The sequence below is a fragment of the Brevundimonas sp. BR2-1 genome (genome assembly GCF_037626195.1).
Taxonomy (GTDB): Bacteria; Pseudomonadota; Alphaproteobacteria; order Caulobacterales; family Caulobacteraceae; genus Brevundimonas.
The window spans coordinates 1-55,673 of the sequence record NZ_JARKMV010000004.1; the positions used below are offsets into that span (position 1 = coordinate 1).

The window sequence follows — 55,673 nt, forward strand, 5'->3', positions numbered from 1 at the left end:
CAAGCACCGCCGGGTGCTGGCCCATGCCCAGATAGTCGTTCGAACACCAGACCACGACGTCCTGCTCGACGCCGTCCTCGCGGCGGCGAACCGCCTTCGGGAACTGGCCGCGCACGCGCTTCAAATCCGCGAAGACGCGATAGCGCCCCTCGCTCTTGACCTGCTCCACGGCAGTCTGGAAGGCGGCCTTGTAGTCGTACATCAGAGGGACCCCACGCGATCGGTCCTTCTCCTCCCACCCATGTCCGCCCGCGTCACCTCCGGGAAACCCCTACGCCAGCAGGGTCTATCCGGCGAGGATCGTCATCCGGACCAATTCCGACAGGCTTCGAGCCTGCATCTTGGTCATGACGTTGGCGCGATAGACCTCGACCGTGCGCGGGCTGATCTCGAGGTCGTAGGCGATGACCTTGTTGGCGCGGCCGGCGACAAGACCGTCCAGCACCTGACGCTCCCGGGTGGACAGGGAGGCGAGGCGCTCGCGCACCTCGGCATCCTGGCCCTCGCGCTCGGTGGCGCCCGCCTGGCTGGCGAGGGCGGATCGGATCGAAGACAGAAGGGCCTCGTCGTCGAAGGGTTTCTCGATGAAGTCCTTGACCCCGGCGCGGACCGCCTCGATCGCCAGCGGCACATCAGCGTGGCCGGTCATGACGATGACCGGGTGGCGCACGCCCATCTCGGACAGGCGCCGGACCATCTCCAGCCCGTTCATGTCCGGCATGCGCACATCCGTGACGATGCAGCCCGGCGCCAGCGTATCCGTGTGGGCCAGCAAGGCCGCGGCAGATTCATAGGTTCTTGACGCCAGACCCGCCGTGTCCAGCAGGAAGGCCAGCGAATCCCGGATCGCGGGGTCATCATCGACTACATGAACGATCGGCTCACTCGCCATCGTAGAGTTCCTCCTCGCCTACAGAGCGCAGCGTAAAGCAGAATCGCGTACCGCCGCCCGGATTCTGTTCGACCCATATCCGGCCGCCATGGGCCTCGATAATGGTGCGCGAAATCGACAGGCCAACGCCCATGCCGGTCCGTTTGGTGGTGACGAACGGCTGAAACAGCTGGTCAGCGATATCGGGACTGATGCCCGAACCGGTGTCGGCCACGCTGACCTGGGCATATTCGTCGGCTGCGGGATCGAGCCGGATTTCGAGCACCTTTCGCCTGGCGTCCTCCATCGCCTCGATCGCATTGCGGATGAGGTTCAGCACGACCTGCTGAATCTGGACCTTGTCCGCCAGCACCAGGTCGATATCCGGCGAAAAGCGGAAAAGAACGCGAACGCCGTGTTCCTTGGCACCGACGAGGGCAAGGGCGCTGGCTTCCTCGATCAGTTTCGGCAGGCTTTCAACGCGGCGTTCGGCCTCGCCGCGGGCCACGAAGTCGCGCAGACGGCGGATGATGTCGCCGGCCCTGAGGGCCTGGTCGCCGGCCTTCTGGATGGCGTCCTTCAGACGGTCCCGCGCGATGGTCTCGGCGTCCAGCAGACGCAGCGAGCCCTTAAGGTAGTTGGCCATGGCCGAAAGCGGCTGGTTAAGCTCATGCGCCAGGGCCGAGGCCATCTCGCCCATGGCGGTGAGACGCGAGATGTGGACCAGTTCCGACTGCAACTCCTGCAGCCGCTGCTCGGTCTGCTGCCGTTCGCTGAGGTCGCGGACGAAACCGGTGAAGAAGCGCTGGTCGCCGGAAATCATCTCCCCGACGGCCAGTTCCATCGGGAAGGTCGAGCCGTCCTTGCGCTCCCCGACCACGACCCGGCCGACCCCGATAATCCGCCGCTCTCCGGTGGTCAGATAGCGGTCGAGGTATCCGTCGTGCTGCTCGCGATAGGGTTCCGGCATGAGCATCCTGACGTTCTGGCCGATCACCTCGTCCGGGGTCCAGCCGAACAGGCGCTCGGCTGTGGGACTGAAGGACTGCATGATCCCGCGCTCGGTGATGACGACCATGGCGTCCGGCACGGTGGCCAGAATGGACTGCAGATGCGCCTCGCGGGCGCGCAGATCGCGATTCACCGAAATGGCGCGGGACCGCATGTTCTGGAACGCTTCACCGCCAGCGGTGATGACGGCGCCCAGCATCAGGAAGACCACCCCCCCGGCCATGTCGCCGGCGGTCAGGGCGCCGGTCGACCAGGTGACATAGAGGCCGCAGGCGAAGCCCAGCACCGTCGCCACCGCTCCGGGAACAGCGCCGCCGAGGCCCGCCGCCGCGACCACAGCCGGGACAAAGAACAGCAGCGCCAGCCGATCCTGAAGCCACGGCGTAGCGGCCATGCGCGCCGCCAGCCCGCCGCCGGCGCCGAACACCGCGGCGGCCAGACCGTAACCCGTGTGCCGGGTCGCCAGCATCCAGTCCCAAGGAGTCCGGCTCTCAAACTCGGCTGTCGGGGTGGTCGTCATCATGGCCTCCGCAACACCCCGTAGGTGAAACACCCGAATTTCGCCAGCCGCGGGCGGCAGCTACTTCCCTGGCATCGGGCCGCCGGCCCCCAGTTCATTGCTTACGGAAGCCGCCATGACCGCTCCCCTCGTCGACCTCTCTGTCCATCATGCACCCAGGGGCCTGTCCGACCGGACGGCCTGGGGCTTCGTGAAGGCGTTGCGCTTTTTCGCCGACACCTTCTTCGCCAAACGCTATGGCCACCGCGCCGTGGTGCTGGAAACCGTCGCCGCGGTGCCGGGCATGGTCGGCGCGACCCTGAACCACCTGAAGGCCCTGCGCCGGATGAAGGACGACAATGGCTGGATCCGCACCCTGATGGACGAGGCCGAGAACGAGCGGATGCACCTGATGACCTTCATCGAGGTGTGCAAGCCGACCCTGTTCGAACGCTTCATGGTCATCGCCGTGCAATGGGTCTTCTACCTGTTCTTCTTCGGCCTCTACCTGGTGTCGGCCAAGACGGCGCACCGCGTGGTCGGCTATTTCGAGGAGGAGGCCGTCCTCAGCTACACCCACTATCTGGCCGAGATCGACGAGGGCCGCAGCGAGAACGTGGCCGCCCCCGAGATCGCCCGCCGGTACTGGGGCCTGCCCGCCGACGCGACCCTTCGCGACGTGGTGCTGGTGGTTCGCGCCGACGAGGCTCACCACCGCGACGTCAACCATGGCTTCGCCAACGAGCTGTGCGGCGCCGCGCCGATCGCGATCGCGCCCTGCCCGCCGCATGTCGAATTGCAGCCCGCGTGGAAGGCGGCGGCATAGCGGCAACCAGAAACCCGGTCCCTTCGCATGTCGATCCGCACCCTTCCGGCCGCCTGGCGGCCTCACGCTGAGCGCAACCTGCCACGCTATACCAGTTACCCGACGGCGGTCGCCTTCGAGACCGCCGCGGGGGAGGGAGAAGCCCGGGCGTGGCTGGCGGCGACCCGCGCCGACCAGGCGATCTCGGCCTATGTCCATGTGCCCTTCTGCAAGCGGCTGTGCTGGTACTGTGGCTGCAACACGAGCGTCTTTCACGAGTACGACCGGGTCCGGGCCTTCTTCCAGACCCTGATGCTGGAGGTCGATCTGTGGGCCGACGCCATCGGCCCGCACGCCGGCGCCGCCCATCTGCATTTCGGCGGCGGCAGCCCCAACGCCCTGTCGCCCGAAGACTTTCTCGCCCTCGTCCGGCATATGGCCGACCGTTTCGCCCTGCGCCCGGACGCGGAGGTCGCGGCCGAGCTGGATCCGGGCATGCTGACGGAGGCCTTCATCGACGCCTGCGGCGAGGCGGGGGTCACCCGGGTAAGTCTCGGCGTCCAGACCTTCGATCCGGAGGTCCAGACGAAGGTCAACCGCATCCAGCCCTTCGACATGGTCGCCGCCGCCAACGACCGGCTGCGCAAGACTGGCGTGTCGGCGATCAATTTCGATCTGATGTACGGCCTGCCCGGCCAGACCCCCGGGAATGTCGCGGCCTCCACCGAGGCGGCCCTGACCTTGCGGCCCGACCGGGTGGCGGTGTTCGGCTACGCCCATGTGCCGTGGATGAAGAAGCACCAGGTGATGATCCGCGAGGCCGATCTGGCCGATGGCGACGGGCGCTGGGCCCAGGCCGAGGCCGCCGACGAGACGCTGCTGGCTGCCGGCTATGTCCGCATCGGCCTGGACCATTACGCCCTGCCTGACGATCCACTGGCCGTCGCGGCGGCGTCGGGGACGCTGCGCCGCAACTTCCAGGGCTACACCGACGATCCGGCTCCGGTGCTGGTGCCGATCGGTCCGTCTTCGATTGGCCGGTTCGCAGAGGGCTTCGTTCAGAACGCGGCGGCGACCGACGTCTGGGGCCGGGAGGTCGAAGGGGGGCGGTTGCCGGTCGCCCGCCGCCTCGCCGTCGACGCCGGGGACGAGCTGCGCGCGGCCGTGATCGAGCGGCTGATGTGCGACCTGGCGGTCGATGTGGCCGCGGTCTGCCGGGCGCACGGCTTCGCCGATGCGGTTCTGGACAGCGCGATCGTCGCCGCCAGCCGGTTGCAGGTCGACGGCCTCTGCATCGTCGAAGGCCGGATCATCCGGATACCCGCCGAGGCCCATCGCATCATGCGCGTGGTCGCGGCCTGTTTCGACGCCCGCCTGCCGGTCGCCGCGAGCCGGCACGCCCGCGCGGTGTGACAGCCGGGACATCCCCCACTGGGGGAATCCCCGAGTTTGTCGGCCGACAACGTCCGGTCACGCTGATCGACGGAATGGAAGCTTCAATGGGCCGGATTCGGGATCTCCCGCGCGGCCGCAAGGATACTGCGAGATGACAACCAAGAGACTTTGGATCGTCCTCGCCCTGATCATGGCGACGTCGTTCGCGGTGCTGGGGATGATGGGACGGGAGATAAACCGGCAGGCGCCGCCCATACCGGCGCAGGTCGTGGACACGACCGGGGCGGTGCTGCTGACCCGCGAAGACATCCAGACTGGCCAGCTGGCCTGGCAGTCGATGGGCGGCCAGCAGGTCGGCTCCGTCTGGGGCCACGGCGGCTATGTGGCGCCCGACTGGTCCGCCGACCAGCTGCACCGCGAAACCATGGCCCTGCTGGAGATGTGGTCGCAACGCGACTTCGACCAGTCCTGGGCCAGCCTGGACGAGGAGCGTCAGGCCGCGCTGAAGGCCCGGGTCAAGCGCGAGATGCGCACCAACACCTATGATCGGGCCACCGACACCATCACGGTCTCGACCGACCGGGCGGCCGCCATGCGCGAGGTCAAGGCGCACTACGTCGCCCTGCTCAGCGACGATCCGGCGCTGGAATCGCTGCGCGAGCAGTACGCCATCGCCAACAACGCGGTGCCGGACGCCGGCCGCCGCAACCAGATCTCGGCCTTCTACTGGTGGGCCAGCTGGGGCGCGGGGACCCAGCGTCCGAACGACGTCATCACCTACACCTCCAACTGGCCGCACGAGCCGCTGATCGACAATGTGCCGACCCCGGCCAACATCGTCTGGTCGGTGGCCAGCGTCCTGCTGCTGATCCTCGGCGTCGCCGCCCTGATCTTCTGGCACGCCCGTCAGCCCAAGGAAGAGCACCTCGAACCGCCCACGGCCGATCCGCTGATGGGCATGAAGCCGACGCCCTCGATGAAGGCGGCGGGCAAGTATTTCCTGACCGTGATCGCCCTGTTCCTGCTGCAGGTCGGCCTCGGCGCCGTCACCGCCCACTATGCGGTCGAGGGCCATGATTTCTACGGCATTCCGATCTCGGAATGGATTCCCTACGCCGTCACCCGCACCTGGCACACCCAGCTGGCGGTGTTCTGGATCGCCACGGCCTGGCTGGGCACGGGCCTCTACATCGCCCCCATCGTCTCAGGCAAGGAACCGCGGTTCCAGGCCCTCGGCGTCAACGTCCTGTGGGTCGCCCTCGTCTTCGTGGTCCTCGGATCGATGGCCGGCGAATGGTTCGGCGTGCAGCAGATTTTCGACCTCGACACCAACTGGTGGTTTGGTCACCAAGGCTGGGAATATATCGACCTCGGCCGCTTCTGGCAGAGCCTGCTGTTCGTCGGCCTGCTGCTTTGGCTGCTGCTGGTGACCCGGGCCCTGTGGCCGGCGCTGAGGGAGAAGTCCCAGGCCAAGCCGGTGCTGGTGATCCTGTTCCTGTCCACCGTGGCCATCGCCCTGTTCTATGCGGCCGGTTTCATGTGGGGCAAACACACCCACATCTCGATGGTCGAATACTGGCGCTGGTGGGTGGTCCACCTGTGGGTCGAGGGCTTCTTCGAAGTGTTCGCCACGGCGGTGATCAGCCTGCTGTTCGTTCGCCTCGGCCTGGTCCGGCCGATGGTGGCCAATGTCGCGGTCGTGTTCGGCACCATCGTCTTCATGACCGGCGGGGTGCTGGGCACGGCGCACCACTGGTATTTCGCCGGCACGCCCACTTCGGTGATGGCCATTGGTTCGGTGTTCTCGGCCCTCGAGGTCGTGCCCCTGGCCCTGGTCGGCTTCGAGGCCTTCGAGAACTGGCGGCACACCAAGGCCGCGCCTTGGGTCAAGGCCTACAAATGGCCGATCCTGTTCTTCGTGGCCGTCGGCTTCTGGAACCTGCTCGGCGCCGGCGTCTTCGGCTTCATGATCAACCCGCCGCTGAGCCTGTATTACATCCAGGGGCTCAACACGACGGCGACCCACGCCCACGCGGCCCTGTTCGGGGTCTACGGGATGCTGGGCATCGGCCTGCTGCTGTTCTGCTTCCGCAGCCTGGCCCGCCGCGAGGCGTGGAGCGACACGCTGCTGGCCTGGACGTTCTGGCTGTTGAACATCGGCCTGGCGATGATGCTGTTCCTGTCGCTGCTTCCCATCGGGGTGGTCCAGGCCTTCGCCAGCATCGAGCACGGCATGTGGTACGCGCGCTCTCCGGCGGTTCTTCACTCGCCGCTGGTCCAGACCCTGGTCTGGATGCGCGTCCCCGGCGACGTGGTCTTCGGGGCGGGGGCCGTGACACTGGCGATCTTCGCCGCCCGGCTGGTGATCGGCGGGCTCAAGCCCCGACCCGCCGTCGATACTCCAGCCGAGCCGGCGGTCCTGCCGGCCGAGTAGCGGGCCGCCAGCGTATCGGGGCGGGGAGGGGTTCGCCTCTCCCCGCCCTTTCTTTTTCCAGAGGATATTTCTCCCGTGGCCACGACAGCCCAGTCCATCCGGCGGTATTCCGGCCCGCCCCTGTTCAGCTTCGGCTTCAGGCCCTTCTTCCTGTTCTCGGCCGTGTGGGCGACGGTCGCGGTGCCGGTCTGGGTGGCGTCGATGACGCTGGGCGACGGCACGGTCGGGAGCATGGACGGGCGGCTGTGGCATATCCACGAGATGCTGTTCGGCTATCTGGCGGGGGTCATCGCCGGCTTCCTGCTGACGGCGGTGCCAAACTGGACGGGCCGCCTGCCGGTGACGGGCGCGAAGCTGGCGGGATTGTTCGCCCTGTGGCTCGCGGGCCGGGCGGCGGGCTTGCTGCCGGCGTCGATGGCCGGTCCGGCGGCCGTGACCGACAGCGCCTTCCTCGTGGTCTTCGCCGCCCTGATCTGGCGCGAGGTGCTGGCGGCGAAGAACCGGCGCAACCTGCCGGTCTGCCTGCTGGTGTCGGTGCTGGCGGCCGCCAATATCGCCTTCCATCTGCGGAGCCAGATTCCTCTGTTCGGCCCCGGCGCGGAGCGGGCCGCCGTGGCGGTCGTCACCGGCCTGATCGCTTTGATCGGGGGCCGGGTGACCCCCAGTTTCACCCAGAACTGGACCCAGGCGCAGGGCATTTTGAAGGGCCCGACCGCATTCAACCCGTTCGACGCCGGGGTGCTGGCCGTGACCGGCTTGGCGCTGGTCGCCTGGGTGGCGGCACCGCTGTCGCCGTTCACCGGCGCGGCGCTCGTCGTGGCGGGCGTGGCTAATCTGGCCCGGCTGGCGCGTTGGCGCGGCTGGCTGGCGCGGCGCGAGGCCCTCGTCTGGATTCTCCACCTCGGCTATGCGTGGCTCGGCCTGGGGCTGATCCTTCTCGGACTGTCCGCCCTGGCTCCGGCCGCCGTGCCGTTCTCCGCGGGCATCCATGCACTGACCACCGGGGCCATGGGCGTCGAGACGCTGGCCATCATGACCCGGGCCACGCGGGGCCATACCGGTCGGCCCCGGGTCGCCGACCGTTCGACGACCGCCATCTATCTGCTGATCCTGTCCGCGGCGGCCGTTCGGGTGTCGGCGCCGTTTCTGGCGGAATGGACCCTGGCCCTGCTCGCGGTTTCGGCGACGCTGTGGGGCCTGGCCTTCGCAAGCTTCGTCGCCGCCTACGGACCGATGCTGTGGCGGCGGTCGCTATGACATTGCGCCCGCGCAAGGCGATGGATCGCGGGACGTGGGACCAGGACGTCATGCTTCGTCCCGCCACCGACTGCTGCGACCCGGCGATGTGTCCGACAGACTTGTGCTGTCACGGTGATTGCCACTGCTCGCCCTCTGCGCCTCGCGGCGATCGGCTGATGCTGCAGGCGCTCGGGCTGGGCGCGGCGGCGCTGGCCGTCGCCGGGGTGGCCCTGCCGGTTCTGCCGACGACGCCGTTCCTCCTGTTGTCGGCCTGGGCGTTCGCGCGGTCGTCGCCCCGTCTCGAGGCGTGGTTGCGGGACCATCCGCGGCTCGGTCCGCCGCTGAAGGCCTGGGAACAACGCCGCGCCATCCCGGCCCGGGCCAAGGCGTTCGCCCTGACAAGCCTGCCGCTCAGCGGCCTGCTGATTCATGCGTCAGGGGCCGGTCTGGCCGTCACCGCCACGGTTGGGGTCGCACTGGCCTGCGTCGGCGGCTGGGTTCTGACCCGGCCGTCCTGAACGGAGCTTGCGCACCGACAACGACGCGGCGGCGGTCCCGCGCCATCCATCCCGCAGGAGATCCCATGCCTTCATCCCCCGCTGCCGTCGTCGCCGGCGCCTATTTTCCCGGACCCCGTTCCGAAAACGAGACCTGGGTGCGTGGCGAGTTCCAGGCGGTGCTGGATCAATGGTTCGGCTGGCGCAAGGGCCTGTTCACCGCCGACCCCTTTCTGGTCGGTCCCTCGGACCGGCTGTCGCCCGAGCGGCTCGAGCGGCGAGAGGTCCTGTCGCGGGAGCTGGCCGAACTGTGCGAGGCGCTGACCGCCGAGACCCCGACCTACACCCCCCGCTACATCGGCCACATGAAGGCGGAGGTGTCGCTGCCTGCACTGCTGGGTTGGCTGGCGGCCATGCTGCACAATCCCAACAACACCTCGCGCGAGGCCAGCAAGGTCGGCACGGTGATCGAGACCGAGGCCATCGCCATGCTGGCGGCCATGGTCGGCTATGACCCGGTGACGGCCGAGGGCCATTTCACGTCCGGCGGTACGGTGGCCAATTTCGAGGCCGTCTGGCGGGCCCGCTATCGGCTCGACCACTGGCTCAGCCTCGGCCTCTACATCGCCGAAAAGACCGGCGAACCGCTCGACGTCTTCGCCGCGGCTCATATGGGCTGGGACCGGTTCCGCGAGCTGTGGGTCGAGCACGGACTGACCGACAGCGTGCTGCGCCGCTACAGCGCCGCTATCGGCGTGCCGGCGAACATCTGGCTCCGCATCGGCCGCGCCGCCGGCCGCGACTATCTGGGTCCGGTGATGTTGGTCCCCGGCAACAAACACTATTCCTGGTCCAAGGCCGCGAACCTGTTCGGCCTCGGCGAGGAATCGCTGTGGGCGGTCGACCTCGACGCTGAGGGCCGGCTCGACGTCAACGATCTGGATCGGCTGATCCGGCGAGCCGAATCCGCGGGCCGTCCCGTGCTGATGGCCGTCGGCGTGGCCGGGACCACCGAGACGGGGGAGATCGACCCGATCGACGCCCTGCATGACCGGCTGGAGCAGTGGGAGGCCGAGCGCGGCGTGCACATCTGGCGGCATGTCGACGCGGCCTATGGCGGCTTCCTGTGCGCCATCCTGGGCGGGCCGGACGAGGCTGTGCTCACGCCGGCCAGCGTCGCCGCGCTGGGGGCCATCGGCCGCGCGGACTCCGTCACCATCGACCCGCACAAGCTGGGCTACGTCCCCTACGCCTGCGGGGCCTTCCTGACCCGGGACACGGCCCGCTACGCGGTTTCGGCCTTCGACGCCCCCTATCTGGATCGCCCGGAGCTGGGCGACGGCAAATGGTCGTCGACCCTGGAGGGGTCGCGGTCGGCGGCCGGGGCGGCCGCGGTCTGGCTGAGCGGCCGCACCCTCGGTTTCGGCCCGTCGGGACTGGGGGCGCTGCTGGCCGAAACGGTGCGGACGCGGCAGGCATTCGAGACGACCCTCGGCGCCGCCGTGCCTGAGGTCAGGTTCCTGGACCCCGCAGACGCCAACATCGTCTGCTTCTCCGTGGCCAGGCCTGGCGAGTCGCTGGCCGGCGCCAATCGCCGCACCACAGCGCTGTTCGACCGGATCCACCACTCGCCGGAATTCTCGGTCTCGAAGACCACCCTCGGCCCCGACTATGCGGCGGCGATCGCCCGCCATGTCGACGGTTTCGGCGGCGTCGTCGACGCGTCCGGGATGGTGCTGATCCGCTGCGTGTTCATGAATCCCTACTGGGCGGCTCCGGAATTCCGCGAGGCCCTGTTCCCGCCGTTCATCGTCCTGGTCCGCGAGAGTCTCGATGAGGGCCTGGAGGCGGCGGCGTGACCGGTCGCGCCGGGGCGGGCTGGCGGTCGAGAAGTTCGCGGCGCGCCACGTCCGGCCGGGGCGGGGCCGCCACCGGCGTCCTGATGGCCCTGCGCGATCCGGTGGAGCGCCTCCTGACCCTCGCCCTGCGCCGGGTGGCGCGGCGGCGGCCGGATGTATTCGAACGGCTCGGCGAGGCCGGAGACGTGATCTTCATCGTCGCCCCGACTGACTTTCCGGTGGCTTTTCGCCTGCGGCCCGGCCGCGGATCCGGCGATGTCCGGGTGGTGCGGGACGACGGCACGGCGCCCCACGCCGCCCGCATATCCGGCCCGCTGGTGACCCTTCTGGCGCTGTTCGACGGCCGATGCGACGCCGACTCGGCCTTCTTCTCCAGATGCATCCGCGTCAACGGCGACACCCGGGCGGTGGTCGCCCTGCACAACACGCTGGAGGCCGCCGAGCTGACCCTCGCCGACCTGCTGGGCGTCGGGCCGCCCTTCCGCGACCGGCTGAACGCGGGCCTTGCCCGAACGCTGGGCCGGCTGCGGCCGGCCGGGGCAGGGGTCTGAGATGGGATCGATCGAACTGGTGTGTCCGGCCGGATCTCCCGCCATGCTGAAGGCCGCGATCGAGGCGGGCGCCGACAGCGTCTATTGCGGCCTGCGGGATGACACCAACGCCCGCAACTTCCCCGGTCTCAACTTCTCGCCGGCCGAGCTGACCGACAGCGTGGCCTGGGCGCATGATCACGGAGCCAGGGTGCTGCTGGCGGTCAACACCTTCGCCCGGGCCGGAGCCGGCGACCGCTGGCGGGCCTCGGTCGACGCCGCCGCGGGAACCGGCGTGGACGCTGTCATCGTCGCCGACCTCGGTGTGCTGGCGCATGCGCGGGAGGCTCACCCGGGCCTGCGGCTGCACCTGTCAGTCCAGGCGGCCGCGGGTTCACCCGAGGCCATCGCCTTCTACGCCGAGGCCTATGGGGTGAAGCGGGTCGTGCTGCCGCGCGTGCTCAGCGTCGAGGAGATCGCCGCCCTGATGCGCGAGATCACCGTCGAGACCGAGGCCTTCGTATTCGGCGGCCTGTGCGTCATGGCCGAGGGCCGCTGCGCCCTGTCGTCCTATGTCACCGGTCGGTCGCCCAATCTCAGCGGCGTGTGCTCGCCGCCGGAATCGGTCACCTACACCGAGGAGCAGGGGGCGCTGGTGTCGCGCCTCGGCGGGCTGGCGCTGGACCGCTACGCGGCCGGCGAGCCGGCCGGCTATCCGACCCTGTGCAAGGGCCGGTTCGAGGTCGGCGGCGGCCTGTCCTATCTGTTCGAGGATCCGGTCAGCCTGAACGCCATGAGCCTGCTGGCGGCGCTGCGCCGCGCGGGCGTCACGGCGGTCAAGATCGAGGGGCGGCAGCGGGGCAAGGCCTATGTGGCGCGGGTCGCCTCGGCCTTTCGGGGCGCCATCGACGCCCTCGACCAAGGTGCGGACCCGACGCCGTTCGAAAGCCTGCTGACCGACCTCGCCGAGGGCGGTCGCGAAACCGCCGGCGCCTACCGGAAGACGTGGCGATGACAGATCCCATCCAACTGACCGTCGGACCGCTGCTGTTCAACTGGGCGCCCGACCGCATCCGCGACTTCTATGCGCGGATCGCCGATGAGGCGCCGGTCGATCGCGTCTATCTGGGGGAGGTGGTGTGCGGCAAACGGGCGCCCCTGGTCGACGCGGCACTGGCCGACGCCGCCGATCGGCTGACCCAGGCGGGCAAGACGGTGGTCTGGTCGAGCCTGGGGCTTCCGGCCCTCAAGCGTGACCGCAAGGCCATCGCCGCCTTGTCGGCCGAACAGGAAATCCTGGTCGAGATCAACGACATCTCCGGCTTGCAGGGTCGGACCGGGGCGTTCGTGGCCGGGCCGCTGCTCAACATCTACAACGAGGGGGCCGCGCGCGAACTGATGAGACGTGGCTGCGTCCGGCTGTGCGCCAATGTCGAACTGTCGCTGGAGGCCGTGACCGCGATCGGCGTCGCCTGCCCCGGGCTGGAGATCGAGCTGTTCGCCTTCGGCCGGCTGCCGCTGGCCCTGTCGGGACGCTGCTATCACGCCCGCCACCATGGCCTGCACAAGGACGCCTGCCAGTTCATCTGCGACCGCGACCCCGACGGGCTGGTGCTGAAGACGCTGGACGGGCGCGACTTCCTCGCCGTCAACGGCGTGCAGACCCTGTCGCACGGAGTCCAGCTGGTCGACGGGGCGGGAGCGGCCCTGAGGGCGGCCGGAGTCACCGCCCTGCGCCTGTCGCCGCATACCGCCGACATGGTCGCCGTGGCCGCCGCCTTGCGCGATCGGGTGGACGGCCGGATCGACCGGACCGAACTCGTCGCCCGGGTTGTCGCCTCCGGCCCGCCGGGCGAGCTGGTCGGCGGCTATCTGCGGGGCCAGGCGGGCCTGGAAACCATCGGAGGGCTGTCATGACGGAGCGAAATCTCGCCGACCTCCGCACCGAGCTGGACGCGCTGGACCGCCGTGTGGTCGAGGCGCTGGCGCAGCGGCAGCGCATTGTTGAAGCCATCGCCCGGCTGAAGGACGATCCCGCCAGGGTGCGCGATCCGGACCGGGTCGAGGCGGTTCTGGCCAATGTGTTGCAGGCGGCCGGCCTGGCCGGTCTGTCGGCCGCCATCGCCGAGCCGGTCTGGCGGCTGCTGGTCGAGCGATGCGCCGATCATGAGGTGGTCTGGCTTGAGGCGCAGTCCGAGGCCTCCCAGGACAGCTGTTGCGGTTGTCAGGGCGGTTTCGCCGCCCCCTGACGATCGGCCCGGGCCCGGTTAGAGCGGGGCCGATCACCGTATAATTGCGGAGACGGGGCCTTGCGTCAGCGCAAGGAGCATGGACCGGACCGGGCCCAATTGAGCGCACGGTCCGGTCAGGGCCGGACGACTTTCCGGGTTCGCCATGTTCATCTCCCCTGTCTCCGCCATCGCCCTGATGCTGGCGGCCGGCGCGCCGCAGGACGCCGCGTATCTCACCCATCTGACGGCCCCGGACGAGCCGGTCGTGCTTGCCGATGTGGTGATCGCCGGGCGGCGCGATCCGCTGGCCCCCGCGGTGGCGGCGCGGGCCCGCGCGGAGGTGCAGGAGACGCCGGGCGCCGTGGCGGTGGTCAGCCGCGAGCAATACGCCGACCATATGGCCATGCACCTCGGTGACGCCCTGCATACGGTGCCGGGCGTCTATGCGGAGAAGCGTTGGGGCGAGGAGGTCCGGCTGTCGATCCGCGGTTCGGGCGTCGGCAACTCGTCGCACAACCGCGGCGTGGTGCTGGCCCAGGACGGCGTGCCCTTCAACCAGGCCGACGGCTTTGGCGACTTCCAGGAAATCGATCTGCTCAGCGCCCGCTATATCGAGGTGTTCAAGGGCGGCAACGCCATTCGCTTCGGCGGCGCGACCATGGGCGGCGCCATCCAGCTCAACACCCCGACCGGCCGCGACGCGCCGGAACGCAACGAGGTCCGGCTGGAGGCCGGCTCTTTCGGGACCTGGCGCGCCCACGGCGAGATGGCCCGCGAATGGGGCGATACGGACCTCTGGGCCGGCGTCTCGGTGCTCGGCGCCGACGGCTGGCGGGACCACTCCGTCCAGGCCTCGCAACGGCTCAGCCTCAATGCCGGTCACCGGTTCGGCGACGGCCGCGAAGTGCGGGTGTTGCTCAGCGCCGCGGACATCGAGAACGAGATTCCCGGGGCCCTTACCCTGACGCAGGCGCTCGAGAATCCGACCGCCGCCGCGGCGGCCAATGTGGCGAAGGATTATCGCCGCGACATGACCTCCCTGCGCGGCTCGGTGCAGACCCGCTGGCGTCTGGACGAGGCGTGGAGCTTCGAGGGCGGTCTCTATGCGGCGGCCAAGGATCTGGACCACCCCATCTCGGTGGTTATCGACCAGCAGAGCCGCAATGTCGGGGCCTTCGGCCGCCTCGACTGGACCGGCAAGCTCGGCGGGCTGAACGCCGACCTGTTCGTCGGCGCCTGGCTGCGCGACGGCCGGCTGGACGGTCTGACTTTCCAGAACAACGCCGGCTGGCGCGGCGCCCTGACCGGCGACAACACCCAGCGCGCCACGGCCGCGGACGTCTTCGCCGAGGGCCGGCTGTTCGTCACCGGGCGGCTGGCGATGGTGGCCGGTGGCAGCTGGGGGTGGACCACCCGCGACTACGCCGATCACCTGAACCCGTCCCGCGACGCCTCGAAAGATTTCGAGTGGTTTGCGCCCCGGGTCGGCCTGTTGTGGGAGGACGACGCCGGCCGGCAGCTGTTCGCCAACCTGACCCGCTCGGTCGAGCCGCCGCATTTCTCCGCCCTGGTGCAAACGCCATATCCGGACTTCGTGCCAGTCGAGGCCCAGGAGGCGTGGACGGTCGAGATCGGCGCCCGGGGCCGCAAGGGGCCGTTGTCCTGGGATATTGCCCTCTATCGCATGGCCGTCGAGAACGAGCTGCTGACCTTTCTGACGGCGCCCGACATTCCGGCCGCCACATTCAACGCCGGCGACACCGTGCACCAGGGCCTTGAAGCCGGCCTGGACTGGATGATCTGGCGCGATGGCGAACGCCGGCTGAAGTTGCACCAGACCTGGGCCTGGACCGACCTGCGCTTCGACGGGGATCCTCACTATGGCGTCGGCCGCCTGCCGGTCATCCCGGAGCACCACTATCACGCCGAGTTGAGCTACGACGCCGGCCGCTGGTCGATCGCGCCGTCGGTGCAGTGGACGCCTAAGGACAGCTGGGTCGACTATGCCAACACCCTGAAGTCACCCGGCTACGCCGTCTGGTCGTTGAACGCGACCCTGGCGGTGACCCCCGGGATCAAACTGTTCCTCGACGCCCGCAACCTGACGGACGAGCGCTACATCGCCAACGCAAGCGCCGTCACCGACGCTCGCGTCGCATCCACCGCGGTCTTCTGGCCGGGCGAGGGGCGCAGCGCCTTCGTCGGCCTTCGCACCAGCTTCTGACATCTTCACCGGTCGTCCGCCGGGCGCAAAGCCGGTGGGAGATTTCAGTCCGCGGGGCCCGGGTCCCGCGGACTTTCGAGTCTGCCTTTCTCCGCAGACAGGCCTCCGTATGAACCCCTAGGGGATGCTGCGAGGGCTTTGAAGTGTTGCCAAGAAGATCCTTCAATATGTTGATTTTACAACATATTTTTGAGGAAAAGTTCGCCGACGAAGCCGCGGTGCATGGCCGGAGGTCTTGTGGTCCGGGAACGTTGTTCCGGCACAAAGTCGCCCCCAAGGGAGGCTCCTAGACCACTCCCCATTGGGGCCGCAGAGAGCCCCGGGGAAAGATCATGAAACTCTTCGCACTTCTCTCCAGCGCCGCTGTCCTGGCCCTGGCCGCCGCGGTTCCCGGAGCCGCTTCCGCCCAGGAAGCGGCCGCGCCGACAGCGCCGGCCGCCGACATCATCCGCCGCGCCACCGACCTGCCGGCGCCGCTCACCGCCAACAGCCCGCGCCACCACGTGGTGGGACTGGAGACCACAGAGGTGATCGGCCAGCTTGAGGACGGGACCAGCTATACCTACTGGACCTACAACAACAAGGTCCCCGGGCCCTTCGTCCGCGTTCGGGTCGGCGACACGGTCGAGGTCAATATGACCAACGCCGCCAACAGCGTCATGATGCACAACGTCGACTTCCACGCCGTGACCGGTCCCGGCGGCGGCGCGGCGGCGACCAACGCCAATCCCGGCGAGACGAAGTCCTTCACCTTCAAGGCCCTGCAGCCCGGCCTCTACGTCTACCACTGCGCCACGCCGATGGTGGCCCAGCACATCGCCAACGGCATGTACGGCCTGATCCTCGTCGAGCCCGAGGGCGGACTGCCTGCGGTCGATCACGAGTTCTATGTGATGCAGGGCGAGCTCTACACGGAGGAAGACCAGGGCACGCCGGGTCTCCTTACCGAGAGCGTCGAGAAACTGCTCAACGAACAGCCGACCTATTACGTCATGAACGGCGCATTCAAGGCCCTGACCGGCGAGAACGCCCTCAAGGCCGAGGTCGGCGATACGGCCCGGATCTATTTCGGCGTCGGCGGCCCCAACAAGATCTCCAGCTTCCACGTCATCGGAGAGATCTTCGACCATGTGTACCGCGACGCCTCGCTGACCAGCCCGCCGGTCACCGACGTGCAGACCGTGCTGGTGCCTCCGGGCGGCGCTACGGTGGTCGATCTGACCTTCGAGGTTCCCGGCAGCTATATCATGGTCGATCACGCCCTGAGCCGCGTCGACCGCGGCGCCGCCGGCATCATCGAGGTCACCGGACCGCAGAACCCGGCGATCTTCCGGGGCTCGCCCGAGGCCCACAACCACATGGAACACTAGTCGCCAGTCTGGTGTGCGACTCGCGGCCGTCGGGAATATCCCCGGCGGCCGCTTTTTTCGGAGAGATGTCGATGCCGATGAGACGCCTTGCGGCGCTGGCCCTCGCGCTGGCGGCGGTCCCCGCCGCTGCCTCGGCCCAGTCGACGGACGCCGACGCCCGCATCCTGTTCGAGACCCGCCTTCGCAGCGAGACGGTCGATCAGCAGGGCTTCATCGAACAGGCCCACGCCCTGACCGTGCGCACCCGGCTGGGCTGGCGGTCGCCAACAGCGGACGGCCTGCAGCTGCTGGTCGAGGGGGAGGGGGTCGCCGTGCTGGACGACCGCTATTCGGCCCCGGTCGATCCCGTCCCGGGTCGTCCCGCCGTGGCTGACGGCGAGACGCTGGAGCTGAACCGGGCGCAGGTGCGGTGGACCGGCCTGTCAGACACGGAGGTCACCCTCGGCCGTCAGCGGCTGACCGTGGGCAACAGCCGCTTTGTCGGCAACGTCGGCTGGCGCCAGAACGAACAGACCTTCGACGCCGTCCGGGTCGCCAGCACGGCGCTGAAGCCTCTCACCCTGACCTGGGTTTTCGCGGACCGCGTCCAGCGGCCGCTCGGTCACGAGCACGCCCAAGGGGTCTGGCGGGGCGACATTCACCTGTTGCAGGCCGAGACGGATACGCCGGTCGGACGATTGAGCGGGTTCGGCCTGAGCGTCGACCTGGACAATGCCGCCGCCTTCTCTTCAACCACGGTCGGCGCCCGCCTGACTAGGACGCGCCTCGTGTCCGGCGATCGCTCCCTGACCTGGTCTGCCGAATACGCGGTGCAGACCGACGCCGGAGCCAATCCGGCCAACTACTCCCTGGACTTCCAGGCCGTGGCCGTGGGTCTGCTGTCGCCGCGCTGGTCCGTTGGCGCGGGCTATGAGCGGTTCGACGGCGACGGCCTTTCGGGATTCCAGACGCCGCTGGGCACGGGGCATGGTTTCCTGGGCTGGTCCGACGTCATCACCACGACGCCGCCCTTCGGCGTCCGCGACCTGTTCCTGCGCGGCCACGTCGGGGTTCCGGTCGGGTCACGCACGCTGCGCCTGGCCGCCGAGGCGCACGCCTTCCACGACGCCGATGGTGATTTCGCCCTGGGCCGGGAGCTGGACCTGTCCGCCACCCTGCCCGTCGACAGCCACTGGTCGGTCGAGCTGAAGGCCGCCCATTTCGATGGCGACCATCCTGCTTTCGGCGACGCTGACAAGGGCTGGCTGACGCTCGAGTACCGCTACTGAGGGGAGGGGGCGCAGCCCCCTCCGGTTCAGCCTAGCCGCATTTGGAGTAACCGCATTCGAAGCAGGTGTCGCAGCCTTCCTTGCGGACCATGCCGGGTATTCCGCAGCGCGGGCAGCAGGCTTTTGAGCCCGCCGTGGCGGTCGGAGGGACCGCGGGAGCGGTTTCGGCGGCTTCGGACTCCGCGCAGGCGGCGGCGTCACGCGCGAGGTGGCGCTCGATCACCCCCCCGATCGCCGCCAGCAGGGAGGGAACGTAGCGGCCATTCAGCCAGCCGCCGCCCCGGGGATCGAACACCGCCTTCAGCTCTTCGGCGACAAACGACACGTCCCCCCCGCGCCGGAACACGGCCGAGATCATCCGGGTCAGGCCCAGCGTCCAGGCGTAGTGCTCCATGTTCTTGGAGTTGACGAAGATCTCGAACGGCCGCGGTCCGTCCGGCCCTTCGACGTCGTTGATGGTGACGTAGACAGCGTGCGGGCTGTCGGGCCATTTGATCTTGTAGGTCGAGCCGGTCAGCGCCTCGGGCCTCGGGCTCAGGCGAATTTCGGCCGGCGGGGTCGGGGCCGGCGCAGCAGCCGGCGTGGCCGAGAGCACCGAGCCGGTGACGGCGTTCGGCCGATAGGTGGTCAGACCCTTGCAGCCCAGCCGCCAGCCTTCGACATACACATCTGCGAAATCGTCGAAGGCGATGTCCTCAGGGCAGTTGACGGTCTTGGAGATCGAACTGTCGATCATCTCCTGGGCCGCCGCCTGCATGCGCAGATGCTGGGCCGGGGTCAGGGTCTGGGCGGTTACGAAACTGTCGGCGGGCGGGGGCGCGTCGCCATGCAGGCGCTTCCAGACGGTCAGGGCGTAGTCCTCGACGGCCTCCTCGCGTTTCGTGCCGTCGGGCTGCAGCACCTTGCGGGTGTAGGCGAAGGCGAACACCGGCTCGACGCCGGATGAAACGTTTCCGGCCATCAGCGACGTGGTGCCGGTCGGGGCGATCGAGGTCAGGCAGCCGTTGCGCAGGCCGTGCCGGGCGATCAGCGCCCGCGTCTCCTCGTCGAGTTCGAGCAGGTTCGGCCGATCGAGCACGGCGGGATCATAGAGTGGGTAGGGACCCTTCTCGCCGGCCAGCTCGGCGGAGGCGCGATAGGCCTCGCGTTTGATCACGCCCAGCCAGCGCCGGGTCATCTCAGCCGCCGTTTCCCCGCCATAGGGGACCCCGCAGAACACAAGAGCGTCGGCGAGGCCGGTGACGCCGAGGCCGAGCCGCCGCTTGGCCCGGGCCTCCTCGGCCTGGGCCTCGAGCGGGAAACGCGAGACGTCGATGACGTTGTCGAGGAAGCGGATCGCCGTGCGGGTGAGGTCGCCAAGCCGGTCCTCGTCCAGCGCCGCCCCCGGCTCGAAGGGACTGTCCACGAGCCGCGCCAGGTTGATCGAGCCCAGCAGGCAGGCGCCGTAGGGCGGCAGCATCTGCTCGCCGCACGGGTTGCTGGCCGAGATGGTCTCGACGCCGGCCAGGTTGTTCCGCTCGTTGACCCGGTCGATGAAGATCACGCCCGGCTCGGCGACGTCGTAAGTGGCCTGCATCAGCCGGGCCCACAGGTCGCGCGCCGGCACGGTGCGGTATGTCTCGCCGCCGAAGACCAGCGGCCAGTCCGCTCCGGCCTCCAGCGCCCGCATGAAGGCGTCAGGAACCAGCACCGAGACGTTGAAATTCCTCAGCCGCGCCGGGTCGCGCTTGGCGTCGATGAAGGCTCCAATGTCCGGATGGTCGATGCGCAGGCAACCCATCATGGCGCCTCGTCGCTGGCCGGCCGACAGAATGGTGCGGCACATGGAGTCCCACACGTCCATGAAGCTCAGTGGTCCCGAGGCGTCGGCCCCGACGCCCTTCACCGGCGCGCCCGATGGTCGGATGGTCGAGAAGTCCATGCCGACGCCGCCGCCCTGCTGCATGGTCACGGCCGCCTCGCGCACGGCGTCGAAGATGCCGTCCAGTTCATCCGGCACGGCTCCCATGACGAAGCAGTTGAACAGGGTCACGGCCCGGCCGGTGCCGGCCCCGGCCATGATCCGCCCGGCGGGCAGGAACTGGAAGTCGGACAGGGCCTCGGCGAACCGCTCGCGCCAATGCCGCCTCAGCTTCGGGGTCTCGGCCTCGGCGATGGCCGCCGCCACCCGCGCCCAGGTCTGTTCCACCGTGTCGTCGCCGGCCCCTTCGGCCGGCTTGAAGCGATATTTGCTGGACCAGATGTCGGCCGCGAGCGGATTGTCGAACGCCATGGATGTCTCCTTCCCCCGAAGGCTGACCGATTCCCTTCGGCGCGGGATTGTTCGGGCGCAACGACGCGACAATCCGCGTCCGCCACGGGGGTCTTTCAAGGAGATGAGTCCATGCAATCCCCGCGTCTCGACCTCATTCCCGAAGCCGATCCGGGCGTCCTGCGGCGCTGGGGTGTCGCGGACTGCGACCAGGTCGACCGCCGCGCCATGACCCGCAGCCTCACCCTTCTTCTGGACGACGAGGTCGCGCCGCCGGCGGACACGACCCGTCTGATCCGCCACATCCGCGACCGCTATCATCGCGCCCTTGTCGGGGTGATCGAGGACGCCGTCGCGCTGGCGACCGCTTGCGAGGCCGCGCATAGCCGGGAGGACTTGTGGCCGCACGGCCTGTGCGATCGGCTGGTCGAGATTCTCGAAGCGCTCGAGCACCATCAGCAGCGCGAGGACGCCGTCGTCTTCCCCTTGCTGCTGGCCGACAAGCCGCAGGCGGCAGAGGCGGCGCGGATCATGGAGGCCGAACACGCCCGGATCCGCAGGCTGCTCGACGCCCTGCTCGTCCTTACGCAGGGCTTTAAGGTTCCCGCGCAGGCCTGCGCCAGTTGGCGCGTGCTGTATGTCCTGTGCTGCAAGATCAACGCCGACATCCGCGAACAGATGAGACTGGAGGAAGGTGAACTGTTCTCGCCCCACATCCGGGAATCTACGGAGGCTTCTGTTTGTTCGGACGCAATGTTCAGGTGACGGAGAAGACTAGAAGAGATGCATGCCGCGAACATCTCGCGCATTCACTTTTAAGGTCCAAGTCATGTTCCTGAAACTTCTCCCCACGGTATGCGCGGCCGCCGCGCTGATCGCCGCCACGCCGGCCGCCGCGGGCGAACACGTCGTTCAGATGCTGAACCGCGGGGCCGGCGGGGCGATGGTCTTCTCGCCCGCGCTCGTCCAGGCGCGGCCGGGCGACACCATCCGCTTCGTCCCCACCGATCCGGGCCATAACGCCGAAACGATCGCCGGAATGATCCCGGCGGGCGCGACGGTCCAGCGCGGTCCCATGGGCCGCGAGTTCGTCCTGCGGGTAACCCAGTCCGGGGTCTATGCCGTGAAGTGTGCGCCGCACTACAGCATGGGCATGGTCGCCCTGATCCAGGTCGGACCGGCCGGTTCGAATCTGGAAGCGGTCCGGACGGCCGTGGCCCGCACGCCGCCGCTGGCGCGCCGGCGGTTCACCGAGATGCTGACCCGGGTCCGCTGACCCGAGGCAAGGGAAGGCCGGCCTTCAGGGGTCGGCCTTCAGCCACGCTATAGCAGGACCGTCGGATCAGCCGACGCCGTTCTCCGCCAACTGGGTCAGGGCGCGGGGGTCGCGAACGACAATCCGGCGCCGGGCGCTGCCGGTCACGCCTCGTTGATCCAGGGCCGCCAAGGTTCGGCTGACCGTATGCAGGGTGGAGCCGGCCATTTCGGCGAGATCCTGACGGGTGATCGGAAAATCGATCTCGATGCCGGCGCTGGTGGGCCGCCCGGCCTTTTCCATCAGGCGCAACAGGGTACGCGCGATCCGCTGCTCCACCCGTTCGCCCGTCAGTTCGCCCATCCGACTCTGGAGGTCCATCAGGCGCGCCCCGGCGGCGGCCGTCGAACGCAGTCCGATCTCGGGATGCTGCCGGATAAGCTGGCGCAGCGCCGGAATGGTCCACCAGATCTCGACGCTGTCGATCACCGCGACGGCGTCAGCAGGAAAGGCCTGGTTCATCAGGGCGGCGACGGTGCCGTACATTTCGCCCGGTCCGATGAAGCGGAGAACCGACTGCCCGCCATCCGCCCGGGTCTGGACGATCTTGACCCGGCCCTCCAGCAGGCTGTGGCCGCTGACCCCCGGGTCGCCCTGGGCGAAGATGCGGGTTCCGGCGGAAAGCCGCCGCACCGAACCCGCCGCGACCACGACCTGCAGCGCTTCGGGCGCCAAGCCGGAAAACATCTCGGAGCGCCTCAGGATCTCGATGTCGAAAGCGACGGGCATGGGCGAATCCGCGGACCGCCGACGGCGACGGCCATCTCACCAGAGCGTCCGCGAGACGCCGGGTCGACTCCGGTAAACTCCCTAGGGAGCACTCCCGAATATCGGCGGGGCGTGGCGGGACCTTAGTTTGGGGGCCTCAAGTTCATCGGACCACCTCCATGACCGCTCTGCGCATTTGCGACATCACCGACCGGCCAGTTGCGACGCCGCGCGCGGAAACGCCGGACTGCCACCTGTGCGATGTCTTCGCGAACGCGTCGGCAGCCCCGCGATCCCCCTTCGCGCCGGGCGAACAGCTGTTCCGGCAAGGCGATCCGGTTCGGCTGGTCTATCGCGTTCTGAAGGGCGCGGCGGTCAGCTACCGGCTTTTCAGCGACGGGCGCCGCCAGGTCACCGGCTTCCACCTTCCCGGGGACTTCGTCGGTCTGGAAGCTGGTGTCGAACACGCCACCACCGCCGAGGCCCTGAGCACCGTCCATGCCTCGGCGATCGAGCGCGCGGAACTGGCTGAGCGCGCCGCCACGGACATCGGCCTGGCCCGAGCCCTGTGGCAGGTCACCGTTCGGGCGGTTCAACGGAGCGAGGACCACGCCCTGATTCTGGCCCGGCAGGGCGCGACCGAACGCGTCGTCGCCTTCCTGCTCGAATTCGCCGGACGTCTGGGGCATCCGGAATTCATCGACCTGCCGATGACGAGGCAGGACATCGCGGACCATGTCGGCCTGACCATCCACACCGTCTCGAGGACGCTGTCCCAGCTGCAGGCCGACGGACTGATCGAGGCGCGTTCGACAAGGCATGTGCGGCTGCTGCAGCGCGGTCGCATGGAGTCCATCTGCGCGTGACCTCCCTGACCGACAAACAGGCGCCGCGCCCGGCCGTCTTCCTGGTCGATGACGACCCGGCGGTCGCGCACGCCGTGCAATTCTCCTTCGACCTCGAGGGCCTGGACGTCCGCAGCTTCAGGGACGCCGAGACCCTGCTGGCCTCGGAGGCCTTGCCGGACAAGGGCTGTCTGATCCTGGACTATCACCTGCCTGGTGTGGACGGACTGGGCCTGCTCGAGCGGCTGCGTGAGAACGGCGTGCGCCTGCCGGCGGTTTTGATCACGACCAACCCCCGCCCCCATCTGAGGGCGCGCGCGGCGGCCGCCGGTGTTCCGATTATCGAAAAACCCCTGCTCTCCGACGCCCTCCTGAGTGCGGTGCGCAGCGCGCTGTCTCACAGTGACCAGGCGCCGACCGCCCCTGCGCCATAGCGGGGACACCCGGGCAGCCGGACCTTCAGCCCATCTTCAGCCCATCCGGCGGCGGGAGCATCCTGAGTGTTGAGGCGCGGGATATGGCCTCACCCTGAGCAGCGCCACGCCTGCGGCGGCGGTCGCCGCCGCAGCCAGCAGGCTCGCCGCGGAGACGATGCACAGGATGCAGTGGCCGGTCCCGGGTCCGCAAAGGCTCGCGGCTATGGCCATGTGGTTGGCGGCTGCGAAGGCGCAGACGGCGCCCGAGGTCGCCAGGAACGCGCCTGACACGATCAGAGCGCCGCCGAGTATCTGTGATTCCTGGGTGTCGTCGCGTTGCATCCGGGCCTCCTGCTTTTGTTGAAACCATGTTTTTCAGGCGTGGGCTTTGCGTTGGCGCAAAGCGGCGGGCGGCGAGTCGGGGCACGCAGCAGGGACTCTCTCATCGAGGCCCAACGAATGCCGACCACCGTCTCAAGGAATGCCGACACGCCGGGCGACGTGACCGCCCTGTACCTCTTCCTGGGCGCAGCGGCGATCGTGGCTCTGCTCGCGACCGCCTTCACCGACGATGCGGCCTTCCGCTTCCACGGCTATTTCCTGATGGCGGCCTCGGTCGTGGCCCTGGCGGCCATGACCATTGGCGTCGCAAACGGGCGTTTCCGGTCGGATCCCGACCGGTATGAGGACGGGGTGATTCGCGCCGGCGTCATCGCCACCATGTTCTGGGGCGTCATCGGCATGACCGTCGGGGTCCTGATCGCCGCCCAGCTTTCGTGGCCGGATATCTTCTATTTCCCGGAGCACGGCTGGCTGAACTTCGGCCGCCTGCGCCCCCTGCATACCTCGGGGGTGATCTTCGCCTTCGGCGGCAACGCCCTGATCTGCACCTCATTCTGGGTGGTGCAGCGGACTTGCAAGGCGCGACTGGCGGGCGGGATCTGGCCGTGGTTCGTCTTCTGGGGCTACCAGCTGTTCATCGTCCTGGCGGCGACCGGCTATGTCGCCGGCATCACCCAGTCGCGCGAATACGCCGAGCCCGAGTGGTACGTCGACCTGTGGCTGACCATCGTCTGGGTCGCCTATCTGCTGGTCTTCCTGGGCACGATCTGGAAACGCAAGGAGCCGCATATCTATGTGGCCAACTGGTTCTACCTGGCCTTCATCGTAACCGTCGCCCTGCTGCACCTGGTCAACAACGCAGCCGTGCCGGTCGGCATGCTGGAGGCGCGCAGCTATTCGGCCTTCGGCGGCGTCCAGGACGCCCTGGTGCAATGGTGGTACGGCCACAACGCCGTCGGCTTCTTCCTGACCGCCGGCTTCCTGGCGATGATGTACTATTTCGTGCCCAAGCGGGTCGGGCGGCCGGTCTATTCCTACCGCCTGTCGATCGTCCACTTCTGGTCGCTGATCTTCATCTATATCTGGGCCGGGCCGCACCACCTGCACTACACGGCCCTGCCGCAGTGGGCGCAGACCTTGGGCATGACCTTCTCGATCATGCTGTGGATGCCGTCCTGGGGCGGGATGATCAATGGCCTGATGACCCTGTCGGGGGCGTGGGACAAGCTGCGCACCGACCCGGTGGTCCGCATGATGGTCGTGGCCATCGCCTTCTACGGCATGTCGACCTTCGAGGGGCCGCTGATGTCTATCCGGACGGTCAACGCCCTGTCGCACTACACCGACTGGACCATCGGCCACGTCCACTCCGGCGCCTTGGGCTGGGTCGGCTTCATCAGCTTCGGGGCGATCTACTGCCTGGTCCCGTGGCTCTGGAAGAAGGACCGGCTGTACTCGAACGCCCTGGTCGAGTGGCATTTCTGGATCGCGACCACCGGCATCGTTCTCTACATCACCGCGATGTGGGTCTCCGGCATCATGGAAGGCCTGATGTGGCGCGAGTACACGCCCGACGGCTTCCTCGCGAACAGCTTCATCGAGACCGTATCGGCCAAGCATATCCAGAACGTCATCCGCACCATCGGCGGTCTGATGTTCCTGAGCGGCACGCTCATCATGTCCTACAATCTGTGGCGAACGATCCGCATGCCGTCCTCGCGCACCGCCGCGAACGTGCCGGCGACGACGATCGAGCCGCAACTCCTGCCGGCCGAGTGAGGATCGCCCCATGTCCATGTGGAAGAAGCACGCGAAATTCGAACGTCACTCGCTCTGGCTGGTGATAGGCATCACCATCGTCGTCTCTATCGGCGGCATCGTCGAGATCGCCCCGCTGTTCTGGGTCGAGAGCACGATCGAGGAGGTCGAAGGCGTCCGTCCCTATACGCCGCTCGAGCTGGCCGGCCGCGACATCTATATCGGCGAGGGCTGCTACAGCTGCCACTCGCAGATGATCCGCCCGCTGCGCGACGAGGTCGAACGTTACGGCCACTACAGCCTCGCCGCCGAGAGCATGTATGACCACCCCTTCCAGTGGGGCTCCAAGCGCACAGGCCCGGATCTGGCGCGTGTGGGGGGCAAGTATTCGAACGAATGGCATCTCGAGCATCTGATTGACCCGCGCGCCGTGGTGCCGGAGTCCAACATGCCGCCCTACCGCTTCCTGGCCGACCAGGACCTGGACCAGCACGCCATCAAGGCGAAGCTTCGGGCCATGCTGGCGGTCGGCGTTCCCTACACGGCCGATCAGGTCGAGAACGCCGAGGCGGATCTGAACGCCCAGGTCGATCCGTTTGCGAGCGAGACCTCGGAACTGCGGAGCCGTTACGGGCCCAAGGTGGTGCAGGGCGACTTCGACGGGGACCCGTCCCGCCTGACCAAGATGGACGCCCTGATCGCCTATCTTCAGCAACTCGGCACCCAGGTCGATTTCCGGACCTACCAGGCCGAAGACCCGGAGAACATGCGATGAGCGGGCTCGACTACGAAGCCGTGGCGCGGTTCGCCCAGCAAGGCGGCACCCTCTATTTCGGGGCCATCTTCATCGCTGGACTGGTCTACGCCCTGTGGCCCAAGCACGGGGAGGCGTTCCGCCGCCTCTCCCATCTGCCGCTCGAAAATGACGAGGACGAGCATGTCTGAACGCGAGCGCGACGATCATTCCGGCGTCGAGACGACCGGACATGAGTGGGACGGCATCAAGGAGCTGGACAATCCGCTGCCGCGTTGGTGGCTGTGGATCTTCTACGGCTCGATTGTGGTGGCCGTCGTCTACTGGGTGCTGATGCCGGCATGGCCGGGCCTGAACGGCTACACGCCCGGGGTGCTGAAGCAGTCCGACCGCATCGACGTGGTCGAGCAGCTGAATGCGTTGCAGGCGCAGCGGGGCCGCGGCGAGACCCTGCTGATGTCGGCGTCGCTGGAGCAGATCGAGTCGAATCCGGACCTGCAGGCCCATGCTCTCGCGGTGGGCCAGTCGGTCTTCGGAGACAACTGCGCCAGCTGTCACGGCGTCGGCGGGGGCGGAGCCAAGGGTTATCCGAACCTGCGTGACGACGTCTGGCTGTGGGGTGGGACCCTGGCCGAGATCGAACACACGATCCGGGTCGGCGTCCGGTCGGCTCACCCGGAGACACGGATGTCGCAGATGCCGGCGTTCGGACGGGACGGCATGCTCAACGCGGGCCAGGTTTCCGATCTGACGGAGTATGTGATGGCGCTGTCCGGGCGTCAGGCTGACGCCGCTGCGGTCGGTCGGGCGCAGCAGCTCTATACCGACAACTGCGCGGCCTGCCATACGCCGACGGGGGTGGGCGACCGGACGCTGGGGGCTCCCAACCTCACCGATCGCGAATGGCTGTTCGGCTCGGACCGGGAGTCCATTCGGGGCCAGATCCAGAACGGCCGCAACGGGGTCATGCCGACCTGGGAGGGCCGTTTCTCACCCGCCGTTATCAAGGCGCTTGCCGTCTATGTCCACGTCAACGCCGGCGGCGGCGAGACCACCGGCGCGAGTGAAGCCGCCGCGCCATGACCATCATCATCGACCGGACCCGCGAGCGGCCGGCGACGGCGGGTCCGGTCTCGGTCGCCGAACGCCAGCGCGAGAAGGCGCGGCCCAAGGGTCTCTACCAGGCCCGCGTGCCGATCTATCCCAAGCTGGTCCACGGCCGGTGGCGGTGGATCAAATGGACCCTGCTGATCGCCATGCTTGCGATCTACTACATCACGCCCTGGATCCGCTGGGACCGTCCGGGCGCCCTGCCTGACCAGGCCGTGCTGGTCGATTTCGACGGCGGTCGCTTCTACTTCTTCATGATCCAGCTTTGGCCGCAGGAGGTGTATTTCATCACCGGCCTGCTGGTGATCTCGGCGCTGGCGCTGTTCCTCGTCACCGCCCTGTTCGGGCGGCTATGGTGCGGTTACGCCTGTCCACAGACGGTGTGGACCGATCTCTACATCTACATCGAGCGGATGTTCGAAGGCGACCGCAACGCGCGCATGCGGCTGGACGCGGCGCCGATGTCCTTCAACAAGCTGTGGCGCAAGACCGGAAAGCATCTGGTGTGGATCGGCGTCGCCTTCGGCACGGGCGGGGCATGGATCTTCTATTTCCACGACGCGCCCGACCTGATCCGCACCTTCTGGATCGGGACCGCGCCGATGACGGCCTATGTGTCGTGCGCCGTCCTGACCTTCACCACCTACGTCTTCGCCGGCCATATGCGCGAGCAGGTCTGCACCTATATGTGCCCATGGCCGCGCATCCAGGGGGCCATGCTGGACGACCAGTCGTTCCAGGTGACTTACCGCTACGACCGCGGCGAGCCGCGGGGGCCGCACAAGAAGACTGAGTCCTGGGACGGCCGCGGCGACTGCATCGACTGCAACCAGTGCGTCGTGGTCTGCCCGATGGGCATCGACATCCGCGACGGGGCGCAGCTGGAGTGCATCAACTGCGGCCTGTGCATCGACGCCTGCAACGAGGTCATGGACAAGGTCGGGCGGCCCCGCGGGCTGATCGCCTATGACACCGACTCGGCGGTCGCGGCGCGCAACTGCGGTCAGAAGCCGGAGCATAAGCTGATCCGGCCGCGCACCCTCTACTACGGCCTCGCGCTGTTGCTCGTCGGGGGTCTGATGATCTGGGGCTTCAGCACCCGGGAGCAGCTGGGCGTCCATGCGCTGCGGGACCGGAACCCGGCCTATATCCGGCTGCACGATGGGGCGGTGCGCAACGGCTACACACTCAAGATCGCCAATCACGGGTTCGAAACGGCCGCCGTCGAGATCCGCTACGCCGGGGTTCCCGGGGCGGAGCTGAGGATCCCCGGCCAGCCGGGCGCCAATCCCTTGCGCGTCGAGGTCGAGCCGAACCGGGTCACGCCGCTGCGTATCTTCGTCACGGCGCCGGCCGACGAGGTCGGCGAGGGCAGCCGGGACGCGGCTTTCGAGATCCGTCTGGGCGACGAGACGATGACCGTTCCGACCGCCTTTGACTACGGGAGCCTGCCGCAATGAACGCCTCGACCCGGTCCGTGAAGCCGCCGTTCGCCGTCAAGGGATGGCATGTAGCGGCCGGCGTGGTGGCCTTCTTCGCCGTCGTTGTCGGCGTCGACGCCGGCTTCCTTGTGATGGCCTACCGCACCCATCCTGGTCAGGTCGCCCCTCGACCCTATGAGGCTGGCCTGATCTACAATGCCGAGCTTGAGCGATTGCGCGTACAGGACTCTCTCGGCTGGCGGGCGGGCGCCGAGGCCCGGCGGGACGGCCTTGATGTGCTGATGCAGGATCGCGAGGGCCGTCCGCTGACTGGCCTGAAGGTGTCGGCCACGCTGCAGCGGCCCGCCACCGAACAGGGCCGCGCGGAAGTCGTTCTCAATGAAGAAGCGCCCGGTCAGTACGGCGTCGACCGTGCCCTGTCCGGGGCCTGGGACGCCCGCATCGAGGCGGTGGACGGCGCCGGCCGCAGCTTCATCGCCGAGCGGAGGCTGACGTGGCCGTGACCTTCGAGGCGGCGACTGCGCCGGACATGTCGGCCTTCCTGCGGAAGACGGACGATGGCCGCGCGAGCGTCGACCTGCTGGTCACCGGCGCGCGCTGCGCGGGCTGCATCTCGAAGATCGAGCGCGAGGTGTCAGGTCTGCCCGGCGTTGAATCGGCGCGGCTCAATCTGTCGACCGGCCGGCTCGCCGTCGGTCTGGCCAACGCCCGGGTCGATCCGGCGCGGATCATCTCGGCGCTGGACCGGCTCGGCTATTCGGCCGCACCGTTCGATCCCGGCGCGGCCACGGCGCAGCGCGACCGCGAAGGCCGACGGCTGATCCTCGCCCTCGCCGTCGCCGGATTCGGCGCGATGAACGCCATGATGTTCTCGGTGCCGATCTGGGCCGGGCTGTTCGGCCAGGAACTCGGGCCCGCCACGCGCGCCATGATGATGTGGATGTCGGCGGCTGTGGGCGCACCCTGCGCCATCTTCGCCGGCATGACCTTCTTCCAGTCTGCCTGGCGGTCCTTGCGCGCGGGCCGGGCCAATATGGACGTGCCGATCTCGGTCGGGGTGATCCTGACGCTGGCGATCAGCTTCTCCGAGACCATCCTCAACGGCCGGGACGCCTATTTCGACGCCGCGGTCTCCCTGCTGTTCCTGCTGCTGATCGGACGTTGGCTCGATCATGTGCTCCGGGCGAAGGCGCGCAGCGCCGCCGGAGACCTGCTGGCCCTTCAGGCCCCGACGGCCCGCGTCGTGGACGCGCTCGGCCACGAGCGCACCGTCCCGCTGGGCGATGTCCGGCCCGGCGACATCCTTCGCGTTCGCCCTGGAGACCGCATCCCGGTCGATGGCGTTCTCGAGGCCGGAGAGGCGCTGATCGACAACAGTCTGCTGACTGGCGAGAGCATGCCCGAGCGGGTTACGCCGGGTGGGTTGTGCCGCGCCGGCGCCGTCAACACGGCCGGCCTGCTGACCCTGCGCGCCAGCGCCCGGTCGGAGGACTCCACCCTGTCCGCCATCGCCCGACTGGTCGAGGCGGGCGCGCAGTCGCGCTCGCGCTATGTCCGGCTCGCGGATCGCGCCGCCGCCCTCTATGTGCCGGTGGTGCACGCGGCGGCGCTTGCGACCTTCGCGGGAGGCTGGGCCCTGGGCCTGGACCCGCGGGAAGCCCTGATCCGGGCCGTCGCAGTTCTGATCGTCACCTGCCCCTGCGCCCTGGGACTGGCCGTACCGGCCGTTCAGGTGGTGGCGTCAGCGCGGCTGTTCCGCCGGGGTGTGCTGGTCAAGTCGGGAGCCGCGCTGGAGCGGCTGGCCGAGATCGACCACGTCGTCTTCGACAAGACCGGCGTGCTGACCGAGGGTCGCCCTGCGCTCGTGGGCGCATCGCAGACGGTGATCGCCATGGCGGCGCCGCTGGCTCGGGCCTCCAGTCACCCTATGGCGCGCGCCGTCGCGCGCGCGGCGGGGGAGGGGCCCCTGGCGAGGGATGTCGTCGAACACGCCGGTCTGGGGGTGGAGGGGCTGATCGGCGGGCGTCGCGCCCGCCTCGGCCGGGCGGCCTTCGTCGGCGCCCCGACCCTGAGATCGGGCGAAACGGAACTGTGGTTCGGCTTCGAAGGCGAGACAAAGGTCCGGCTGCAGTTCTCGGATATCGTCAGGCCGGACGCCGCCGCCGCAATCAAGGCGCTGGAGGATCGCGGAATCACGATGGAGATTCTGTCGGGCGATCAGGTCGGCGCCGTCAGCGCGGTGGCCGATGCGGTCGGGGTGGCGGGCTGGAAGGCGGGGATGCTGCCGCAGGAGAAGTCCGAGGCGATCGATCGTCTGGCCGCCGCCGGTCGCAAGGTGTTGATGGTCGGGGATGGCCTGAACGACGCCGCCGCACTGGCCAGGGCCCACGCCGCCATCGCGCCCGGCTCGGCGCTCGAGGCCAGTCAGAACGCCGCCGATCTGGTGCTCACCGGAGACGCGTTGATGACCATCGTTGAGGCGATCGACGTGGCCCGTGCGGCCCGTCGCCGCGCGCTGGAGAATTTCGGCTTCGCGGCCCTCTACAATCTGGTCGCCGCGCCGGCCGCCATGCTCGGCTTCGTCAATCCGTTCGTCGCCGCCCTGGCGATGTCCGGTTCGTCGCTGGTCGTCACCATCAACGCCCTTCGGGTGAGGGGCGGGCGATGAACATCATCTTCCTGTTGGCGCCGTTCTCGGTGCTGCTCGGTCTGGTCGCGGTGGGGGCCTTCGTCTGGACCCTGCGCTCCGGTCAGTACGACGACATCGAGGGAACGGCGGCGCGCATCCTGATCGAGGACGACGCGGACGCGGATTCGCCCGCGTCCTGAGGGCGGGACCGGCGTCCCGACTTCAGCGGCCGCTGGCCCCCAGCGCCCTGACCGAGGAAAGCCAGGCCTGCCGCCGCGCCATGGTCAGACCCTCGATATTGCCGATCAGCGTATCGCGGATAGGCCGGATGCCGACGAAGCCGAGGATGTTCCGCTTGAGGGCCTTGAGGCCGTGAGCGCCGAACCACAGCCGGAAGATGACCGCCGGCATGCCCATGGTTACGATGATCCGTGCGGAGCGGCCGGTGAGCCGCCCGCTCCTGGTCTGTCCGGGCTTGAAAGCGAAACCAGGTCGAAACATCTGCTCCAGCAGCGCCTTGAGCCGGGCCGGCGGCGCGCCGAGCCACAGAGGGTGGACAATCATCAGGTGTTCCGACCACGCCACCAGATCCTGGGCGTCGGTGAGGTCGGGACAGGCATGCGGCGCCTCCCAGGTGGCGCGGTCGAGCAGGATCGGGAAGTCCAGGTCCGCGAGACGCAGCAACCGGACCTCGTGTCCGGCCTCTCGCGCGCCGTCTGAATAGGCGTCGGCCAAGGCGTGGCAGAAACGCGCCGCGTCGCCGTCGGGATGTCCGTCGATGATGCCGATCCGCATCGGATTCACAGGGCTCGAAGCTGGGCGACCCGGAAGGTGTGCGTGGCTCCGTCCGGGGCCTGCAAGGATACGTACTCGCCCGGTATGAAACGCTCGTCGCCGAAGCGGAAGCCGGTCTCGTCGTGGGCGTCGCCGGGGAAATCCAGTATCCAGCCCCCGCGGCCGGAGCTCAACAACCAACCCGTCGCCACCGTCTCGTCCTTGTCGAAGCGACGGACGCGGCAGGATTTCTCTGTGGTTCGCGCCGCCTTCGGGTCCAGACGGCCAGCCGTATCCAGAGGCGCGACCAGGTCGTAGCCGCTGTGGGGATCGCCGTCGGGATGTCCGGGTTCCCGAGCAAGTTCAAGACGGATGTGGTGCAGGGCGCTGGTCATGGTCGTGTCCTCGGTATCAATGGGCAAGCAACAGGCAGAGGGCGCTCTCGGCCAGAAGGGTGTGGGTCACGCCGCCGAGCGCCCACTCCCGCAGCCGGGCGTGGCCATAGCCGCCCGCGACGATCAGACCCGCGCGGCGGGCGAGCGCTTCGTCGAGGATCTGGCGTCCCGCCGATGTTTCTCCCCGGAGCGCGATCACCGGGTCGGCCGCGATCTCATGCCGGGCCAGAAACCGGACGACGTCGGCCAGTTCTCCGTCGGCGGCTTCATTGTCCTCGCTGGAGCGGATCGCATAAAGGGTGACGCCCTTCGCCCGCTGCAGCAGCGGAATGGCTCCCGCCAGGGCGAGACGCGCCTCGCGGGTGTCCTTCCATGCGACCAGGGCGGGTTCGCCGACCGGATTGCGTACACGCGTCGGCGGGGTCACGAGCACGGGACGCCCGCATCCCATCAGAACGTCGGCGACATCCGGAGCGTGGTAGGGCGCGCGCGCGTTGCGCCCGCCCAGTACCAACAGATCGGCCGCCCGGGCAGCGCGGGCGCATACCTCCCCCGGGAAACCGACCTGACCGCGCCAGTCGGCATCGACGTCCCGAATCCGGACGATTTCGGAGAAGCGCGTTCGGGCGCTCTCCACCTCGGCCTCCGCCAGGTCGCGATAGAGGGTGATCAACTCCCCGACCATGGCTCCGCCCGCGAGCGGATCATACAGGGGCGGCGCGATGGATCCCGCGCACAGGCCGGTCAGGTGGGCGTTGAAGGCGTTTGCGAGGTCGCAAGCCAGTTCGAGGCGGCTATCGCTTTCCGGGCCGTCGTCGACGGCGACAAGCAGGCTGGCGTAGGTCATGGCGGTCTCCATCTCCGGGTCAAGAGAACCGCACCCCGAGGCCGCGCGCGTTGATCAGGATCAACGCCGCTCGTTCGCCCGCAGGCCACTATGAGCCCGCCTTGGAGACGCATCATGTTCATGCCCCGCCTCGCCGCCGCCGTCCTCGCCCTGAGCGGCTTCGCCTGCGCGAGCCAGGAGCCGCCGTCCGCGGCAGTATCGGCGAGGCCGGGCGTTCAGGCGCAGGCGGCCGAACGCGGGCGACGGCTCGCCGCCGGAACCTGCGTCAGCTGCCACGCCATAGGACCCGCCGGCGCCAGTCCGATGGCCCAGGCGACCCCGTTCCGCGAGATTGTTCACCGCTACCCGCTCGATCAACTCGAGGAGGCCTTCGCCGAAGGCCTGGTCACCGGCCACCCGGCCATGCCCGCTTTTGTTTTTCGCGCCAGCGAGATCGACGACCTGATCGCCTACCTGGAAACCGTGAAGGCCGAACAATGAGCGCCGCGGTTCCGATCCATGGCCGCGCGGTCACGGCCGTCGTCGATCTGCTGGACCACGAGCGGTTGATGACCCTGGCGTGCAACCGGCCTGACGGCTGGCCGCAGGCGACCACTGTGGGCTATCTGAACGAAGGTCTGAACCTGTATTTCATCGTCGCGCGGACGAGCCAGAAATTCGCCAATCTGCAGGCCGATCCGCGCGCCTCGGTGGCGATCCGCTCCGAAAGCGGAAGCCGGGGCGACGGAGTCGGCGTCTCCATGGCGGGCCGGGTTGCGGAGGTCGTCGATCCGGTCGCCGTTGAGCGGCTCAATCGTCAGGTGATCGAGCGGTATCCGGATGTGCACGCCTACTGTCCTTCGGGAGACTCCGTCGCGGTGCTGCACTTCAGGCCGGGGGTCATCTCCGCCGTCGGCGTGACCGGCGGCCGCAGCGAAGCCGAGACCTTCACGGTCGGGGCGGAACACGACGGCGTTTCGCAGCTGTTCTGACCGTTTTGATCCGGGTCAAGGCGCTGTCGACGCGCCTGGCCGACGGTGACTCGAAAGGGAGAACCACCATGAGCCTCAAACGCATCATCGCTCTGGCCTCGGGCGGCGGGGGCGATCCTTCCGCCTTGGCCTTCGCCGCCTGGCTTGCCGGCCAGCACGACTCCGTCGTGGAGGTCGTCCCGACCTATCCCGACTCGGCTGTCGACATGATCGCCCTGGGCATGGCTTTGGGCGCCACCCTTTCCCCGGATGCAGTTGAGGAATTGGCGGCGGCCGAACGGGAGGTCCAGGGCCATATCGAGGTCGCCGCGCGCCGGGCGGCGAATGAAGCGGACGTGGTCTATGGCGCCGGAGACGGCGCGCCCCGGCTTTCCGTCCTCACCCGGGGGCTTCGCCCGGCGCTGGCCGTGTCCCGCCATGCGGCCCTGGCCGACCTGGTCGTGATCGCCCAGGAGAGTCTGCAGACCGAGCCGGGCAAGGCGTTGCTGGGCCAGGCCCTGCTGGCCGATCGCGCGCCGGTGCTGATCGCCCGTGGCGACCCTGACCGGCTGGCTGGCCCCGCCGCCATCGCCTGGGACGGAAGCCCTCAGGCCGGTCGGGCGGTCCGCGCCGCCCTGCCTCTGTTGGCAATGGCCAGCGCCATCCATGTGATCCAGTGCGTGACCACCCTGGATCGGCAAGCTGCCGAACCCGACATCGATCTGCTCAACGCCTATCTCAGACTCCATGGTGTTGGCGCGGGCGTGGCGACGCTGGTCGAGGGATATGACGAAGGTGCGGCGCTGATCGCGGCGGCCGAGGCCCGGCAGGCCGGACTGCTGGTCGCCGGCGCGTGGGGCCACTCCCGCCTTCGCGAGACCATCTTCGGCGGAGCCACGCGAAGCTTCCTGATTCACAAGGACGGTCCCAGTCTGTTGCTGGCGCACTGACATGGCCGTTCGCGAAGCTATTGCGCGCCTGACCGGCTCCGGCGTCCCGGCCGTCACGGCGATCGGGATGACTTGCCTTGCGGTTCGCTGATGCAGGGCTTCGGCGTCGACCCGGCCGTGCTGCCGGCCTTCGCCCTGGCGATGGCGCTGATCGAACTCACGCCCGGTCCCAATCTGGCCTGGCTGGCGCTTCTCGGCGTCTCGCGGGGTCGCCGGGCCGGCATTCTGGCCGTCGCCGGCATCACCGTCGGGCTCTCGTTCTGGCTTCTTGTCGCCCTCTTCGGCCTGACCCGGACGCCGCTCTACTCCCATACGGGGCTGGAGATTCTTCGTTGGGTCGGCGCAGGATACCTCGTCTGGTTGGCTTGGGATGCGGTTCGGCCGGCGCCGGCCCCCGACCGGCGCCCGGACGCCGGGGACACCCAGCCGTTCCTTCGTGGTCTGGCGGCGAACCTGCTCAATCCAAAGGCGGCGATATTCTACCTCGCCATGCTGCCCGGCTTCATCAGACCGTCCGCGGGCCCAGTCTGTCTTCAGATCCTCATTCTCGGCGCTCTTCACATCGCCATCAGCGTGATCATCCATAGCGCGGTGGTGTTCGGCGCGGCCGAGGTGGCGTCGAGACTGCCCTCCCGCTGGGCTTTCGGCTTCCGGGTGATCCTTGCGCTCGGCCTCCTGGCGGCCATGCTCTGGCTGCTGTCCATCCCGCTTTTCCCGGAGCCCGCAACGTGACTGCCAATCTGACTTTCCACGGGGCGGCCGAGTGCGTCACCGGCTCCTGCATGCTGCTCGAGGCCGCCGGCAGGCGCATCCTCATTGATTGCGGCATGTTCCAGGGGCCCAAGACGCTCAAGGCGCTCAACTACGAACCCTTTCCGTTCGCGGCTGCTTCGCTGGACGCGGTGTTGTTGACCCACGCCCATATCGACCATTCGGGACTGCTGCCGAAACTGGTCAAGGCCGGCTTTCGCGGTCCCATCTTCACGACGCGAGGCACGCGGGATCTCTGCGAAGTGATGCTGGCCGACGCCGGCGGCATCCAGGAAAGCGAGGTGCGGCACCTGAACCGGAGGAACGCCCAGAGGGGTCTGAGGTCCGTAGAGCCGATCTACACGACCGGCGATGTCGACCCGACCCTGCGGCTGTTTGAACGGGTCAAATTCGAGGAACCGACCCCGGTCGTCGCGGGCGTGCAGGCCACCTGGTGGCCGGCCGGCCACCTGCTGGGCGCCGCCTCGATTCAAGTGCAGATAGGCGAGGGCGCCGACAGCCTGAACCTGTTGTTCTCGGGCGACCTCGGATCGGGGCGACAACCGTTCCTGCCGCATCCCGCCGGTCCCGTCGGCGTCGACCATGTAATCCTCGAGAGCACCTACGGGGACCGGGAGCGCATCGATCTGGAACTCGCCGCCCGACGCCAGGCGCTGGCCGAAGAGTTGCGCCAGGCGCGCGCAGCAGGCGGACCTCTGCTGCTCCCGACCTTCGCCGTGGGCCGCGCCCAGGAACTCATCCTCGATCTTCTCGCGGTGATGGAGGACGAGCCGGATCTGGCCGGCGACATCTTTCTCGATTCCCCGCTCGCCATCGAGGCGACGGAGGTCTTCCTGCGGCGCGGCTGGAACCCGGATACCGGGGAGAATCCCTTCGAGCCATTGCGGCACGCCACCCGCCTGCACCACCTGATGCGACCCCAGGAAAGCGACCGGCTCGAGCGCCTGACCGGATGGCACATCATTCTGGCCGGCAGCGGTATGTGCGACGCCGGTCGCATCCGCCGTCATCTCAAACGCCTGCTGTGGCGCAGGGAGGTGACCGTGCTGATGACCGGCTTCATGGCCGCTGGCACCCTGGGCCGCCTGCTGGTCGAGGGCCGCTCCGCCGTCCGCATTCAGGGCGAGGATGTCCGGGTCGGCGCGCGCATCCGCAATCTCGACTGCTACTCCGGCCACGGAGATGCGACCGACCTGGTGGAATGGCTCAAGGCGAGAAGCCCCGTCCGAGGAACGGTGCTGCTCGACCATGGTGAGCCGGCGGCCCTGGCGACATTGGCGGGCCGGCTGGCCGGCGTCGGATACCGGCCTGTTACGGCACTGCTTGACCAGACCTACCTCCTTACCCGGACATCGGCGGAACCCCTGCCGGGAAGCGCCGCGCGGCTGGCCCCCGGGCAGGCGACCCGGCCGGACTGGCATAACGACCGCGCCGCCTTCCTGGTCGCTCTGAACGAAAGACTCCAGGCGCTGCCGAGCGATACGGAACGGGCCGGTCTGTTCGCCAGACTGAACAAGGCCCTGGAGACGGACCGATGACCGATCGCCCCGCTGCGACCAACGCCGCCCAGGTTACGAACCGGGCCTACCGCCTCCCGGCCACCGACGAGGCCTTTCTTCTCGGCGACTCCATGCGTGGCGTGCGCTTCCTCATGGAGTTCGCCAAGGCGGACGAGGCGCTGCGTGCCTGGGGGATCGCCTCGACGATCGTGGTCTTCGGAAGCGCGCGGATCACCGAGGACGGTCCGGTCGACCAGGCGCGCTGGTATGCCGAGGCGCGCCGTTTCGCGACCCTGGCTTCCCGCGAGGGCGGGGCGCTTGACGGCGGCGGCCAGCCGCGGCGGAACGTCATCGCCACCGGCGGCGGGCCGGGGATCATGGCGGCCGCCAATCGGGGAGCGGCGGACGCCGGCGCGCCGTCGATCGGCTTCAACATCAGCCTCCCGCAGGAGCAGGAGCCGAACGAGTGGTCGACGCCGGATCTGACGTTCCGCTTCCACTATTTCGCCATGCGCAAAATGCACCTGGCGATGCGCGCCAGCGCCTTGGTGGTCTTTCCGGGCGGTTTCGGGACTCTCGACGAACTGTTCGAGATCCTGACGCTGCGGCAGACTGGCAAGATGAGGTCTGTGCCGATCATCCTCGTGGACAAGACCTACTGGACCGGCCTGATCCGCTTCGAAGTCCTTCTCGCGAACGGCTTCGTAAGCCCCGGGGATCTGGAATTGCTGCAGTTCGCCGAGGACGGAGATGACGCCTGGGGCAGGCTCGCTCACGCCCTGTCTGACGGCTGACCGCCTCTGCACTGGCGACATCGATCGCCTCATGGGCTTCATCGAGTTTCACCTCGATGGGCTCGTCCTTGAGAGGGACCGGGCTGTCAGGGGCACGGGGGATCGCTCCAGACGTCGGAAAAGGCCAGCTCGAAACGCGATCCCGCCAAGTCGGCCGATCGCACGATTTCGGCGCCGAGCTGATCGGCCAGACGGGATACCAACGACAGGCCGAAGCCGGGAGTCCAGGCACCGCCTGAACTTCCCACACCCGTGTCCGAGACAACCAGTCGAGCGCCGGCATCAGTGCGCTGCAGCGTCACTTCGATGACGCCCGGCTGCCCGGCCAGGCCGTGTTCCAGAGCATTGCCGACGCACTCGGCGGTGATCAGGGCCAAGGCGGAAGCTGCCTTGGAACCGGTACAGAGGGGGGCGATGCTGACCCTGATTTCCAGTTCCCGATTGAGAGCATCGAGTTCGGCCACGTCGCGGCAGATGTCGCCCAGCAGATCATCGAGCCTCACGGTGTCGCCGCCGCCTTCCTGTAGCCGCTGATGAAGGTGCATGACCGTGCGGACCCGCCGCCCGGCCTCGCTGAGGACTGTCGCCGCGCCGGGCGGGGCCGTCCGACTCTCAAGGCTCAGCAGGCTTGCCACCGACTGCAGGCTGTTGCCGATCTGATGGTGGGCCGCCCGAATGGCGTCCTCAGCAACTGTCTGCGGGCGGCTGAAGACGCTGGGCATGGGTCCCTCCCTCGGTCCGACCAAGCTAGGCCGGACGGATTCGGGACGCCTTGAGCCAGATCAAGGTCATGGATCCGCCCATGACGGATAATAGACGCATGCAAAGCCCAGCCCTCCGCATCGCTGTTGTCGTCTCCCATCCCCGGCGGCGGAGTTTCACCGTCGCCATGGCCGGCGCCTTCGCAGACGCCGCGCGGGCCGCGGGCGCGGAGGTGGTGGAGCGCGACCTTTACCGGCTCCGCTTCGATCCACGACTGCGGGCCGGAGAGATGCCGGACCACCTGGGCGCTGCGGTCAGAGCGGACGTGGCCCGCGAGCGGGCGGCGATCGCCGGGGCTGACATCTTCGCCTTCTTCTATCCGCTGTGGTTCAACGCCACCCCGGCGATGATGAAGGGCTACGTCGATCGGGTCTTCGGCATGGACTTCGGCTACACGGCCCGTCAGCACGGCGGCAATCACCCCCTGTTGGGCGGTCGCAAGATGATCACCTTCACCTCGTCGGGCGCGCCCCAGGACTGGGTCGAGCGCTCCGGCGCCTGGACCTCGATGCAGGCGCATTTCGACGCCCATTTCGCGGCGATGACCGGTATGGAGATCATCGGCCATCACAACATCGGCGGCGTCGTCGGCGGCATGCGCAAGAATGTGCTCCAGCGCCACCAGCGGGAGGTGGCTGACCGGGCCCGCCGGATCGTCGCCGCCTATACCCGCGAAGAGGATCAGCGGGCGGTATAGCCGCCGTCGATGACGAGTTCGGCGCCGGTGACGAATTTCGCCTCGTCCGAAGCCAGGTAGACAGCGCCCCACGCGATGTCGTCGGCCTCGCCGATGTGGCCGAGCGGGTGGAGCGCGGCGGTCGCTTTCCGCCCTTCCTCCAGGTCGCCTTGCGCCGAGAGGTGCGCTTCCACCATGGGAGTCCAGATGAAGCCGGGGTGGATCGAGTTCACGCGGATTCTGTCGGCCGCGTAGAGCAGGGCGTCGGTCTTGGTCATCAGACGCACGGCGCCCTTCGACGCATGGTAGGGCGGAACGTCAGCGCCGCCGACCAGGCCGTAGATCGACGACAGGTTGATGATCGCTCCGCCGCCGGCGTGTTTCATGTGCGGAATGGCGTGTTTGGTGCAGAAGAAGACGCCCTTGACGTTGATCCCCTGGACCCAGTCCCACTCGGCTTCTGTGATCTCGTGGGTGGGCTTGTTGACCCCCGCCACGCCTGCGTTGTTCACCAGAATGTCGATGCGGCCGAAATGCTCGACGATGTCCTGCATCACAGTTTGAACCTCCCGCTCGCTGGACACGTCGCAATGCCAGTAGGCGACCGGCAGATTGCGCTCCCGGAGCATCTCGATCAGTGCCAGGCCCTCGGCGTCCAGGACGTCCAGAAGCGCCACGGACGCGCCTTCCTCCGCCATCCGGACGGCAGTTGCGCGGCCCAGGCCTACGGCGGCGCCGGTGATCACGGCGACCTTGTCTGACAGGCGGTTCATGGCGTCAGGCCTCCGGCCGGATGATGCGGTCTTCGAGCGACGCCTTGACCGCTCGCGCGTCGAAGGCGCGGGCGTCGTCGGCCGGCTTGGGGCCGCGGCGCATGACCACCTCGGCGACGGCCTCATAGTCGGTGACTCGCTGGACGTCGAAGGCTGGATCGGGGCTGTGGCGATCCCAGCTGCGCCAGCCGGCGCGGACGCCATAGGCGTAGCGCCAGTGCGGCTCCCAGCCGGGACCCCAGGCGCCGATCGGTTCTCGCACGATCAGGGTGACGTGTTCCTCGGTGTCGCGTTCGACCGCCTGGAACCAGTCGTAACCGTTCTGCAGGGTCAGCTCGGCGGCCCGGTACAGCAGATAGGTCTCAACTGTCTCTCGGGAGGTCAGGCTGTTGCCGGCGAAGACGATGCGCCAACGTTCCGGTTCAAGCCGCAACTCGCGGTAGCCGTCCGCATGGGCGGGATCGGTGAGTGACGCGGCGTGATAGGGCGTGGCGGTCGTACAGGCGGACAGAGTCAGAACGGCGCCCAGGGCGGCCAGGAGGATACGGGGTGAAGCGGATGACATGGGATTTTCCTTTCGGGATCCTCGGTGCGCAGTGATCTCTGGTGGTGACGCCGGCCGTCCTTATCGGCGGCCGGACTCACGCTGCGGCGAGTCTGGCCAAGCCACTGTGATGCCGGACCCGGAAGCGCCGGCTGCCCGCGAACTCCACCACGCCGTCGGCCTGCAGGCGCCCCAGCATCCGCGAGACCGTCTCGATGGTCAGGCCCAGATAGTCGGCCATGTCCTGTCGGCTCATCGGCAGGATCACGAGATCACCCCGGAACCGGTCGGCCATATCGAGAAGGAAGCGGGCCACCCGCTCGCAGGCAGTGGCGCGGCCCAGCAGGAGCAGGTGAGTCTGGGCCCGGGCCAGTTCCGTGGCGGTTGCGGCCCGGAGCAGTTTCTCGACCCGTCCCGGTTCGAAGGCGACTGACCCCGACCGCTTCACGACCATGACGTCGCAGGTCGTCAGGGCTTCGGCGGAAAACCTGTGTTCCGGCCCGGTCTCCACGCCGAAAACGTCGCCCTCGTAGTAGAAATCCCCGACCTGTCGCCGTCCGTCGGTGAGCAGATGGCTGGTTCTGATCGAGCCCTTGACCAGATAATAGATCAGGTCGGCGGATTCCTGCTGACCGTAGATTTCCTCGCCGGGGGCGAAATCCATGCGGAGCGCGCCATCCCAGGTTCCGTTTGCGCCGGCCGGGCCGAACGAGGTCCTGTCGCTGAATGGTTCGATGAGCGTCATCTCAAACTCCCCTGTCGAGGCAGACAGGGTTAGGCCGACCCAAGGGTCCGCAACATTCGGGAGCTCTCCCTAAGGACATCACCGGAGGCGATCAGGACTGCCCCCCGGCCGGCTGGCTCCGCCCCGGAACGAGGCTGCTCCCGCTGCGGATTTGCCCGAGAGGGCCATCGCCGGACCAGGCGCCTTGATCCATGTCACGATGATCGATCCACCCATCTGGCATGCGTGGCTGAACAGGCCGGACCGGAAACCCCCATGCCCCGACGCATTGAGCATCTGGCCGGAGAAATCGTCCGGCTGCAGGCCGAACTCGATCGCGAGATCGAGAAGCGCCGGGAGGACCTGGGCTGGAGGTTGAACGAAAGCCTGGTCGAATTCGAGCACGGGATCACCCAGCGCCACCGCCAGCTGCGCCTCGGCGTTGGAGCCTTCATGGCCCGCTCGACCCTGACCACGATCGTCACTGCGCCGCTGATCTATTCCCTGATCATTCCGATCCTGCTGATCGACGCCTGGGCCTCGCTCTACCAGGCGATCTGTTTTCGAGCCTACCGGATTCCGCGCGTCCGCCGGTCACGCTACATCGTCGTCGATCGGGGCAGGCTGGGTTACCTGAATGCGGTCGAGGCGCTGAATTGCCTCTACTGCGAGTACGCCAACGGGGTCGTCGCCTACGTTCGGGAGATCTCCAGCCGCACCGAGCAATACTGGTGCCCCATCAAACACGCTCTCGCCATCACCGATCCTCACCTGCGCTACTACCAGTTCCTCGAATACGGCGACGCCGAAGGCTATCGCGCCCGGCTCGAGGAGTTCCGCAAGCGCCTCCGAACAGAACCCATGGACGTCGATCCGGCGGCGAAGCCGGACGGATCAGGCAGGTCGACGCAGACCCATCCCGTTTGACGCCGATCAATGCCCTCCTGCGTCGAGCGGCTACTCCTGCAACCGTCCAACAAAGGAGCCGGCCGTGGCAGACGACACCCTTCCGATCCTGCTGATGATCATCGCCTTCTTCCTGACCTTCCTGATGCCCGTCCGTGGAGTGTCGATCCTTGGCCGACATCGCTTGTCGCCGGCGGCGGTGTCCAGGCGCTGACGCGCGCGCCTCCGCACGGGCGTCGGCCGGGACGGCGAGAGCAGGGCGGGCCGACAGCGACGGCATCCAGCCGCACAGCGCCTGCCTGTTGCTCTCGGCCCGGCGGGATGCGACAGGGCGGAGGCGGCCCGCGCGCGGGCCCCTCGGTCGGGAAGGCGAATGGCAGGGTCCACCATCTATGACGTCGCAGCCGCGGCGGGCGTGTCCATCAAATCGGTGTCCCGCGTTCTGAACGGCGAGCCCAACGTCAGCGATTCCCTGAAAGCGAAGGTCGGCAAGGCTGTCGAGGATCTGGGCTACCGACGCAGCCTGTCGGCGCGCGGTCTGGCCGGATCGTCGTCCTCGGTGATCGCGGCCCTCGTCGATGCGGGCCTGACCATTCAGCATTGGCGCAGCGGCAGCGGCAACGACTATCTCAGCAGGCTCGAACTGGGCGTCCTGATGGAACTGCGTCAGGTCGACTACCATCTGATGGTCGAGATGGTGGACTACGCCTCGCCCACGCTGCGGCGGGACCTTTCGTCGCTGCTGTCTTCGATCCGGCCGGAGGGCGTGCTGCTCACGCCGCCGAACTCGGACCTCTCCGTGGTGCTGGATGTTCTTGACGCCTCCGGCGTGGCCTATGCACGGATCGGCGCCGAGCACGAACTGGATCGCGGCATCCTCGTCTCCATGGACGAGCGTCAGGCGGCGTACGACATGACCGAGCACCTGATCGGCCTGGGCCATCGCCGGATCGGCTTCATCGGCGGCCCGCCGCTCTATTCGGCCAGCCGGTTGCGCCTGGAAGGATTCATGGCGGCGATGGCGGCGCATGGGCTGGACGTTCCCGACGAGGCGATAGCCGGGGGTGATTTCACCTTCGCGGCCGGGGTGGCGGGCATCGCCAGATTGCTGGCCGCGCCGGTTCGCCCGACCGCTGTGTTCGGGTCAAGCGACGACATGGCGCTGGGGGCCATCCAAGGTGCGGTGGCGCGAGGTCTTCGGGTTCCTCAGGATCTCTCTGTCGCGGGCTTCGACGACTGGCCCAGCGCCATGTTCAGCAACCCGACCCTCACCACAATTCACCAACCTGTGGCCGAGATGGCCGCCGCGGCCGTCCAGCGGCTGACCCCCCCTCTCCGGGCTCGTCTCGATCCTGCCGAGGTCCGGGCTCCGGTGGTCGTCCCTTACCGATTGATCGCACGGGCGTCGACGGCCAGCGCCCCGGCCGGATGATCGCCGCGCCAGCGGCGTTGACAGCGCTGTCATATTGGTTGTTTAGTCCCGCCGGGAGAGCCGATGAACAAGGCTCGGGAATCGTCATGGAATTCGGCCGGCCTGTCTGGTCGCCTTCGCCGGGTGGGCCCTTCGTCATGACCCGGCGATCCCGTGATCGTTTCCTGAAACGACTCCTGAACGACCTTCGCCGCGGCTGATGCGCCGCGGCGCATCTTTCCGACGACCGTGTGCGAGGATGACCATGCGCAGAGCCTTACCCCTTCTGGCCTTGGCGACCGCCGTCTTCGGAACGCTAGCCGATCCGGCTCTGGCCCAGACCAATTACGTCACGCCCGAAGCATCGCGGGTGACGGGGGCGACGCGGGCTCATCCCGGCCTGTGGCCCCGCGCGGCGTCGCCCTCCGCCATGAGCGACGCCCGGACGGAGGCCTTCATCGACGACCTGCTGGCGCGCATGACCCTTGAGGAAAAGGTCGGCCAGCTGATTCAGGCCGATATCGCCGCCATCACGCCCGGCGATCTGGCTCGCTACCCCTTGGGATCGATTCTGGCGGGGGGCAATTCCTCTCCCGGCGGGAACGAGCGCGCCCCGGCCCGGGCCTGGGTTGATCTGGCTCGCGCCTTCCGCACCGCATCCGCAGCGCGGCCCGGCGCACGCGTGCCGCTGATCTACGGCATCGACGCCGTGCACGGACACAACAATGTCGTCGGCGCCACCATCTTTCCCCACAACATCGGCCTGGGCGCCGCGCGCGACCCCGAACTGATCCGCCGCATCGGCCGCGCGACGGCGATCGAGGTCGCGGCGACAGGCGCCGACTGGACCTTCGGGCCAACTCTGGCGGCGCCGCGCGACGACCGATGGGGCCGGACCTATGAGGGCTATTCCGAGGACCCCGAGGTCCAGCGCGCCTATGCCGGACCGATGACCCTGGGGCTGCAGGGCGAGCTGCGGGCGGGCCAGCCGCTGGAGCCCGGCCATATCGCCGGATCGGCCAAGCATTTCCTGGCGGACGGCGGAACAGATAAGGGCGTGGACCAGGGCGATTTCGTCGGCTCTGAACAGGCGCTCATCGACATCCACCTGGGCGGCTATCCCGCCGCGATTGATGCGGGCGTTCTGTCGGTCATGGCCAGCTTTTCCAGCTGGAACGGGCTGAAACTGTCCGGCAACGAGACGTTGCTGACGGATGTCCTGCGCGGGCCGCTGGGCTTCGACGGTCTGGTGGTGTCGGACTGGAACGCGCATGGCCAGCTGCCCGGCTGCTCGAACGAGAGTTGCCCTTTGGCGATCAACGCCGGCATCGACATGCTGATGGCGCCGGACAGTTGGCGGCCGCTGTACGAGAACACCCTGGCCCAGGCGCGGTCGGGCGAGATTTCGGGCGCGCGCCTGGACGAGGCCGTGCGGCGCATCCTTCGGGTCAAGGTCAAGGCCGGCCTGTTCCGGGACGAACGACCGATGGAGGGTGATCTTTCGGTGCTGGGCTCGCCCGAGCATCGGGCCCTCGCGCGGGAAGCGGTGCGCAAGTCGTTGGTGCTGCTGAAGAACGAGGGCGGCGTCCTTCCCATCCGGGCGGGCGCGCGCGTGCTGGTGGCCGGGACGGCCGACGACATCGGCCAGGCCTCCGGAGGCTGGACCCTGACCTGGCAGGGCACGGGCAATTCGAACGCCGACTTCCCCAATGGCCAATCGATCTGGAGCGGCATCGAGGAGGCCGTGAAGGCCGCGGGCGGCACGGCCGTCCTCAGCCCGGACGGAAGCTTCGCGGAGCGGCCCGACGTCGCCGTGGTGGTGTTCGGCGAAACGCCCTACGCCGAGTTCCAGGGCGATCTGGAAACCCTGGATTATCTGCCCGCCACGCCCCTTGAGACGTTGCGTCGATTGAAGGCCGCGGGCGTGCCGACGGTCTCGATCTTCCTGTCGGGCCGGCCGATGTGGACCAATCCGGAAATCAACGCTTCCGACGCCTTCGTCGCGGCCTGGCTGCCCGGCACGGAGGGGGGAGGAGTAGCCGATGTGATCGTGGCGGGGCCTGACGGGCGCGCACGTCACGACTTCAGCGGAACCCTGTCGTTTAGCTGGCCCAGGTCTGCCGAAGGGACTCCGCTGAATCGGGGAGAGCCCGGCTACGACCCGCAGTTCGCCTATGGTTACGGCCTCAGCTATGCGCGCCCGGCCGCCGTGGCGCGTCTGTCGGAAGAAAGCGGCGTGTCCGGGTCGACCGGCGCCGTCGACCGCTATCTGGTGGATGGCCGGATCGTCTCGCCCTGGAGCCTGTCGCTCAGGGACACGGGCGGCGAAACCCGGTCCAGCGACGGCCGTACGGGAGTCAGCCCCCGCGCCGGCGTCTCGGTGCGTCCCGTCGACGATCTGGCCCAGGAAAGCGGCCGTCAGCTGGCCTACGCCGGCGGACAGGAGGCGATCGTGGCCGTCAATGGTCCCCCGGTGGACCTCTCGCGTCAGAGCAACGGCGAACTGACCCTGTCCTTCCGCTACCGTGTCGACGCCCCGCCTCCGGGACGTGTGTCCCTGGCGATGGGGGAGGGCGCGGTCGACATCGGTGAGATCCTCCGCGGGGCCCCGATCGGCGACTGGCGCATCCTGCGCATCCGCCTGTCCTGCTTCAGGGCCGCCGGAACCGATGTCGCCGCTGTCGACACGCCCTTCGTTCTGACCACGGACGAAGCCATGACAGTCTCGGTTTCCGAAATACAGTTGGCGTCACACGACAGTATCGCGGTCTGTCCCGCCGCCTGAGGATGGCGGTTGCGCCTCGCCGCGCGGGCCGCGACCATGCGCGAAGTCGAGTCGGATCGGGGGCGTGCCGCATGTCGTTTTCGCCGGATGACCGGCCCGCCGAGCCGCGTCCAGCCGCCGTGGACCGTTCAGCGCCGGTTTCCAAAGGGACGCTGGCCTGCCTGACCCTTGCCCAGACAGCCGTCTTCGTCGCCTTCGTTCCCCTCCTCAACTTTCTCCTGCCGCTCAAGGCCGAAGACGTCGATCCGGCCGGAAAGGTCGTGCTGCTCAGCCAGGCGGCGCTGTGGGGCGGTGCGGCGTGCGGACTGGCCAACATCGTGTTTGGCTCGCTCAGCGATGCGACTCGCAGTCGCTTCGGCCGACGACGCCCGTGGATCGCTCTGGGTCTTCTGCTGACCCTCGCCGCCTATGCCGTCATCCACGGCGCCGAGACGGGTCTCGGCCTGATCCTGGGGGTCGTCCTGTTCCAGGTGGGGCTGAACGCCGTCTTCGGGCCGCTCGTCGCCCTGCTTCCCGATCTCGTGCCGGATCGGCAGAAGGGCGTGGCCTCGGCTCTTCTCGGTACGGCCCAGCCGACCGCGACCTTGTTCACCTCCTTGGTGGTGGCGATCCTGCTCAGCGGTTCCGTGTGGCGGTTTGCTGTAACCGGCGCAGCCATCTGCCTGCTCCTGACACCGCTGCTGCTGTGGGTCCGCGAACCCGCCGCGCCGCCTTCCGCCGGCCCCCGCGCGCGCTTTTCGCTGGAGGCGCTGCGAAGCTCGGACTTCCGCATCGCCTTTGTCTCGCGCCTGCTGGTCCAGGTCGCCGTGGCCATGAACGCGCTCTATCTGCTCTACTATGTCCAGCAGTCCGATCCCCTGATCGAACGGTTCGGCGTCGACTCAGTCGACACGGTGTTCGGGTGGCTGCTGGCGGCCTGGACGGCGACCTCGATGGTGGCCGGCATCGTCGGCGGCGTCTGGTCCGACCGGATCGAGCGGCGGAAGGTTTTCGTGGTCGCCAGCGGCGTCCTGCTGGCCGCCGGCCTGCTGGCGATGGCCGCCTTTCCGGCCTGGCCCGGCCCCTTGGTCGGCCAGGCGCTGTTCGGGGCCGGGCTCGGCCTCTACTCGACCGTCGACATCGCACTGGTGGCGCAAATTCTACCGCGACCGGAACGCGCGGGGCGCGACCTTGGCCTGATCAATGTCGCCAACGTCCTGCCCCAGATCGCCGCCCCCGCCCTCGGTATCGTGATCTTTCAGGCCAACGCCGGCCAGAGCTTCATCCTGACCTACGTCGCCGCCGCGCTTTTCGCTCTCGCCGGAGGCGGCGTCATCGCCGTTATCAAGGGCGTTCGGTAGGCCGGGGGAGGCCGTTGAACGGCCCTTGCCGACTTCGATTGACAGCGCTGTCTTTTTGGGGCCTTGTAGCGTTACCGGCGATCAAGAGACCGGATTGAACTTGGGAAGAAGCGCTTACGCGCTCGCGGAAATCACCGCGTCGGAGCCTCATTGCGGGCTGCTGTCGCGAACGGTCATTCCGTTAAGGGGAGGGATCCATGCTCACTCAACGACGCCACATCCGCGCGATTCTCATGACCGCGGCCTCAGCCGGCGTGCTGGCCGCCACCGCGCCGGCTTTTGCACAAACTCCGGAACCGCAGGACGAAACGACCCTGGACGAGGTTATTGTCACAGGGTTCCGCGCCTCACTGGCCGACGCGCTGAACGCCAAGCGCGAGTCCAATCTGATCATCGAATCCATTACGGCCGAGGACATCGGCAAGTTCCCGGACCAGAACATCGCCGAGTCCCTGCAAAGGCTGGCGGGGATCCAGATCGACCGCGAAAACGGCCAAGGCACCAAGGTTCGCATCCGGGGCCTCGACCAGAACGTCACGCTGCTCAATGGAGACATCTTCGTCACCGGCCTGGAAATTTTCCGGTTGGGCGAAGGCAACATCCGTCAGGACAGCTCCCTCGAAGGCATCCCCTCGGAACTGATCGGCGGAGTGGATGTCTACAAGTCGCCGGACGCCTCCCTCCTGGAAGGCGGTCTGGGCGGGATCATCGACCTGCAGACCCGGCGCGCCCGCACATTGCGCAGCGACAATCTGATCGCCGGGGACCTGCGTGGCAACATGAATGGCGACGACGGCGACTGGAACCCGACCGGATCTCTGGTGGTCGGCCACCGCTTCGGCGATCGGCTCGCCATCCTGGGCACCGTTTCATACGACAAGACCGACATCTTCACCGAGGTCCTGGGCGGCGAGAACCGCGGCGGCTGGGCCTACCTCGGGCGTCCCGTCAGCAGCGGCCCGGCGCGCAACATCTGGTCGCCCGAATACCGCTACGCCACCAACCGGGATCAGGAGCGGGAACGGATCGGGTATTCGCTGAATGCGGACCTTCAGGTCAGCGACTCGCTGTCGCTGACCGCCGACTGGTTCCATTCCGACCTGTCGATCCTGACCCAGGAAGCCTCGATCAAATTCCCCTTCGCCAATGAGAACGCCACCTATGCGGCGGCGAACCTGACGGTTGGCGACAACGACGTGCTGGAAAGCGGCACGGTGACGGCGAACTCGGCGGAGGCCATATCCTTCGTCCAGAACGCTGAGGCCAGCACCGACAATTTCCAGCTCGCGGCCGATTGGGACAACGGTGGATCCCTGCGCGGCAGCGTAAGGGCGGCCTGGTCGACGGGTGACTACGAAAGCACCAGCGGCAACAGCGACGTCCGCTACACCCAATACACGGTGCGCAACGGTACGGCGGCCGGCTTCGTACCGAACCCGACGGCGCCGGCGACCTTCACCTACAGCTATCTCAACGGCGACAATCCGACCTTCACCCCGGCCAACCCTGCTCAGTTCACCACCCCGACTTCGGTCTTCGCCAAATCGCACTGGGTCTTCGGCGAGAACACCGAGATCGAGAACGCCTCGCTGCGTGCGGACCTGGAATATTCGCCGGACTTTACGCAGGGCCTGACCATCAGCTTCGGCGTCCGCTATGCGGAGCGCACCGTCGACTCCGAATACGGGCGCTATCTGGCGGACTACTCCGGCAAGGGTGAACTCGACGCCCACGCGCTCGGGCTGGGCGACTGGACACCCTTCGGCTACTTCCAGGACGGGGCAATCGGCTACAAGTCCTGCGAGTTGCCCGTCGGCACGCCCGGCCGGCCGGTCTGCTCGCCCGGCGCCCGGTTTGGCGATTCCCCCGCCCTGATCACGCCTTACCAGACCGCTGCCACGAATCCCGAACGGTTCGAGGCCGTGACGATCGGCGGCATCGCCGCCCTGGTGCAGAACCGCGACCAGATGCGCAATCCGGTCGCCTGGATCGAGGCCCTCTATCCGTCGACCCCCTTCACCTTCTTCCGGGATCCGGTCGAGTCCTTCATGGTCGAGGAGAAGACCACCTCGGGCTATCTCATGGTCGATGTGGGCGAGGCCGAGGACCGGTTCCACATCAACGCCGGGGCAAGGGTCATCAAGACCGAGCTCGGAATCGACTCCAGCCAGACCCCCGTCTCAGGCGCCTACTATCACGGCACCGACAGCTGGAACGGCGTGCTGGCCAATCCCGTCGCGGTCACCACGCGGCGCGAGTACACCGATGTCCTGCCGAGCGCGACCGGGGTGCTGGAGGTCAGCGAGACAGACAAGATCCGGGTCTCCGCCGCCCGCGTCGTTTCGCGTCAGAACCTGTTCCAACTGGGCCAGGGGTCGAACTTCAACTTCACCCGCAGCACAACGCCGGGGCCGGACCTTGACAGGTTCATCTATACGAACGGCAACGGCGGCAACACCGAGCTGGATCCTTATCGCGCGTCCCAATACGACATCGCGTACGAGCGGTATTTCGGATCGCAAGGCCTTCTGTCGGCGGCGCTCTTCTACAAGAGCGTGGACAGCTTCATCCAGACCGACACCGTGTCCCGGCGCGTGGCCGACGGCTCGGTCGCGGGCTCGACCGTGGGCATCTTCACCCAGCCCGTGAATGGAGAAGGCGGCACGATCCAGGGCGTCGAACTGGCCGCCCAGTACGCCTTCGACAACGGCTTCGGGTTCAACGCCAACTACACATTCTCGGACTCGGAGAGCTCAAACTTCTCGGACTTTGAGGACAACCTGCCGATCCCTGGCGTGGCCAAACACGCCTTCAACCTTCAGGGCTATTACGAAGGCTACGGCTTTGAGGCGCGGCTGTCCTATGCGTGGCGCGACAAGAGCTACCAGGGCAATTTCGCCTTCGGATCGGGTGCGGACTCGCACAATCTGTCGACTTGGGAACGGGCATACGGCCAGTTGGACGGCCAGATCGCCTACTCCGTCACCGAGGACATCAAGGTGGTGCTGGAAGGCATAAACCTGACCGAGGAATCGACGGGTCGGTACCTCCAGTTCGAGAACCTGCCCTTCCGCTATGCGACGGGCGAGCGTCGCATTTCGCTGGGCGCGCGGTTCACGCTCGGACGTTGAGTATCCGGCGCGGACGGCGGAGCACTCGCCGTCCGCGCCGCGTTCCGGGATTTCTGACATGACGCAGATCGAGCCCGGGGCGATCCGGTCCATCGCAGTCGTTGGCGGCGGTACGGCGGGCTGGATGTCGGCGGTGCTGCTGAACCATGCGCTCCGCGGCTCGGATGTCCGCATTACAGTGGTCGAATCCGCCGAGATCGGCATTGTCGGGGTCGGTGAGGCGACCATCCCGCCCATCCTCGACTTCCTCGATCTGGTCGGCGTAGATCGGGACATGTTCGTCCGCGAGACCCAGGCGACCATCAAGCTGGGCATTCGTTTCCAGGACTGGAAAGACGTCGGCGAACACTACTGGCACCCGTTCGGCTCGTTCGGCTGCGTCATCGACCGTCGACCCTTCCATCACCACCTCCAGCGCGCGGCCGCCCGGGGGGAACCGCGCGGCGTCGTGGACTTCAGTCTGGGGGCCGCGCTCGCCCAGGCGGGCCGGTTCACGCCGCCCGATCCAAAGGCGGGCCTGGCCCGCGCCGGACTGCGCTATGCCCTGCATTTCGACGCGGCCCTGGTCGCGCGCACCCTGCGCAAGGTTGCCGAAGGCCGGGGCGTCGAACGCCTGGAACGCACCGTGGTGGAGACGAGGCGCACTGCGGAGGGTCATGTCGACGCCTTGGTCTTCCGCGAGGGCGACCGGCTCGCGGCCGATCTGTTCATAGATTGCTCGGGCTTTCGCGGCCTGCTGATCGAAGGCGCCATGGCCGCCGGTTATGAGGACTGGACCCACTGGTTGCCGTGCGACCGGGCGGTCGCCGGCCCCACCGCCCTGACGGGCCAGGCCCAGCTCTATACCCTGTCGCAGGCGCTGGACGCCGGCTGGCGCTGGCGCATTCCGCTGCAGCACCGGGTCGGCAACGGCTATGTCTATTCCAGCCGCCACATTGAGGATCAGGCGGCGCTTGACGACCTGGCCCGACAGGTAGGCGGCGACTTCCTCGCCGAGCCTCGCCAGCTGCGGTTCACCACCGGCCGGCGCAAGGCCTTCTGGAAGGGCAATGTCGTCGCCCTGGGCCTGGCCTCGGGTTTCCTGGAGCCGCTGGAATCGACCAGCATCCACCTGGTGACCAGCGGCCTTTACAAGCTGCTCGACCACTTCCCCGACCGGTCGTTCGACCCGACCAACATCGCCGCCTACAACGCCGCCTTGATCGAGGAGTACGACACGATCCGGGACTTCATCCTGGCTCACTACTGTCTCAGCGAGCGGCGCGACACGCCCTTCTGGCGCGATGTGACCAGCCAGCCCCTGCCGGACAGTCTCAGGGCGCGGATAGACCTCTACCGAGCCAGCGGGCGCTCCCCCTGCCGGCAGGGCGACCTCTTCGCCGACGTCAACTGGTACTATGTCCTTCACGGCCTCGGTCTGCGTCCGCGCAACCCTGATCCCCTGACCTGCCTGTCCGACGCCCAGGCCGTGCGCGGCGTGTTGGACCAGTTGGCGAGCGACGTCCGGGGCGGCGTGGCGGCTGCGCGGTGATACGCCCTGCCGCGCGCGCGCCGGTTCCCGGGTGCGTTGGGCTGCCATCTCCGCCACAATCAGCAACCTCGATGACGGAAAAGGTTGCCCATCGGGCGCTCTGGCGCTGGATAGATCACTGACAGCAGGAAATCATGACGACAGCTCCGCCTCCCATCGTCCCGGTCAGCAGCACCGATCCGGCGCCCGATACTTCGTCCGGCGTCCACGTCGACGCCCCCGATCTGCGGATTTTCGTGTTCGCGCTGTTCTTTATTTTCGGCGGGATCACCAGCCTGAACGACGTGATCATTCCCAAGTTGAAGGACTTGTTCACGCTGACCTATTTCCAGGCCTTGCTGGTTCAGTCGGCGTTCTTCGCCGCTTATTTCCTGGTGTCGATCCCCGGCGCGGCGATCGTCCGCAAGTACGGCTACATGCGTACCGCCGCTATCGGGCTGGTGACGATGACCGCCGGGTGCATCCTGTTCATTCCGGCGTCCCAGTCGGCCACTTTCGGGGTCTTTCTGCTGGCTCTTTTCGTCCTGGCGAGCGGAATTACCATTGTCCAGGTCGTGGCGAATCCTCTGATTTCCCTTCTGGGACCAGCGCGCACAGCCCATAGCCGCCTGACCTTCGCGCAAGCTTTCAATTCGCTGGGCACGACCATCTTTCCGTTCGTGGGCTCGATCCTGATCCTGGGAGCCTTGTCGACCGTTGATGTGTCCACCCTGTCCGGCCAGGCGCTCGACGCCTACCGCGAGCAGGAAACCCGCGTGGTTGTCACCACCTACCTGGGGCTCGCGGTGGCGCTGCTTCTGGTGGCGGCCGTGGTCTGGGCCCGGCGCAACCGGTTGAAGGAACAGCAGGAGCAAACGGGCGGCATCCTGAGGGCCTTCGGGCTGCTCCGGCAACGCCGGTTCGGCTTCGGCGCCCTGTGCATCTTCCTCTATGTCGGGGCCGAGGTGGCCATCGGGTCCCTGATCGTGAACTACCTCATGCAGGCAGACGTGCTGGGGCTGGCTGAACAGGCCGCGGGCAAGCACGTCCCGATTTACTGGGGCGGGGCGTTGGTGGGCCGGTTCATCGGCGCCGGCCTGTTGCGGATTTTTCCGCCCGGTCTGGTCCTCGTGGCGGCGGCTGCCGGCGCCATCGCATTGATTCTGATCTCCGGCGGCACGACAGGCTTGGTCGCCGGCTATTCCCTCCTGGCTGTCGGACTGATGAACTCGATCATGTTCCCCACGATCTTCAGCCTCGCCAGCGAAGGCCTGGGCCGACGCGCCGCGGAAGGGTCCGGCGTCATATGTATGGCGATCGTGGGCGGGGCCATCGTGCCGCCGCTGACGGGCCACCTGGCCGACGTCACCGGAAGCCTCGCGATCGCCTTCCTGCTGCCGGCGGCCTGCTATGCCGCAATCGCCCTCTTCGGGCTGTTCGCCCGCAGACCCTTGTCGCCGGCGCTCGGGACAAGCGATCTGCCGGGCTGACCCGCGGAGGGCTTCAGATTTGAACCCAGCGGGCAGGGGCGGCGCGCCGTGTGAGCCTTGCAGGTCTCCTGGCGGCAACGTCTCGCGGATCGGCCCGGTCGGTGGCTAGGCCGCCGGGCAGGTTCGCGCGATATAGGCGGCGTGCGACGGCATGACCGCCACGCATTTCCGGATGACCTCTTCCACGCCGCCCAGGAAGGTCAGAAGCTCGCTTCCGGACTTGATCTCGACCAGCGGGTCCCAGGCGCGGGGGATGACGCCCTGACCGAGGAAGACCTGGATCCAGCTTTCTTCGGCGAACAGTTCCTCGTCCTCGCGGAAAATCCGTCCATTGGCCCGGAACAGGTCGATCTTGCGCTGGAGGGTGTCCGGAATCTCCATGTCGCGGCAGTAGCGCCAGAATGGCGTGTCGTCCCGCTCGGTGGCCTTGTAGTGCAGGATGATGAAGTCGCGGATGCGCTCGTATTCGAAGTCGCTTTGACGATTGAACTCGGCGATCGTGGCGGGATCGAAACCGGCGTCGGGGAACAGGCGGACCAGGCGAACGATGGCCGACTGGATCAAATGGATGCTGGTCGACTCCAGGGGTTCGAGGAAGCCGCTGGCCAGGCCGATCGCAACGCAGTTCCTGTTCCAGATCCGCTTGCGCTTTCCGGTGACGAAGCGAAGCCGATTGGGTTCCGCGAGCTGCTCCCCATCCAGACCGGACAATAGAATCCGCTCGGCCTCGTCGTCCTCCATATATTGGCTGGAATAGACGTGCCCGTTGCCGGTGCGGTGCTGCAACGGAATGCGCCACTGCCAGCCCGCGGGTCGGGCCGTAGAGCGCGTGTAGGGG

Annotated in this window: 53 protein-coding genes and 1 pseudogene (1 of these 54 running past the window's edge); 40 read left to right on the forward strand and 14 right to left on the reverse strand. The window is 67.9% G+C overall.

The features are described 5' to 3' along the window. The 3 genes and pseudogenes from BrevBR_RS15060 to BrevBR_RS15070 all read right to left on the reverse strand — a co-directional run. Positions 1-202 (reverse strand): annotated as a pseudogene (locus BrevBR_RS15060) (5-aminolevulinate synthase); the annotation flags it as partial. Positions 203-286: 84 nt separating this feature from the next. Continuing rightward, complete coding sequence (fixJ, locus tag BrevBR_RS15065; protein WP_340001471.1) at positions 287-892, reverse strand: response regulator FixJ; 606 nt, start codon at positions 890-892, stop codon at positions 287-289. Beyond that, positions 882-2,402, reverse strand: coding sequence for a PAS domain-containing sensor histidine kinase (locus tag BrevBR_RS15070; RefSeq protein ID WP_340001472.1), 1,521 nt, complete (start codon positions 2,400-2,402; stop codon positions 882-884). Before BrevBR_RS15070 ends, fixJ begins: the two co-directional genes overlap by 11 nt. A 115-nt stretch (positions 2,403-2,517) precedes the next feature. Here BrevBR_RS15070 and BrevBR_RS15075 point away from each other — a divergent pair, with 115 nt between their 5' ends. The 13 genes from BrevBR_RS15075 to BrevBR_RS15135 all read left to right on the forward strand — a co-directional run bounded on the left by BrevBR_RS15075 (position 2,518) and on the right by BrevBR_RS15135 (position 18,233). Continuing rightward, the gene (locus tag BrevBR_RS15075; protein ID WP_332638914.1) at positions 2,518-3,207 is read left to right on the forward strand and encodes an alternative oxidase; all 690 of its coding nucleotides are present in this window, start codon (positions 2,518-2,520) and stop codon (positions 3,205-3,207) included. Positions 3,208-3,234: 27 nt separating this feature from the next. Next, on the forward strand, positions 3,235-4,599 hold the full coding sequence (gene hemN, locus BrevBR_RS15080) for an oxygen-independent coproporphyrinogen III oxidase (protein ID WP_340001473.1): 1,365 nt from the start codon (positions 3,235-3,237) through the stop codon (positions 4,597-4,599). 133 nt (positions 4,600-4,732) lie between these two features. After that, positions 4,733-7,015, forward strand: a complete 2,283-nt coding sequence (locus tag BrevBR_RS15085; protein WP_340001474.1) for a nitric-oxide reductase large subunit — start codon at positions 4,733-4,735, stop codon at positions 7,013-7,015. 75 nt (positions 7,016-7,090) lie between these two features. Next, entirely contained in the window at positions 7,091-8,272 is a 1,182-nt protein-coding gene (locus tag BrevBR_RS15090) for an NnrS family protein (protein ID WP_340001475.1), read from the forward strand. A gap of 158 nt (positions 8,273-8,430) precedes the next feature. After that, the gene (locus BrevBR_RS15095; protein WP_340001476.1) at positions 8,431-8,772 is read left to right on the forward strand and encodes a YbaN family protein; all 342 of its coding nucleotides are present in this window, start codon (positions 8,431-8,433) and stop codon (positions 8,770-8,772) included. Positions 8,773-8,837: 65 nt separating this feature from the next. Then, positions 8,838-10,610, forward strand: coding sequence for a pyridoxal phosphate-dependent decarboxylase family protein (locus BrevBR_RS15100; protein ID WP_340001477.1), 1,773 nt, complete (start codon positions 8,838-8,840; stop codon positions 10,608-10,610). Further along, positions 10,607-11,161 (forward strand): ubiquinone anaerobic biosynthesis accessory factor UbiT, encoded by a 555-nt coding sequence (gene ubiT / locus BrevBR_RS15105; RefSeq protein WP_340001478.1) that lies wholly within the window; start codon positions 10,607-10,609, stop codon positions 11,159-11,161. The genes BrevBR_RS15100 and ubiT overlap by 4 nt, the downstream gene beginning before the upstream one ends. A 1-nt stretch (position 11,162) precedes the next feature. Then, positions 11,163-12,155, forward strand: a complete 993-nt coding sequence (gene ubiU, locus BrevBR_RS15110) for a ubiquinone anaerobic biosynthesis protein UbiU (RefSeq protein ID WP_332638907.1) — start codon at positions 11,163-11,165, stop codon at positions 12,153-12,155. Beyond that, positions 12,152-13,057, forward strand: a complete 906-nt coding sequence (gene ubiV / locus BrevBR_RS15115) for a ubiquinone anaerobic biosynthesis protein UbiV (protein WP_340001479.1) — start codon at positions 12,152-12,154, stop codon at positions 13,055-13,057. The genes ubiU and ubiV overlap by 4 nt, the downstream gene beginning before the upstream one ends. Beyond that, a complete protein-coding gene (locus tag BrevBR_RS15120) occupies positions 13,054-13,389 on the forward strand; it encodes a chorismate mutase (RefSeq protein WP_340001480.1) in 336 nt (111 codons plus the stop codon). The genes ubiV and BrevBR_RS15120 overlap by 4 nt, the downstream gene beginning before the upstream one ends. A gap of 145 nt (positions 13,390-13,534) precedes the next feature. After that, positions 13,535-15,595 carry a TonB-dependent receptor family protein gene (locus BrevBR_RS15125; protein WP_340001481.1) on the forward strand — a complete coding sequence of 687 codons (2,061 nt, stop codon included), beginning with the start codon at positions 13,535-13,537 and terminating at the stop codon, positions 15,593-15,595. A 332-nt stretch (positions 15,596-15,927) separates the two neighbouring features. Further along, positions 15,928-16,965: a copper-containing nitrite reductase gene (nirK, locus tag BrevBR_RS15130; protein WP_340001482.1), complete on the forward strand. Its 1,038-nt coding sequence runs from the start codon at positions 15,928-15,930 to the stop codon at positions 16,963-16,965. Between the two features lie 71 nt (positions 16,966-17,036). Next, positions 17,037-18,233 carry an alginate export family protein gene (locus tag BrevBR_RS15135; protein ID WP_340001483.1) on the forward strand — a complete coding sequence of 399 codons (1,197 nt, stop codon included), beginning with the start codon at positions 17,037-17,039 and terminating at the stop codon, positions 18,231-18,233. A 31-nt stretch (positions 18,234-18,264) separates the two neighbouring features. On the opposite strand, the gene BrevBR_RS15140 is transcribed toward BrevBR_RS15135, so the two are convergent. Then, positions 18,265-20,505 (reverse strand): adenosylcobalamin-dependent ribonucleoside-diphosphate reductase, encoded by a 2,241-nt coding sequence (locus BrevBR_RS15140; protein ID WP_340001484.1) that lies wholly within the window; start codon positions 20,503-20,505, stop codon positions 18,265-18,267. A gap of 111 nt (positions 20,506-20,616) precedes the next feature. Between BrevBR_RS15140 and BrevBR_RS15145 the strand changes: the two genes are divergently transcribed. Beyond that, entirely contained in the window at positions 20,617-21,249 is a 633-nt protein-coding gene (locus tag BrevBR_RS15145) for a hemerythrin domain-containing protein (RefSeq protein WP_340001485.1), read from the forward strand. 64 nt (positions 21,250-21,313) lie between these two features. Beyond that, complete coding sequence (locus BrevBR_RS15150; protein ID WP_332638899.1) at positions 21,314-21,760, forward strand: pseudoazurin; 447 nt, start codon at positions 21,314-21,316, stop codon at positions 21,758-21,760. Between the two features lie 66 nt (positions 21,761-21,826). Here BrevBR_RS15150 and BrevBR_RS15155 read toward each other — a convergent pair whose 3' ends face one another. Continuing rightward, entirely contained in the window at positions 21,827-22,528 is a 702-nt protein-coding gene (locus BrevBR_RS15155; protein ID WP_332638898.1) for a Crp/Fnr family transcriptional regulator, read from the reverse strand. Positions 22,529-22,686: 158 nt separating this feature from the next. Here BrevBR_RS15155 and BrevBR_RS15160 point away from each other — a divergent pair, with 158 nt between their 5' ends. Beyond that, positions 22,687-23,373, forward strand: a complete 687-nt coding sequence (locus BrevBR_RS15160) for a helix-turn-helix domain-containing protein (protein ID WP_332638897.1) — start codon at positions 22,687-22,689, stop codon at positions 23,371-23,373. Further along, a complete protein-coding gene (locus BrevBR_RS15165; protein WP_340001486.1) occupies positions 23,370-23,786 on the forward strand; it encodes a response regulator transcription factor in 417 nt (138 codons plus the stop codon). The genes BrevBR_RS15160 and BrevBR_RS15165 overlap by 4 nt, the downstream gene beginning before the upstream one ends. 36 nt (positions 23,787-23,822) lie before the next feature. On the opposite strand, the gene BrevBR_RS15170 is transcribed toward BrevBR_RS15165, so the two are convergent. After that, the gene (locus BrevBR_RS15170) at positions 23,823-24,110 is read right to left on the reverse strand and encodes a hypothetical protein (protein WP_340001487.1); all 288 of its coding nucleotides are present in this window, start codon (positions 24,108-24,110) and stop codon (positions 23,823-23,825) included. A gap of 291 nt (positions 24,111-24,401) precedes the next feature. Between BrevBR_RS15170 and ccoN the strand changes: the two genes are divergently transcribed. From ccoN to ccoS, 8 genes are read left to right on the forward strand one after another with little or no spacing between them, the layout of a single operon-like run. Continuing rightward, positions 24,402-25,889 (forward strand): cytochrome-c oxidase, cbb3-type subunit I, encoded by a 1,488-nt coding sequence (gene ccoN / locus BrevBR_RS15175; protein WP_442881300.1) that lies wholly within the window; start codon positions 24,402-24,404, stop codon positions 25,887-25,889. A 10-nt stretch (positions 25,890-25,899) separates the two neighbouring features. Next, the gene (ccoO, locus tag BrevBR_RS15180; RefSeq protein WP_332638894.1) at positions 25,900-26,643 is read left to right on the forward strand and encodes a cytochrome-c oxidase, cbb3-type subunit II; all 744 of its coding nucleotides are present in this window, start codon (positions 25,900-25,902) and stop codon (positions 26,641-26,643) included. Then, the gene (locus BrevBR_RS15185; protein ID WP_332638893.1) at positions 26,640-26,813 is read left to right on the forward strand and encodes a cbb3-type cytochrome c oxidase subunit 3; all 174 of its coding nucleotides are present in this window, start codon (positions 26,640-26,642) and stop codon (positions 26,811-26,813) included. The genes ccoO and BrevBR_RS15185 overlap by 4 nt, the downstream gene beginning before the upstream one ends. Continuing rightward, positions 26,806-27,705 (forward strand): cytochrome-c oxidase, cbb3-type subunit III, encoded by a 900-nt coding sequence (gene ccoP, locus BrevBR_RS15190; RefSeq protein WP_332638892.1) that lies wholly within the window; start codon positions 26,806-26,808, stop codon positions 27,703-27,705. The genes BrevBR_RS15185 and ccoP overlap by 8 nt, the downstream gene beginning before the upstream one ends. Then, complete coding sequence (gene ccoG / locus BrevBR_RS15195) at positions 27,702-29,192, forward strand: cytochrome c oxidase accessory protein CcoG (protein WP_340001488.1); 1,491 nt, start codon at positions 27,702-27,704, stop codon at positions 29,190-29,192. The genes ccoP and ccoG overlap by 4 nt, the downstream gene beginning before the upstream one ends. After that, on the forward strand, positions 29,189-29,677 hold the full coding sequence (locus BrevBR_RS15200) for a FixH family protein (RefSeq protein ID WP_332639976.1): 489 nt from the start codon (positions 29,189-29,191) through the stop codon (positions 29,675-29,677). The genes ccoG and BrevBR_RS15200 overlap by 4 nt, the downstream gene beginning before the upstream one ends. Positions 29,678-29,703: 26 nt before the next feature. Continuing rightward, on the forward strand, positions 29,704-31,842 hold the full coding sequence (locus BrevBR_RS15205; protein ID WP_340001561.1) for a heavy metal translocating P-type ATPase: 2,139 nt from the start codon (positions 29,704-29,706) through the stop codon (positions 31,840-31,842). Next, positions 31,839-32,003, forward strand: coding sequence for a cbb3-type cytochrome oxidase assembly protein CcoS (gene ccoS / locus BrevBR_RS15210; protein WP_332639977.1), 165 nt, complete (start codon positions 31,839-31,841; stop codon positions 32,001-32,003). Before BrevBR_RS15205 ends, ccoS begins: the two co-directional genes overlap by 4 nt. A gap of 22 nt (positions 32,004-32,025) precedes the next feature. Here ccoS and BrevBR_RS15215 read toward each other — a convergent pair whose 3' ends face one another. From BrevBR_RS15215 to BrevBR_RS15225, 3 genes are read right to left on the reverse strand one after another with little or no spacing between them, the layout of a single operon-like run. Then, positions 32,026-32,598, reverse strand: coding sequence for an NAD(P)H-dependent oxidoreductase (locus tag BrevBR_RS15215; RefSeq protein WP_340001489.1), 573 nt, complete (start codon positions 32,596-32,598; stop codon positions 32,026-32,028). A gap of 5 nt (positions 32,599-32,603) precedes the next feature. Beyond that, positions 32,604-32,972, reverse strand: a complete 369-nt coding sequence (locus BrevBR_RS15220; protein ID WP_340001490.1) for a hypothetical protein — start codon at positions 32,970-32,972, stop codon at positions 32,604-32,606. A gap of 16 nt (positions 32,973-32,988) precedes the next feature. Further along, complete coding sequence (locus BrevBR_RS15225; RefSeq protein ID WP_332639980.1) at positions 32,989-33,819, reverse strand: universal stress protein; 831 nt, start codon at positions 33,817-33,819, stop codon at positions 32,989-32,991. A 114-nt stretch (positions 33,820-33,933) separates the two neighbouring features. Between BrevBR_RS15225 and BrevBR_RS15230 the strand changes: the two genes are divergently transcribed. The 6 genes from BrevBR_RS15230 to BrevBR_RS15255 all read left to right on the forward strand — a co-directional run bounded on the left by BrevBR_RS15230 (position 33,934) and on the right by BrevBR_RS15255 (position 38,783). Further along, positions 33,934-34,299: a cytochrome c gene (locus tag BrevBR_RS15230; RefSeq protein ID WP_340001491.1), complete on the forward strand. Its 366-nt coding sequence runs from the start codon at positions 33,934-33,936 to the stop codon at positions 34,297-34,299. Beyond that, positions 34,296-34,790, forward strand: coding sequence for a pyridoxamine 5'-phosphate oxidase family protein (locus BrevBR_RS15235; protein WP_332639982.1), 495 nt, complete (start codon positions 34,296-34,298; stop codon positions 34,788-34,790). Before BrevBR_RS15230 ends, BrevBR_RS15235 begins: the two co-directional genes overlap by 4 nt. 68 nt (positions 34,791-34,858) lie before the next feature. Further along, complete coding sequence (locus BrevBR_RS15240; protein WP_332639983.1) at positions 34,859-35,719, forward strand: universal stress protein; 861 nt, start codon at positions 34,859-34,861, stop codon at positions 35,717-35,719. A gap of 90 nt (positions 35,720-35,809) precedes the next feature. Beyond that, complete coding sequence (locus BrevBR_RS15245) at positions 35,810-36,451, forward strand: LysE family translocator (RefSeq protein ID WP_340001492.1); 642 nt, start codon at positions 35,810-35,812, stop codon at positions 36,449-36,451. After that, positions 36,448-38,028, forward strand: a complete 1,581-nt coding sequence (locus BrevBR_RS15250; RefSeq protein ID WP_340001493.1) for an MBL fold metallo-hydrolase — start codon at positions 36,448-36,450, stop codon at positions 38,026-38,028. The genes BrevBR_RS15245 and BrevBR_RS15250 overlap by 4 nt, the downstream gene beginning before the upstream one ends. After that, complete coding sequence (locus tag BrevBR_RS15255; protein ID WP_332639986.1) at positions 38,025-38,783, forward strand: LOG family protein; 759 nt, start codon at positions 38,025-38,027, stop codon at positions 38,781-38,783. Before BrevBR_RS15250 ends, BrevBR_RS15255 begins: the two co-directional genes overlap by 4 nt. 86 nt (positions 38,784-38,869) lie before the next feature. Here the strand turns inward: BrevBR_RS15255 and BrevBR_RS15260 are convergent, their stop codons facing one another. Then, positions 38,870-39,505, reverse strand: coding sequence for a sensor histidine kinase (locus tag BrevBR_RS15260; RefSeq protein ID WP_332639987.1), 636 nt, complete (start codon positions 39,503-39,505; stop codon positions 38,870-38,872). A gap of 98 nt (positions 39,506-39,603) precedes the next feature. On the opposite strand from BrevBR_RS15260, the gene BrevBR_RS15265 reads away from it, so the two are divergent. Beyond that, the gene (locus tag BrevBR_RS15265) at positions 39,604-40,242 is read left to right on the forward strand and encodes an NAD(P)H-dependent oxidoreductase (RefSeq protein ID WP_340001494.1); all 639 of its coding nucleotides are present in this window, start codon (positions 39,604-39,606) and stop codon (positions 40,240-40,242) included. Here the strand turns inward: BrevBR_RS15265 and BrevBR_RS15270 are convergent. From BrevBR_RS15270 to BrevBR_RS15280, 3 genes are all read right to left on the reverse strand, one after another. Then, complete coding sequence (locus tag BrevBR_RS15270; protein WP_340001495.1) at positions 40,227-40,994, reverse strand: SDR family NAD(P)-dependent oxidoreductase; 768 nt, start codon at positions 40,992-40,994, stop codon at positions 40,227-40,229. The genes BrevBR_RS15265 and BrevBR_RS15270 overlap by 16 nt on opposite strands. Positions 40,995-40,998: 4 nt before the next feature. Then, the gene (locus BrevBR_RS15275) at positions 40,999-41,559 is read right to left on the reverse strand and encodes a CC0125/CC1285 family lipoprotein (RefSeq protein WP_332639990.1); all 561 of its coding nucleotides are present in this window, start codon (positions 41,557-41,559) and stop codon (positions 40,999-41,001) included. Between the two features lie 76 nt (positions 41,560-41,635). Next, positions 41,636-42,283 (reverse strand): helix-turn-helix domain-containing protein, encoded by a 648-nt coding sequence (locus BrevBR_RS15280; RefSeq protein ID WP_332639991.1) that lies wholly within the window; start codon positions 42,281-42,283, stop codon positions 41,636-41,638. 255 nt (positions 42,284-42,538) lie between these two features. On the opposite strand from BrevBR_RS15280, the gene BrevBR_RS15285 reads away from it, so the two are divergent. The 8 genes from BrevBR_RS15285 to BrevBR_RS15320 all read left to right on the forward strand — a co-directional run bounded on the left by BrevBR_RS15285 (position 42,539) and on the right by BrevBR_RS15320 (position 54,835). After that, the gene (locus tag BrevBR_RS15285; protein WP_340001496.1) at positions 42,539-43,189 is read left to right on the forward strand and encodes a hypothetical protein; all 651 of its coding nucleotides are present in this window, start codon (positions 42,539-42,541) and stop codon (positions 43,187-43,189) included. 64 nt (positions 43,190-43,253) lie between these two features. After that, positions 43,254-43,382, forward strand: a complete 129-nt coding sequence (locus BrevBR_RS15290) for a hypothetical protein (RefSeq protein ID WP_332639993.1) — start codon at positions 43,254-43,256, stop codon at positions 43,380-43,382. Between the two features lie 159 nt (positions 43,383-43,541). Continuing rightward, positions 43,542-44,600: a LacI family DNA-binding transcriptional regulator gene (locus BrevBR_RS15295; RefSeq protein ID WP_332639994.1), complete on the forward strand. Its 1,059-nt coding sequence runs from the start codon at positions 43,542-43,544 to the stop codon at positions 44,598-44,600. 238 nt (positions 44,601-44,838) lie between these two features. Continuing rightward, on the forward strand, positions 44,839-47,364 hold the full coding sequence (locus BrevBR_RS15300; RefSeq protein ID WP_445214769.1) for a glycoside hydrolase family 3 protein: 2,526 nt from the start codon (positions 44,839-44,841) through the stop codon (positions 47,362-47,364). Positions 47,365-47,435: 71 nt separating this feature from the next. Next, a complete protein-coding gene (locus tag BrevBR_RS15305) occupies positions 47,436-48,704 on the forward strand; it encodes an MFS transporter (protein WP_340001498.1) in 1,269 nt (422 codons plus the stop codon). A gap of 197 nt (positions 48,705-48,901) precedes the next feature. Beyond that, the gene (locus BrevBR_RS15310) at positions 48,902-51,835 is read left to right on the forward strand and encodes a TonB-dependent receptor (RefSeq protein ID WP_340001499.1); all 2,934 of its coding nucleotides are present in this window, start codon (positions 48,902-48,904) and stop codon (positions 51,833-51,835) included. Between the two features lie 58 nt (positions 51,836-51,893). Then, on the forward strand, positions 51,894-53,366 hold the full coding sequence (locus BrevBR_RS15315; RefSeq protein WP_340001500.1) for a tryptophan halogenase family protein: 1,473 nt from the start codon (positions 51,894-51,896) through the stop codon (positions 53,364-53,366). A 134-nt stretch (positions 53,367-53,500) separates the two neighbouring features. Further along, on the forward strand, positions 53,501-54,835 hold the full coding sequence (locus tag BrevBR_RS15320; protein WP_340001501.1) for a sugar MFS transporter: 1,335 nt from the start codon (positions 53,501-53,503) through the stop codon (positions 54,833-54,835). Positions 54,836-54,940: 105 nt separating this feature from the next. On the opposite strand, the gene BrevBR_RS15325 is transcribed toward BrevBR_RS15320, so the two are convergent. Next, positions 54,941-55,673: the 3' end of a tryptophan halogenase family protein gene (locus BrevBR_RS15325; protein WP_340001502.1), read on the reverse strand. It continues 767 nt past the right edge of the window; only the last 733 of its 1,500 coding nucleotides appear in the window; its start codon lies beyond the right edge, outside the window; it ends in the stop codon at positions 54,941-54,943.

Bases quoted from the DNA above. Each gene is read 5' to 3' on its own strand.
- ccoP (WP_332638892.1), top strand. From the start codon at position 26,806: ATGTCTGAACGCGAGCGCGACGATCATTCCGGCGTCGAGACGACCGGA.
- ccoS (WP_332639977.1), top strand. From the start codon at position 31,839: ATGAACATCATCTTCCTGTTGGCGCCGTTCTCGGTGCTGCTCGGTCTG.
- BrevBR_RS15230 (WP_340001491.1), top strand. From the start codon at position 33,934: ATGTTCATGCCCCGCCTCGCCGCCGCCGTCCTCGCCCTGAGCGGCTTC.
- BrevBR_RS15245 (WP_340001492.1), top strand. From the start codon at position 35,810: ATGCAGGGCTTCGGCGTCGACCCGGCCGTGCTGCCGGCCTTCGCCCTG.
- ccoG (WP_340001488.1), top strand. From the start codon at position 27,702: ATGACCATCATCATCGACCGGACCCGCGAGCGGCCGGCGACGGCGGGT.
- BrevBR_RS15135 (WP_340001483.1), top strand. From the start codon at position 17,037: ATGCCGATGAGACGCCTTGCGGCGCTGGCCCTCGCGCTGGCGGCGGTC.
- BrevBR_RS15255 (WP_332639986.1), top strand. From the start codon at position 38,025: ATGACCGATCGCCCCGCTGCGACCAACGCCGCCCAGGTTACGAACCGG.
- hemN (WP_340001473.1), top strand. From the start codon at position 3,235: ATGTCGATCCGCACCCTTCCGGCCGCCTGGCGGCCTCACGCTGAGCGC.
- BrevBR_RS15225 (WP_332639980.1), bottom strand. From the start codon at position 33,819: ATGACCTACGCCAGCCTGCTTGTCGCCGTCGACGACGGCCCGGAAAGC.
- BrevBR_RS15150 (WP_332638899.1), top strand. From the start codon at position 21,314: ATGTTCCTGAAACTTCTCCCCACGGTATGCGCGGCCGCCGCGCTGATC.
- BrevBR_RS15305 (WP_340001498.1), top strand. From the start codon at position 47,436: ATGTCGTTTTCGCCGGATGACCGGCCCGCCGAGCCGCGTCCAGCCGCC.
- BrevBR_RS15155 (WP_332638898.1), bottom strand. From the start codon at position 22,528: ATGCCCGTCGCTTTCGACATCGAGATCCTGAGGCGCTCCGAGATGTTT.
- BrevBR_RS15095 (WP_340001476.1), top strand. From the start codon at position 8,431: ATGCTGCAGGCGCTCGGGCTGGGCGCGGCGGCGCTGGCCGTCGCCGGG.
- BrevBR_RS15320 (WP_340001501.1), top strand. From the start codon at position 53,501: ATGACGACAGCTCCGCCTCCCATCGTCCCGGTCAGCAGCACCGATCCG.
- BrevBR_RS15170 (WP_340001487.1), bottom strand. From the start codon at position 24,110: ATGCAACGCGACGACACCCAGGAATCACAGATACTCGGCGGCGCTCTG.
- BrevBR_RS15260 (WP_332639987.1), bottom strand. From the start codon at position 39,505: ATGCCCAGCGTCTTCAGCCGCCCGCAGACAGTTGCTGAGGACGCCATT.
- nirK (WP_340001482.1), top strand. From the start codon at position 15,928: ATGAAACTCTTCGCACTTCTCTCCAGCGCCGCTGTCCTGGCCCTGGCC.
- BrevBR_RS15215 (WP_340001489.1), bottom strand. From the start codon at position 32,598: ATGCGGATCGGCATCATCGACGGACATCCCGACGGCGACGCGGCGCGT.
- BrevBR_RS15240 (WP_332639983.1), top strand. From the start codon at position 34,859: ATGAGCCTCAAACGCATCATCGCTCTGGCCTCGGGCGGCGGGGGCGAT.
- BrevBR_RS15200 (WP_332639976.1), top strand. From the start codon at position 29,189: ATGAACGCCTCGACCCGGTCCGTGAAGCCGCCGTTCGCCGTCAAGGGA.
- BrevBR_RS15265 (WP_340001494.1), top strand. From the start codon at position 39,604: ATGCAAAGCCCAGCCCTCCGCATCGCTGTTGTCGTCTCCCATCCCCGG.
- BrevBR_RS15235 (WP_332639982.1), top strand. From the start codon at position 34,296: ATGAGCGCCGCGGTTCCGATCCATGGCCGCGCGGTCACGGCCGTCGTC.
- BrevBR_RS15070 (WP_340001472.1), bottom strand. From the start codon at position 2,402: ATGACGACCACCCCGACAGCCGAGTTTGAGAGCCGGACTCCTTGGGAC.
- BrevBR_RS15185 (WP_332638893.1), top strand. From the start codon at position 26,640: ATGAGCGGGCTCGACTACGAAGCCGTGGCGCGGTTCGCCCAGCAAGGC.
- BrevBR_RS15140 (WP_340001484.1), bottom strand. From the start codon at position 20,505: ATGGCGTTCGACAATCCGCTCGCGGCCGACATCTGGTCCAGCAAATAT.
- BrevBR_RS15280 (WP_332639991.1), bottom strand. From the start codon at position 42,283: ATGACGCTCATCGAACCATTCAGCGACAGGACCTCGTTCGGCCCGGCC.
- BrevBR_RS15285 (WP_340001496.1), top strand. From the start codon at position 42,539: ATGCCCCGACGCATTGAGCATCTGGCCGGAGAAATCGTCCGGCTGCAG.
- BrevBR_RS15270 (WP_340001495.1), bottom strand. From the start codon at position 40,994: ATGAACCGCCTGTCAGACAAGGTCGCCGTGATCACCGGCGCCGCCGTA.
- BrevBR_RS15310 (WP_340001499.1), top strand. From the start codon at position 48,902: ATGCTCACTCAACGACGCCACATCCGCGCGATTCTCATGACCGCGGCC.
- BrevBR_RS15300 (WP_445214769.1), top strand. From the start codon at position 44,839: ATGACCATGCGCAGAGCCTTACCCCTTCTGGCCTTGGCGACCGCCGTC.
- BrevBR_RS15100 (WP_340001477.1), top strand. From the start codon at position 8,838: ATGCCTTCATCCCCCGCTGCCGTCGTCGCCGGCGCCTATTTTCCCGGA.
- BrevBR_RS15120 (WP_340001480.1), top strand. From the start codon at position 13,054: ATGACGGAGCGAAATCTCGCCGACCTCCGCACCGAGCTGGACGCGCTG.
- BrevBR_RS15315 (WP_340001500.1), top strand. From the start codon at position 51,894: ATGACGCAGATCGAGCCCGGGGCGATCCGGTCCATCGCAGTCGTTGGC.
- BrevBR_RS15125 (WP_340001481.1), top strand. From the start codon at position 13,535: ATGTTCATCTCCCCTGTCTCCGCCATCGCCCTGATGCTGGCGGCCGGC.
- BrevBR_RS15205 (WP_340001561.1), top strand. From the start codon at position 29,704: ATGTCGGCCTTCCTGCGGAAGACGGACGATGGCCGCGCGAGCGTCGAC.
- BrevBR_RS15160 (WP_332638897.1), top strand. From the start codon at position 22,687: ATGACCGCTCTGCGCATTTGCGACATCACCGACCGGCCAGTTGCGACG.
- fixJ (WP_340001471.1), bottom strand. From the start codon at position 892: ATGGCGAGTGAGCCGATCGTTCATGTAGTCGATGATGACCCCGCGATC.
- ubiU (WP_332638907.1), top strand. From the start codon at position 11,163: ATGGGATCGATCGAACTGGTGTGTCCGGCCGGATCTCCCGCCATGCTG.
- BrevBR_RS15145 (WP_340001485.1), top strand. From the start codon at position 20,617: ATGCAATCCCCGCGTCTCGACCTCATTCCCGAAGCCGATCCGGGCGTC.
- BrevBR_RS15275 (WP_332639990.1), bottom strand. From the start codon at position 41,559: ATGTCATCCGCTTCACCCCGTATCCTCCTGGCCGCCCTGGGCGCCGTT.
- BrevBR_RS15295 (WP_332639994.1), top strand. From the start codon at position 43,542: ATGGCAGGGTCCACCATCTATGACGTCGCAGCCGCGGCGGGCGTGTCC.
- ccoN (WP_442881300.1), top strand. From the start codon at position 24,402: ATGACCATTGGCGTCGCAAACGGGCGTTTCCGGTCGGATCCCGACCGG.
- ccoO (WP_332638894.1), top strand. From the start codon at position 25,900: ATGTCCATGTGGAAGAAGCACGCGAAATTCGAACGTCACTCGCTCTGG.
- BrevBR_RS15220 (WP_340001490.1), bottom strand. From the start codon at position 32,972: ATGACCAGCGCCCTGCACCACATCCGTCTTGAACTTGCTCGGGAACCC.
- ubiV (WP_340001479.1), top strand. From the start codon at position 12,152: ATGACAGATCCCATCCAACTGACCGTCGGACCGCTGCTGTTCAACTGG.
- BrevBR_RS15075 (WP_332638914.1), top strand. From the start codon at position 2,518: ATGACCGCTCCCCTCGTCGACCTCTCTGTCCATCATGCACCCAGGGGC.
- BrevBR_RS15085 (WP_340001474.1), top strand. From the start codon at position 4,733: ATGACAACCAAGAGACTTTGGATCGTCCTCGCCCTGATCATGGCGACG.